The 40,594-nt window shown below is 31.3% G+C and carries 34 protein-coding genes and 1 pseudogene; 17 read left to right on the top strand and 18 right to left on the bottom strand.

Annotated elements, in window-relative coordinates:
• Nucleotides 1-400, bottom strand: a 400-nt coding sequence (locus tag ACWVCY_RS07100; RefSeq protein WP_455141524.1) for an ABC transporter permease, incomplete at its 3' end; no start/stop codon positions are given.
• Between the two features lie 490 nt (nt 401-890).
• Between ACWVCY_RS07100 and ACWVCY_RS07095 the strand changes: the two genes are divergently transcribed.
• The gene (locus ACWVCY_RS07095) at nt 891-1,181 is read left to right on the top strand and encodes an NUDIX domain-containing protein (protein ID WP_455141522.1); all 291 of its coding nucleotides are present in this window, start codon (nt 891-893) and stop codon (nt 1,179-1,181) included.
• A complete protein-coding gene (locus ACWVCY_RS07090; RefSeq protein ID WP_455141520.1) occupies nt 1,182-1,394 on the top strand; it encodes a hypothetical protein in 213 nt (70 codons plus the stop codon).
• 131 nt (nt 1,395-1,525) lie between these two features.
• Here ACWVCY_RS07090 and ACWVCY_RS07085 read toward each other — a convergent pair whose 3' ends face one another.
• Complete coding sequence (locus ACWVCY_RS07085; protein ID WP_455141518.1) at nt 1,526-2,722, bottom strand: acyltransferase family protein; 1,197 nt, start codon at nt 2,720-2,722, stop codon at nt 1,526-1,528.
• 437 nt (nt 2,723-3,159) lie between these two features.
• On the opposite strand from ACWVCY_RS07085, the gene ACWVCY_RS07080 reads away from it, so the two are divergent.
• Together ACWVCY_RS07080 and ACWVCY_RS07075 are read left to right on the top strand one after the other, a co-directional pair.
• Entirely contained in the window at nt 3,160-4,614 is a 1,455-nt protein-coding gene (locus tag ACWVCY_RS07080; RefSeq protein WP_455141516.1) for a helicase-related protein, read from the top strand.
• Nucleotides 4,615-4,649: 35 nt separating this feature from the next.
• Nucleotides 4,650-4,742: pseudogene (locus ACWVCY_RS07075) on the top strand (hypothetical protein); the annotation flags it as partial.
• 144 nt (nt 4,743-4,886) lie between these two features.
• Here the strand turns inward: ACWVCY_RS07075 and ACWVCY_RS07070 are convergent.
• The 3 genes from ACWVCY_RS07070 to ACWVCY_RS07060 are packed head-to-tail and all read right to left on the bottom strand — an operon-like array spanning nt 4,887 to nt 6,697.
• A complete protein-coding gene (locus ACWVCY_RS07070; protein WP_455141514.1) occupies nt 4,887-5,609 on the bottom strand; it encodes a M50 family metallopeptidase in 723 nt (240 codons plus the stop codon).
• Nucleotides 5,610-5,615: 6 nt separating this feature from the next.
• A complete protein-coding gene (locus ACWVCY_RS07065) occupies nt 5,616-6,038 on the bottom strand; it encodes a hypothetical protein (RefSeq protein WP_455141512.1) in 423 nt (140 codons plus the stop codon).
• Between the two features lie 2 nt (nt 6,039-6,040).
• On the bottom strand, nt 6,041-6,697 hold the full coding sequence (locus tag ACWVCY_RS07060) for an HAD family hydrolase (protein ID WP_455141510.1): 657 nt from the start codon (nt 6,695-6,697) through the stop codon (nt 6,041-6,043).
• Nucleotides 6,698-6,875: 178 nt separating this feature from the next.
• Between ACWVCY_RS07060 and ACWVCY_RS07055 the strand changes: the two genes are divergently transcribed.
• On the top strand, nt 6,876-8,531 hold the full coding sequence (locus tag ACWVCY_RS07055) for an FAD-binding oxidoreductase (RefSeq protein WP_455141508.1): 1,656 nt from the start codon (nt 6,876-6,878) through the stop codon (nt 8,529-8,531).
• A 17-nt stretch (nt 8,532-8,548) separates the two neighbouring features.
• Here the strand turns inward: ACWVCY_RS07055 and ACWVCY_RS07050 are convergent, their stop codons facing one another.
• Nucleotides 8,549-9,325 (bottom strand): alpha/beta hydrolase, encoded by a 777-nt coding sequence (locus ACWVCY_RS07050; protein WP_455141506.1) that lies wholly within the window; start codon nt 9,323-9,325, stop codon nt 8,549-8,551.
• 185 nt (nt 9,326-9,510) lie between these two features.
• Between ACWVCY_RS07050 and ACWVCY_RS07045 the strand changes: the two genes are divergently transcribed.
• Nucleotides 9,511-10,275, top strand: a complete 765-nt coding sequence (locus ACWVCY_RS07045; protein ID WP_455141504.1) for an RAD55 family ATPase — start codon at nt 9,511-9,513, stop codon at nt 10,273-10,275.
• A gap of 18 nt (nt 10,276-10,293) precedes the next feature.
• Here the strand turns inward: ACWVCY_RS07045 and ACWVCY_RS07040 are convergent, their stop codons facing one another.
• From ACWVCY_RS07040 to ACWVCY_RS07030, 3 genes are all read right to left on the bottom strand, one after another.
• A complete protein-coding gene (locus ACWVCY_RS07040; protein ID WP_455141502.1) occupies nt 10,294-11,280 on the bottom strand; it encodes a DUF63 family protein in 987 nt (328 codons plus the stop codon).
• A 1-nt stretch (nt 11,281) separates the two neighbouring features.
• Nucleotides 11,282-12,175, bottom strand: a complete 894-nt coding sequence (locus tag ACWVCY_RS07035) for a metallophosphoesterase family protein (protein WP_455141526.1) — start codon at nt 12,173-12,175, stop codon at nt 11,282-11,284.
• A gap of 260 nt (nt 12,176-12,435) precedes the next feature.
• Entirely contained in the window at nt 12,436-12,720 is a 285-nt protein-coding gene (locus tag ACWVCY_RS07030; protein WP_455141500.1) for a hypothetical protein, read from the bottom strand.
• Nucleotides 12,721-12,917: 197 nt separating this feature from the next.
• Between ACWVCY_RS07030 and ACWVCY_RS07025 the strand changes: the two genes are divergently transcribed.
• Complete coding sequence (locus ACWVCY_RS07025) at nt 12,918-13,250, top strand: hypothetical protein (protein WP_455141498.1); 333 nt, start codon at nt 12,918-12,920, stop codon at nt 13,248-13,250.
• 16 nt (nt 13,251-13,266) lie between these two features.
• On the opposite strand, the gene ACWVCY_RS07020 is transcribed toward ACWVCY_RS07025, so the two are convergent.
• Together ACWVCY_RS07020 and ACWVCY_RS07015 are read right to left on the bottom strand one after the other, a co-directional pair.
• The gene (locus tag ACWVCY_RS07020; RefSeq protein WP_455141496.1) at nt 13,267-14,178 is read right to left on the bottom strand and encodes a DnaJ domain-containing protein; all 912 of its coding nucleotides are present in this window, start codon (nt 14,176-14,178) and stop codon (nt 13,267-13,269) included.
• A 191-nt stretch (nt 14,179-14,369) separates the two neighbouring features.
• Nucleotides 14,370-14,705: a thioredoxin family protein gene (locus ACWVCY_RS07015; protein WP_455141494.1), complete on the bottom strand. Its 336-nt coding sequence runs from the start codon at nt 14,703-14,705 to the stop codon at nt 14,370-14,372.
• A 434-nt stretch (nt 14,706-15,139) separates the two neighbouring features.
• On the opposite strand from ACWVCY_RS07015, the gene ACWVCY_RS07010 reads away from it, so the two are divergent.
• Nucleotides 15,140-15,964, top strand: a complete 825-nt coding sequence (locus ACWVCY_RS07010) for a hypothetical protein (protein ID WP_455141492.1) — start codon at nt 15,140-15,142, stop codon at nt 15,962-15,964.
• 26 nt (nt 15,965-15,990) lie between these two features.
• Here ACWVCY_RS07010 and ACWVCY_RS07005 read toward each other — a convergent pair whose 3' ends face one another.
• The gene (locus ACWVCY_RS07005) at nt 15,991-16,242 is read right to left on the bottom strand and encodes a hypothetical protein (RefSeq protein WP_455141490.1); all 252 of its coding nucleotides are present in this window, start codon (nt 16,240-16,242) and stop codon (nt 15,991-15,993) included.
• A gap of 213 nt (nt 16,243-16,455) precedes the next feature.
• Between ACWVCY_RS07005 and ACWVCY_RS07000 the strand changes: the two genes are divergently transcribed.
• A complete protein-coding gene (locus tag ACWVCY_RS07000) occupies nt 16,456-18,777 on the top strand; it encodes an aminotransferase class I/II-fold pyridoxal phosphate-dependent enzyme (protein WP_455141488.1) in 2,322 nt (773 codons plus the stop codon).
• Nucleotides 18,778-18,854: 77 nt separating this feature from the next.
• On the opposite strand, the gene ACWVCY_RS06995 is transcribed toward ACWVCY_RS07000, so the two are convergent.
• Nucleotides 18,855-19,826: an ATP-dependent 6-phosphofructokinase gene (locus ACWVCY_RS06995; RefSeq protein ID WP_455141486.1), complete on the bottom strand. Its 972-nt coding sequence runs from the start codon at nt 19,824-19,826 to the stop codon at nt 18,855-18,857.
• Nucleotides 19,827-20,195: 369 nt separating this feature from the next.
• Here ACWVCY_RS06995 and ACWVCY_RS06990 point away from each other — a divergent pair, with 369 nt between their 5' ends.
• The gene (locus tag ACWVCY_RS06990; protein WP_455141484.1) at nt 20,196-20,804 is read left to right on the top strand and encodes a hypothetical protein; all 609 of its coding nucleotides are present in this window, start codon (nt 20,196-20,198) and stop codon (nt 20,802-20,804) included.
• Nucleotides 20,805-20,816: 12 nt separating this feature from the next.
• On the opposite strand, the gene glgP is transcribed toward ACWVCY_RS06990, so the two are convergent.
• The 3 genes from glgP to ACWVCY_RS06975 form a co-directional block, all read right to left on the bottom strand.
• Nucleotides 20,817-22,898, bottom strand: a complete 2,082-nt coding sequence (gene glgP, locus ACWVCY_RS06985; protein ID WP_455141482.1) for an alpha-glucan family phosphorylase — start codon at nt 22,896-22,898, stop codon at nt 20,817-20,819.
• A gap of 369 nt (nt 22,899-23,267) precedes the next feature.
• Nucleotides 23,268-25,166 (bottom strand): serine hydrolase, encoded by a 1,899-nt coding sequence (locus ACWVCY_RS06980; protein ID WP_455141480.1) that lies wholly within the window; start codon nt 25,164-25,166, stop codon nt 23,268-23,270.
• Between the two features lie 351 nt (nt 25,167-25,517).
• Complete coding sequence (locus ACWVCY_RS06975) at nt 25,518-26,153, bottom strand: TetR/AcrR family transcriptional regulator (protein WP_455141478.1); 636 nt, start codon at nt 26,151-26,153, stop codon at nt 25,518-25,520.
• A 165-nt stretch (nt 26,154-26,318) separates the two neighbouring features.
• On the opposite strand from ACWVCY_RS06975, the gene ACWVCY_RS06970 reads away from it, so the two are divergent.
• Entirely contained in the window at nt 26,319-27,218 is a 900-nt protein-coding gene (locus tag ACWVCY_RS06970) for an ABC transporter ATP-binding protein (RefSeq protein ID WP_455141476.1), read from the top strand.
• A gap of 5 nt (nt 27,219-27,223) precedes the next feature.
• Nucleotides 27,224-28,927, top strand: coding sequence for a hypothetical protein (locus ACWVCY_RS06965; RefSeq protein WP_455141474.1), 1,704 nt, complete (start codon nt 27,224-27,226; stop codon nt 28,925-28,927).
• A gap of 107 nt (nt 28,928-29,034) precedes the next feature.
• On the opposite strand, the gene ACWVCY_RS06960 is transcribed toward ACWVCY_RS06965, so the two are convergent.
• On the bottom strand, nt 29,035-30,009 hold the full coding sequence (locus ACWVCY_RS06960) for a GNAT family N-acetyltransferase (protein ID WP_455141472.1): 975 nt from the start codon (nt 30,007-30,009) through the stop codon (nt 29,035-29,037).
• A gap of 403 nt (nt 30,010-30,412) precedes the next feature.
• On the opposite strand from ACWVCY_RS06960, the gene ACWVCY_RS06955 reads away from it, so the two are divergent.
• From ACWVCY_RS06955 to ACWVCY_RS06935, 5 genes are all read left to right on the top strand, one after another.
• On the top strand, nt 30,413-31,336 hold the full coding sequence (locus tag ACWVCY_RS06955) for a DUF5700 domain-containing putative Zn-dependent protease (RefSeq protein ID WP_455141470.1): 924 nt from the start codon (nt 30,413-30,415) through the stop codon (nt 31,334-31,336).
• Between the two features lie 221 nt (nt 31,337-31,557).
• Nucleotides 31,558-32,406 (top strand): hypothetical protein, encoded by an 849-nt coding sequence (locus ACWVCY_RS06950; RefSeq protein WP_455141468.1) that lies wholly within the window; start codon nt 31,558-31,560, stop codon nt 32,404-32,406.
• A gap of 199 nt (nt 32,407-32,605) precedes the next feature.
• Entirely contained in the window at nt 32,606-33,295 is a 690-nt protein-coding gene (locus ACWVCY_RS06945) for an ABC transporter ATP-binding protein (RefSeq protein ID WP_455141467.1), read from the top strand.
• Nucleotides 33,295-36,357 (top strand): ABC transporter permease, encoded by a 3,063-nt coding sequence (locus ACWVCY_RS06940; RefSeq protein ID WP_455141465.1) that lies wholly within the window; start codon nt 33,295-33,297, stop codon nt 36,355-36,357. Before ACWVCY_RS06945 ends, ACWVCY_RS06940 begins: the two co-directional genes overlap by 1 nt.
• A 12-nt stretch (nt 36,358-36,369) precedes the next feature.
• The gene (locus ACWVCY_RS06935; protein WP_455141464.1) at nt 36,370-37,347 is read left to right on the top strand and encodes an ATP-binding cassette domain-containing protein; all 978 of its coding nucleotides are present in this window, start codon (nt 36,370-36,372) and stop codon (nt 37,345-37,347) included.
• Between the two features lie 52 nt (nt 37,348-37,399).
• Here ACWVCY_RS06935 and ACWVCY_RS06930 read toward each other — a convergent pair.
• On the bottom strand, nt 37,400-40,594 hold a 3,195-nt coding region (locus tag ACWVCY_RS06930; RefSeq protein WP_455141462.1), incomplete at its 5' end, for a hypothetical protein.

Raw genomic sequence — 40,594 nt, 5'->3', positions numbered from 1 at the left:
TTCGTTTTCCATCTAACAGATTAAATCTCTTAAAATCGGGATGAGACGAGGTACAAGCATAAAAAATAGCATTTGGGGATATCTGTTCCTCATCTATAAACTCTACTAGCGATCGTGTGGTAACAGGAGATATACTACCAAGACCATCCAAGGTCTGAAAACTTGGGATTAGTGTTTTTAAGCTATCGATATTTAAATCAGTCTTACCACGAACAGTAATATCGGTATAATTATGATTTCTTTGCTGTTGGACAAAATCAGAAATTAAAGAATCCACGGAAACTGCGATCCCTATTTGAAGTGCGACTGTTAATGCAACTCCGACTATTAAAAGAATCGAACGTAATTTATTTCGTTTAATATTGCGTGTAGGGATCATTAAAAAAGGATGCTTTGCCACTTAAGGTTGTTCTCCTATTAGGTTGTAAGAAAGCTAGCTTTTATGTCAAATTCTAAAGATTTGCTTAATTATTATTTGTTTTTGGATTTTATATAACTTAGTATAATTACACATTTCACAGAAATTTCTTAATACTTTTTTAGTACAATATTTTAATTAATTAAGAGGAAGTCATTAAACTGAGTATCACGTACATGGTTTGAATTAGCTCGAATCAAAAAACAAGTCATTTATGAATAATTTCATTCCATATTTCAACGATATTTTTTTTAAAAAGTCGGAGTAGACTCATTATGTATTAATTTACCAGCTTTTTAGAACCACAAAAATCAGTAAAGCTACTAATAATTTAATATCCAGTATAAATAATAATTCAACAAATATAAACTCCACAGTAAATCAAGTTCTAAAAGCATCAGAAAATTTAATCAAAAAAATTAAATGAAATTCTGTTATTTCATTATTTTTTACATCGCTTGGAGTCAAAATTATGTACCACAAAGAGGTAGCTTGTCATTTCATTGGTGTGGGTGGAGTAGTAATTTATAATTCCAAGATTCTGCTTGTTAAATTGTCTTATGGTCCTAGCAAAGGAAAATGGTTAATTCCAGGTGGAATGGTAAATTGTGGAGAGACAATGACCGAAGCCTTAATTCGGGAAATTAAAGAAGAATCAAATCAGGATGTTATACCAAAATCAATAATTGGAATAAGATCTATGGTCAGAAAGGGAGAAAATTTAACTGAAATTTATTTTATATTTAATTGTGGTATTCAATGAGTGCCTAAACCAATAATTAAAGATGAAAAAGAAATTAATGATGTTGCATGGATTAGACTTTCTGATTTAGACAATGATCTCGATATCCCAGATTATACTAAATATATAATTTATCATGCTTTTTCTAAAAGGAACTTTCTTAAGATTGATAATCAATGGAATGCTGAAAGATTAAAATCAGGTCGATTTTTGAAATATGAACATTTTCTTTAAACTTATTTTTAGATCAAAGAAATTATAACCTTCACTCCGTTGAAAAAAACTCCCCCTAATACATGTCATAAAATAATTTCTTCTCATTACATTTTAAGTGTATTATGATTTATCTAATTCCTCTGAATAATTTATGAAGGTTTTTTCGAAAGAATTTTTTCTAGAATAAAATGACTCAAAAGAAAGCAAAAAATTACTGTTAAAGGAAAAACGATGAATAATTTTATAATTGGATAAAGATTTAAGAATTTAAATCCAAAAGATGTAGCAACAAGGATGGGTGGATGAATTAAATACATATAATATGCATTAACGGACAATTTCCGCAGAATAGGTCCTTGATTATTGAATTTTACATAAAAAACCTTAATTAAGACAAAAATAAATCCCATACAAATGATATTATCTACCAAAGCGAATAAAAAAGCATGTAAATTAGCCCCTCCTGAAAAAACCATCAAATCTACATCCGTTGCCAGTGCAATAAAAAAATCTAGATAAATTATAACAATCGAGGCTAACAATGTAATTAACCAGATTTTAACATGTTTTTCAGAAATCTTTTCAAACCAAGAATACCTAATACAGATAACACCAATACTGAACATCATTAGATATTGAGTGAGTTGACCCCATGGTATTCCCAATGGACGTACATCTATAGGAAGCAAAATACGAACTAAAAATGTAAAACTTCCTAGAAAAATAGCTAAGAGAAGTAAATAAGTGTATCTTGGAATGAAAAATTCCTTTGGGATTTGTTGTTGAACCGATTCTAACCTAAAAATCTGGCGCCAAAGAGTATAAACAGCAGTTAATAGTAATAAAACCAAGAGAAACCACATTGGTCCTGCGAATGTTAAGAAGTCAATGAAATCTTCCCATGATAGAAAGCTATTGAAATAATAATCTAGAAAAGTTCCTTGTAACATGGGGTTGGTACTCCACGGTGGAATTCCTAAAAGAGATAGGATATAAATCATAATAGGATTAATTAATACGATGTATAAAAGAAGGGGGATACCAAGACGAATAAGTCTTTCTTTCCAGAAATTTCGGAGGCCTTTTCGATCATAACTTTTAGGAGTAAAATAACCCCCTAATAAAAAAAATAATCCTAAAAGTGAGGATTGAAAAACACCTCCAATTGAGGCTAATAAGAGAAAGAATATTTCACTGAAAGGATCAATTGGATTAGACTCTTTATAATACCACCAACCCACCTCACCATAAGTATTAAATGTGTGCCAAAAAATCACTAAGATAGTAAAAAGGAGCTTTATATTATCAAGGAATAGGTACCGTATTCTCTTTGATTCTGTTTTCATTGTAATGCCTCATCTTAGACGTTTTTTGTTTCACCCTAGAATAGTCAAACTTCATAATTTAATAATATAAATGTGATCACTTTTTTAGAATTAAGGCAGATAATTTTTAGACATAATAATTTTTTAAAATTTGAATTAGCAGAGCAAGTACCGATCTTTTTTATTTATTTCTCGTCTTCTCATCAAAATCAGACTCTGAATTTAGTATCTTATTACTTTTATTTCGATTTATAACTTGAATTACTTTCTGGTGATATGTTAACCATTCTTGTAATAGAATTTGATGTAAACAAGTAAATAAGTAAGCATCTTAATCTTTCATAATAGACTTTAAATCCTCTTTATTAAATCTAATTTAAGAAGAGAGTAACTAATTAATTGAAAAAATGGAAATTTAAAAAATAGAAATAACGTTAATTGTTCTACGTTGATGATAAATGAAAAAAAAGGGAATTAATAGTTTGATAATGCCACGTGAGTATCAAAAGGCAATACTCAAGCAATTGAAGCAAAATTATGATAATTTTTATCATACGATTACTGAAGTAGATACCGGAATGGGAAAACGAGTATTAATGTATCTTATTGTTAAAGAAACATTTTCAGACAAACGGGTACTATTATTACTTCATTCAACTTCTTCGTACTTTGAAACCAACCACTATTTTACAACCCAATATGGAGGATTTCGAGAGGACGAATTTCAGGGAATATCCTCACAAACACCAAGTTGGTTAAGAATAAAAATCTTAGAAAATAAAAAAGCACGCATTATTATGGCTACACCTCAAACTTTTATGAATGTTTTTGAGAAAATGTCTAAAAAGCCATTATTTGACATTATAATTATTAATGAGGTAGATAAAGTAGTTCGAAGACAGGGAGACGATAGACTTTTCATTTATCCGTATAACAAATTAATTCCTTATTTTGTTGAAAAAAACTGTTGGGTTGTCGGAATGACTGGAACAATGCGTGATCATCATGTTCTTTATGATAATATCCAAGAAACAATAAAGATTAAATCCGAATATTCCTCACTAGAAAGTCAAATTCCTGATTTACATATAATACGGATGGAAAATTTAATTCAGGAGACTGATATTTCTGACTACATAAGATATACTATGGTTTCAATGGTTTCAGTAGAACCAAGTAAAGAATTATTGGAAGTTCTAAATCTTATAGATGGAATCATCGATACATTACGTGAGGAAATTATCGAAGAAACAAAAAAAGACCAACCAAGACTGATAGAAAATCTGTCAGACTCCCAGCTTTCATTAGTTTCTGGAATGTTGAGTTCTTCTAGTGGTCAACACCAAAAGTATCAAGGATTACTCTTAATCAGAAAATATTGTACAGCGATGCAGACATCGAAATTTCGGAAATTCTTATATCGATTAATGAAATTTGGATTAACAAAAGAGGTAATTCGGAACCTCCCTGAAAAGAATCCCAAAATCGAAAAGGTCTTACAATTAATTCAGAATGAATCTTTATCTTCAAAAAGTGTGGTTATTTGTTCCTATCTTGATACAGCAGCTGAACTAGACAAATTTTTATCAGAATCTGGTTTACAAACATATCAATTAACTGGTAGAGTCAGAGATAAAATTTCGGTGATTAATAATTTTAAAGCAGGGAAACAGAAGTCAGTATTAATAATGACAAGTATAGGAGAACGAGATTTGGATATTCCTCAAGCTGAGTTATTAATCGTCTTTGATTCCATCAATACAACAAAAACCATGTATCAAAGAATGAAGCGAACTCGTGGGGGGCGAGTAGTATTCTTATACTATGATAAAACTTTTGAAGAACAAAAAGTAACACGTTTGCTTAAATCCATTGCTGAAAAATATCCTTGGTCATCAATAATTAACCAATGAATTAAGTTATAGAATTTTGAAAACATCAAACTCGTACTATCTGTCGACGTGTAGAACGAAATGTAATTAGGTTCTCTAAACTTGAGAAAGATGCAAATCCTTATAATTTAAGATATCTCAAAGGATAATCTGGTACAATTTTTGCTTTTGTATGCTTTACAAACCTTACTTATGGCCCAAGAGATCTTATTTTTGTCATAAAGAAACTTTCATTCAAAAAAAGAAAAATAACTCAATTGTATTTTTGCCATTTTTATAGATTTTTAGAAAGTCTAAAAAAATAGGAAGAAACTTCCCCCGAAAATCCCAAGTGCAATAAGAGAACCAATTAAAGCTATCCAGATACGTCCATCCCATGCAAGAACCTTAGCTCCATCTAAAACTCCTATTGGTAATAAATTGAATACTCCTAGAAAAACGTTTAAATAAACACCTCTAGACCCAATGAAGTAAAAGAATAAATCAATTGATGATGTTGGTCCTTGTAAAAAGAGCAAGAGTTCTGATCCTCCTAATAACGTTCCTAATCCTTGAATAACTAAAAATATCCCCGCTAGTACCATATTTGATATCGGTCCCGCTGAAGATACTCTACCACGAATTCCGGTTGATGCTGATGCTTCACCCCACCAAAAAACTGCTCCTACAGCTAAAATAGGAATCCCTATTAAGACCGATAGTAAAGTTATAAATAAACCTTCTTTAGACAAACGAAAATAAGCTTTAGCACCAAAACGTATGGCTGTAAATTTATGAGTAAGTTCATGGGTGAAAAAACTGATACCAATTATAAAAAGATAAAGAATGAGGGAATCTGGGATTCTTCCTTCATTAATTAGGATATCAATAACCCCAGATAGATAAAGTATTATGAAACATATAATTAGCCAACCAATCCCTAATTCACTTAATTCATTGATAGAAAGATTTAATCTATCTAAGAGGGTTTTTTTTCTAAATTCTTTTAAAAATTCTTTTTTCCAATCCTCTGACATTTTTTCCTACTCCAAACATTGATGGTTACCATAACTATAATGTTGAGCACAAAGAAGCTGACCACATCGACTACATAAGTATGGTTTGAAAATTTGTTTTCCACACACAGAGCAGAATGCCATATTAGGTATCTCTGTCGTTTTAATAGACTGTCCCTTCATTTCTACTATTCTAAAAGTCGATAGATCTGGTGAAGCTTCATATGTTCCCCTTATACCTTTAATGCGCTCAGGTGAAAAGAGTAATATATAATAGAAAATTCCCACACTAGATATTATTACACCTAAAATAATGGTAGTCCACGGATTAACGAAAATATCTAGTAGGACTGATGAATTAAATAGTAAAACTAGGATTGGAAAAGAAGTAACAAGTGAAAGAGTTAGAATAATTAAAAATCCAATTAAATATTTTGTACTTAAGTCCATGTTTAATCACCAATAGAAGGAAAAAGGGGAAGAATTTCAGAGAGGTTAGATATTAATTGAATATTTGGAATTATTTGATTGAATTCGTCTTTATTGAACAAACCTATTCTTCCAATAAACCTGATTTTATTGTCTTTCGCTCTTCTGGCATCATTTAATGAATCTCCAATAAAAATAATGTTAAAAGGTTTTAAGTTCCATTTTTTCAATATATAATCGAAATGCGATTTACCTTTCTCGAACGATTTATTACGATAACCAAGAATGTCATCTATAATTTTTATTCCAACGATTTCAAAGTATTTTCTAATTATATGTTCATAAGTTCCACTAGAAATCCCAATACGATAGTGTCGCTTTTTTAGCTCTGTTAATACATAAGGTACTTCTGGAAATAATTCTTGCTCATAAATCCTTTCTATCTTCATTTTTTCAAAATTCTCAACAATTTTGCCGTTAAGACTAGGTGTTTCTGGTGATATAATCTCCATCTGTTGTATAAAAGGAAGTCCTGTTGTTTGACGATAAGATTGCTTTGCCTTAGCTGAAGGAAAGTTGTAAAACCGATTTAGTAGAAAAATTGCATTTTCCTCTAAGAATTTCATTGAATCAACAATAGTTCCATCAAAGTCGAAGAGTAGATAAGAAATTTTATCCATTACAAATGATTACTCCATTATATCTTGTAGTGAGAGATGGTTTTTCAAATATATTGCTATTTACAAAATTAAAAAAAGGGTTTCTCTTTTAACAAATGAGAAGATTAAAATTTCTATTTTATAGAGTATCTAAGTTTCCCAAGCAAAAAAAAGGAACTAATTCTGGAGAATCATAATAGTGCGTTCTGAGGATCGAATCTTACAAGGAATAACAATAATTGGGATTATTAATTCCATTTTTATATTGCTAGGATTTTTTGTTAAATTAGATCTATTTAGAAATCAAAATATATTATTATTGATAGTTGGATTTAATCTATTTATGGGAATAATAATAATTCTATATTATTTTTCTCTTCAAAAAGAACGAACTGTAATTATGAAAGAAATTACTCAGTTAAAAGAGAATGGGATGGTTATACGTCTTCGTCATTATGAAAAACTCTTGTACAGTCGTGATATTGCAGATTTACCTAGAATAACTTATATTCTATTTAACCACGATCCTCTTGCAATTTTTCAACCAAAAGATTTATCTGAGATAAAAAAGATATTAAAGATATGTAATCAATTTAAAATTCCATTAATCCCTCGAGCTACAAGTACTAGTGGATATGGTGGGACTATACCGGTAAAAGGAGGAATAATCGTTGATTTAACGGAATTTAATAAAGTAATAAGATTTGATGCTGTTAATAAAGAAATAGAAGTCGAAACAGGGATTAGATGGAAGAATTTACTTCAATTTCTCGAAACAAAAAATTTTACATTGCTTAGTTATCCCTCAAGCTCACCATCAGCATCAGTAGGGGGATGGATTACCCAAGGAGGTTATGGAATAGGAAGTAGCAGATATGGTTCTGTAAAAAAAGCTGTAAATGAATTAAAATTTATTTCTAGTAATGGTGAAGAAGTAGTTTTACAGGATTCTGAACCATATATAGGTAGCTGTGGAACGCTAGGAATTTTATATACAGTTACTCTAAAAATTATACCAATTTTCTCAATTGAATTATTCGCATTATCTTCTAAAGACAAAGATTCAATTATTAAGGCAATTCCAGAATTTCAACAATTATCTCCCTTTTATTTGAAATTTTTTGATTCTTTGAATATTGAATGGAATCGTCAAACATATCCAGATTATGATAAATGTTTCCCTCCAGAAAAGGATAAATATGCAGGAATAGTGATGATAACTTTTTCTGATGGAGAAAACCATCAAAAAGCAATATTAGAAATTGCTAAAAGATATAAGTTAGAACTTTGTGGATCACAAATTGCACAACTTCTTTGGGATGAAAGATTTTATACTTTAAGAGTGAAAAGAAGAGGTCCTTCACTCATTACTGCTGAGGTTTTGATACCTAATACTTCTCTGAATAGTTTTTATTCAATTTTAGAAAAAAGATTTCCTTCTAAATCCTATGCTACAGAAGTATTATCCAGTTCTGATGAAATTTTAACAGTACTGATTTGGTTTCCAGTAGATGAAAGAAAATTTGAGGTACCTTTCATTGGTTCTTTATCATACTTGTTTAGATGGTTCCGAACTTTTGAAGTTATCCAAATAGCAAGAAAAATTGGAGGAACACCTTATTCTACTGGTCTATGGTTATCAGCCTATACTCCAGAAATAATGGGATTAAAAAATTTTAAAAAAATGAAAGAAATGAAAAATAAATATGATATACAAGAAATAATGAATCCTGGTAAAGTTTATGGGATATACTTTCCTCGGTTTTTACCTGTGATTTCATTAAGTTTTGCAATCAAAGCTATCATTCCATTCCTTAGTCTATTGTATAGAATAATTCCTCGTAAATACCGTTAAACTATTCAAAAATTAATTTATTTTTTTAAATCAATAATTGACTCAATAAATTCGTTAATCTTATGATAGGCTATTTCAGCTCCAGGTGATAAAAGAAACCATTGCCCTCCTTCTTTTATAGGAAATTTGTCTATTCGAGGGCAATTAATCATTTTTTCAATAATAAATTCGGTATTTTGCAAATTTGCTTCACTATATATAATTAGAGTTGGTTGTGTGATTAAAGATAGACGATTATTTGTGAATCCAATTATTCGATATAATTCAATTAGAGATTGAGTTGGTCGCTTAGAATAAAAGAAAAAACCTTTTTCCCTTAATGCTTTTGCTGCTGCTTCTTCGCTGTCAATTTGAAAATCTTTTTTAATATGTTTAAGGAATGGGAGCAGATTGATGATTAAAGATGATGGAGCATGTTGAGATGGAGAAATAAGTATTAATCCTGATATATTATCACGTTCAGGAGATGCAGAGAGCATACTAGCTAGTACAGAACCGAGTGCTACCCCAATAATTACAACGTAATCATATTGACCTTTTAAGTATAACAAACCTTCTCTAGCAGACTCATACCAATCTAACCAAGTAGTTTCAATTAAAGATTCTGAAACACTGCCATGTCCTGGCAGTAATGGGGCAATACCTGAATACCCTGTGTTACGAAGATAAATTCCTAATTTCCTAACTTCACTCGGACTTGCAGTAAAAGAATGGAGTAGTAAACAACCAATCTTCTTTTTTTCACCAAATCCTTGGAATTCGAAAGGTAACGCTAAAGGGTCAACATCAAACATGATCTGATATTCTCCTTATTCATATGTAGAATTTGAATCTATGCAATAGGTCTCTTTTAAAATGGAAAACTCTATAATTCTGTTAATTGTTTATAGAGATCATTTTATCTGATAAAAAGTCATATTTTAATACTAGGATATAATATTAATTATTAAGCATCTTAGATTTCTGTTGAGTGATCATTGTGAATAAGACTTTTAAAACTGGGGTTTTATCTCTTGACCTCTTCCTTGGTGGAGAAGAAGATCCAGGATTGCCTGAGAAAAGTGTAATATTAGTACTTGGAGAACCAGGTACTAAATTTGAATTATTCACACAACAGGTACTTTATCAGGTCTTAGAGACCAAGGCATCTGAAAAAGTATTATATTTGGCCTTTGATGGAAGACCACAAGAAATAGAAGAAGAAATGTTGGTTTACAATTTTGATATAGGAAAATATCGTACTAAGGATGCTTGGCATTTTATGGATGCTTTTACTCAAAGAGTTGCTGCTGAAGGAGCAGTAATTGGTTTAAATCCTGACAGCGTTGACTTTAAAAGTGAGTATGCACAAGATTCATTAAGATTCTTTAGTCGAGTCTTTATCCCAGAGCTTTCTAAACATAATCAAATTTGTAGTTGTGTTCATTCCCTCTCCTCTTTAATTCGTACAAATTCAATTGAGAGTGTATCCATTGCTATAGAAACACTAAAACACATTGTTCGTCAAAGATCAGGAATTCACTTTCTTCTTATGGTGAAAAATTTACATGATCCCACTGTTGAGGTACTTGTTTCACACTTAGCTGATTTTGTCTTTGATATTTCATTTGGACGAGTAGGTGGAGGAAAAATACAAATTAATTTTGCAGTGCAAAAATCATGGAAATCTACTCTTCTTCCCATTTCTGTACCAGTAAATATAGACCATAGAGGAATACGCCTCGAAACCACTGTGAGAGTATAACCTCATTTTAACATTTAATTAAGTTCCAGTAACTAAACGTAGAAAGTCTCGGGTACCAGTGGCCAATCCTAATAAAAATACTACCCATAATAACCATTTTTCGATGTTTTCGTTTTCAAATCCTCTTACTGCCCAAATAAAAAGTAAAACAACAATAAATTTAATTATTAAAAAAGGCCATGAACCAAAAGGTCCTTCAAATATCAAAGAAGGCAGATAATGTTTTTCTTGATAACCAAAAAATTCAATTGCAATGACAGTATTAAAAGCATCAAACATCTGAGTTATCATTGCAGAGGATTCTTCGAAACGGATAGATGAATTAGGTTTATTTTTATTTGAGATAATTTTTGCTATTTTAGTAAATAAAAATGCAAAAAGGCCTGTAAGAATTAATATGACGAATCCTCCCTCAAAAAACCCTGGTTGGATAATTAATAAGGGGAATATTGGGATGAATAAAAAAATAGAGATTCCTACTCCAATCGTGAAAAATGTTACTCGCCAGTTTGAGAATCGTCTACTATCTTGAAGATATTCTTGAGAAATGAAGATAGATGATATTCCAACAAAAAGTGTTAAGACAATAGTGAAGATATAAACACCAGGAGTTACAAAAAGGCGATCTTCAAAAATTTGGTAGGGAAAGTTTAAAATAGGAAGAATTTTTTCTTGTTTAGCAATATCTTGTAATGCTCGAAGAGTAGAACCAATGAAGATATAGGGTAGGATTGATAAGAAAAATTCAGTATCCATTTGAACTTTTTTGAAGTGTTCTTCTCCCCAACGATCAGTTCCAAACTTATTGATCCGTATTATTATCTTCCCGATCAGAAAAATTGCGACTATTCCTAAAGAGGTATAGATAATTGTATTGTATAGATTATATCCTGGAGCGGAAAAGAAATAGGTATCAAGAAAGGAAATAGGATCAGATAATAAGAATATCAAGTCCTGAATCAAAGTATCAATAAATTCTTGAATAAGATTTTGGTTTAAAGCCATTTTAAACGAACCTAAGTGTCTTAAGAAACATGTCAGACTCTTTTCTTAAACTGTAGATAATATTTGTGATATCGAATTTCTCAGCAACTAATTTTTGGTGCTTTATTTCTACTTTTCTGTCTTTCTTTTCTAAAATCGAGAAATAATAACATCCGAGTGGTCCTGGATTTATATAAAGTGTTTTTGAATCAGGATTTTCCCAATATATTGGAAATTCATGCCAATGTCCAAAAATGGATAAATTTATCCCTTTGTTTGTTATAATGTCACTAAAGAACGATGCTCCACCTTTAAATATACGATCTTTCAACCTAATTTCAAAGGAGGGAGGTTCATGAGTTAAAAGGATTTTATAGTCATTCTTAAACATACTGGGAATTTTTATGGTACTTAATCTATTTTTAAAGTCTTCAAAAGAATATTCTCTCTCACAAAGTGGTTCAGAATATTTATTTGGAGTAAATAAGCTTCCACCTATACCAAGAATAGAGATTTTTCCAAAATCGAGAATTTCTCCATCCAAATAGTGGAGTTCAATGTCTTTTCTTGATTTAAAGGTTTCATTTAACTCTTTTGTATCAACATTCCCAGGCACATACACAATTGGAGTATTTAACTTTTTTAAAAGGTCAAGAACTTGATTAATTGATTTTATTTGCTCCTTAACAAATTTCTTTCTTCCATTCCCTTTGTATACCCATCTTGTATATTCACTTTTTGAGAGAAATTTCAGAGGGTGCTTTATCATATATTCTATCATGAGGGGAAATGGTGTTGTTTTTGGAATATCCCCTGCAATTAAAATAATATCAAGATTAAAATCCTTAGATTCAAGATATTGAATCAACTTGGATGTAGATTTGAGATTACCATGGATATCTGCAAGAACAAGAATCTGAACCTATAACACCACCAGAATTATAGAATTTATAAAAAAAGGATCAAATAACTAGGTTATAAATAGTGAGTAAAATATTTTTGTAGTTTAATGGTTTTACTTCAATAAATGGATTATATATACACAGCTTTTTAGAGGATATATTAACTTATTCTCTCCCTTTTTAAGACGAGATCAGATCTGGAAAATCTATTACGAAAAGATTATACTTTTTGGATTTAATTAATCCTTATAGTTAAAATAATCTTTCAGTAAAATTAACGATATTTATGGCCCTCTTGTAATAATCTATCATCTATTTTTTCATCTTCTGCTTCAATTAGTTTAAAATTATTCCCAATTCGTTTACCATTAGAGAGTAAGAAACCTGATTTTGCAATACTTTCCGCTTGTCGTCTAGCGGTTCTCCTTATTACTAATCCAGCTTCTGCGGAATATTCTAATCGTGCTGTTTGAGTAGCTTCGTCGAGAGTTAAAACAGCTTCACCTGCTTCTTCACGACCTTCTGAAAAATTACGATTCTTAAACACTAGTCTAACCATTCACAATTACTCCTTATTATTGTCTCCACATAATTGTCTTTAATTTTCGTCTAAAATAAAGATTTATTGCTCATCTTAATAGATAATTATTTATCCTAATATTAGATATTAGTTTTCAAAACTATTTGCTCATTCATTATTTATAACCCTTCTCAAATTTAATGTATCATTATGCTCCAAAGTCGGAAGAATTTTAGATGAGTCAACTTCAAGTAGTCACCTCTATGGCAATAATTGGTCCATTTGAAAAGTGGAGATTAATCCAAGAATTATGTGATCATTCTGTAGATGATGGTTTTGGATTGGCAGCAGGACTACTAAAAAAGCAAATTAAAACAAAATTCGGGTTATTTATTATAAAATTTTCAATCCTCTATGTTGATGAAAACCTAAAGTATTCAATTAAACCATCATTCCGATATACGATTTATGAGGTAGAGGAAAAAGGACTTGAAGCAATATTAGAAGAGTTAGGGCAAAAAACTGTAATTAGAATTTTACAAAATGATGATAGAAAATTAACAGCTTAAATAATAACAGAAATCCCTATTCTTTTTTTTCATTTTCAATATCTTGAAGCTCTGATAACAATTCAAGCTGTTTTGCTGTAAGCTTAGCTGGAAACTTGTATTTAATTCTTATTTTGACAATTTCTCCTGATCCAGATTTAAAATCTAATATAGTATTTTCTAAAGTATTGTTAGGTAAAGTTCCTGACAATTCTTCTCCTGAAGGACTTCGTAAGCGGAGAGAAGAGCCTCGTAAAGCTAAGAATATTGAGATTGGGATATCTATTATATCATCAATTAGATTAATCTCCACTAAAAGATCCCCAGGAGGACCACCAGATCGACTTTGATTTCCTTTTTGACTAATTCGAAGAATTTGACCCTCTTTGACATCATAAGGGATTGGGATACGAATTTTTTCTTTATTTATTGTACCATCAGAAAATTTTCGTTTGAGGTTTAAGGTCTTCTTTACTGTTGTTTGAGAGGATAATAATTCAGAGATTTTTACTTTAATTTTAATTTTAAGGTCAGAACCTTTTTCTGGTCTTGAACTAGTTCTAAAAGTTGTCCCTCCACCAAATGGTCCACCTGTTGAAAATCCAGAAAAAATGTCATCCCCTCCAAACATTCGGGAGCCTCCAAAAAATTGACGAAAAATCTCCATTGGGTCAATATCCATACGAAACCCCCCTGGCCCTCCAGAGAATTGAGAAAAAGCATCATGGCCAAATCTATCATACTGTTGACGTTTCTCCTCGTCCGAAAGAATAGAATAAGCTTCTCCAATCTCTTTAAACCTAGCCTCTGCCTCATTTGGATTTATTCCTGATTCTTTTGCACGATCAGGATGATACTTTAGCGCAAGTTTTCTATATGCTTTCTTGATCTCATCAATAGAAGCATTTCTCGAAACACCTAGCACTTTATAGTAATCTTTTTGCTTCATTTAAGGTCCTTCTTCAAAATTTTAATTTTTAGAAGTTTTATGGAGTAGAGGGTCATTAATCCCCAAAAAAAAAGTTAGATTATTAAAATTTTAGGAAAGAAACAAAATAAATTTTTGGGTGACAAGATTCTAGGATAGTTTAGAATGAATTATTTTAGAGGACAAAATAAAATAGAATAATATTTTTTTTATTAAAGTTCCAATACTTTTCGTATTTCCTTTTCGAGCCTTCTCATATCCGCTCCAACAATTTTTGACTTAAGATTTCTTCCAACTATAATCACAAAGGTTGGTACTCCTTGAACCCTTAGTTGATGGGCTACTTCTTGATTATAATCGACATTAATCTTTACGAAGTCAGCTTTATCACCATATTTTTGGCTAAGTTGTTCATAAATAGGTGCTGAGGCCTTGCACGGAGGACACCATTCTGTAAAACAATCAACAACTAAAGGTCGCGATGAATTTGAATCAACATTCTTTTTAATTCGTTGAATGAACTCTGAATCATTTATTACTTGTACCATTCATTATGCACCGAATATATGCGAAATAAATAAATTTATCAAATAAACCTGATATGTAATCACTATAAAAACAAGCCTTGAAATTAAAAATAAATACTCTTTTACGAATTTAGCTATAGGATATCGCTATCATTTAGGTAAAAAATTTGCATAATCGAATTCTAAGAATATTTATAAACTAAAAAATTAAGGAAATGCTATTTTTTAATCAAAACAGATAAATACAGTAATTTAAAATCATTCAGGAGATATTAATAAATAATTTTGTTATTTGAGCTTGATGCAGAATCATTAAAAAATTTTGAAATTAATAATTCTCATTTAGAAAAGGTAGAATAAGAATAATGTTGCAAGGATTTAAGAATTATTTAAAAAAATACTCCTATAATGATTTTTATGCTAATTTCTTGTTTATATTAGTTTAGGTGATAAATATGGTACCATTTCCCGAGTTTCTTCCATTTCTCCCATTCTATAACCTATGCTTTTTTATATTTGGTGTACCATTTGTTTTATGGTTGAATAACAGAACTAAAAGTGACATATTATGTTTAATCTTAGGCATAGCATATATGATACTATATGGAATTTTTTTTGAACCTCCATGGGATGAAGTAATATTTTTTTATATTGGATTAGTGGTTGGATATGTTACAGATTATTGGGCCGTAAAAGCTAATAAATGGAAATATCATCCATGGGATCCTGAGTTTGGTTACTCTTATTATGTTGGATTCAGTTGGGGTATGGTTTCGATATTTACTTATAACATTAGTAAATCTCTTACAGCAGACCCATCATTTTTTTTCCTCCCTGGTATAATATTTGTAATCCCAATGGTTATTTTTGAATGGCGGTTCGGTAACACTAGGCGTGATCAATATTTTCTTTTTGCTCGAGCAATTTTTACATTTCTGGCATTTTGGGCCTCTAATAATCTCAGTTTACTTTTCATTGCGATTTTTGTAGGTTCATATATTGAATTCGCTGGAGTTAATTGGATCAGAAATTGGTTATATATTGATACAATGTCTTATATTTTCATCTCATTTGGTTATTCATTATTAGTATATTTATCAAAATTTATAATTGAAATTATAAATGGGGTATTTTACCCTATAGCCTTTATTTTTTTGGTGTTAGCAGTTGTTGCGTTTTTTATTGACTTGTTCTGGGTTCAAAAGAAAATTGAGGTAGATACGGAGCGAGCTATAATTGCAGCAAATAAGTATCACCAAACCTATGAAACTAAAGATTAAAATATTTCAAATGACGTAGATTTTATTCAATTATTTGAAATTGTGTACAAATTTCTTCTGAGATCTCTGAAATCTGGGAAAATTATAACCATTTCACGATCGATCAGTATTTTTAAGGCTTCCTGTACTGTTCTTCTTGAATAACTGGCTTTATTAGCGATTTCATGAACATATAATGGCTTTCCTTCTAATAAAGTATCATGTACAGCTTTAACTGATGGAGGTAACACGCTTAAATCTGTTAAGAATTCAAATTCCAATGTATTAGAATCTAACATATTATATTTCTCCTTAAATAACTTTGATCATTATTATTATAACTAATTATATCTTTGATCATCAGAGTTAATAAATGTTATGATTCGCTAAACAATGGTCAACAATGCTCAAGGAAATTGTAAGATTTCTATATTTTTTAGAGAAACATAATTCTTTAGAAAGAAAAGTTTTGGTTGAATTCAAGTAACACAGATAGAGTCGAGAGATGTAATATGCCCAAAAGATTAAAAAAAGTTGATCAATTCCCAATGGATCGAAAAGTAGGTAGAGAAGAAATTCTTGCTGTAAAAAAGGTAATGAAATCCCAAAGATTAACTTTTATGTCAGGAGATCAGATAGAGGAATTTGAAAAAGCATTTGCAGAGTATATAGGTTCAAAGTATGCCATTGCTGTGAGTTCAGGAACTGCTGCTCTTCATGTTGCCTTAGCAGCAACAGGGTCCATTGGAGCAGGGGATGAAGTTTTAGTACCTGCATACACTTTTGTAGCGACAGCAACAGCTGTTATACACCAGAACGCTATTCCAGTATTTGTGGACATAGATCCTATTACTTATTGTATGGATCCAGAGGATGCACTAAGAAAAGTAACAAAACGTACCAAAGCTATAATCCCTGTTCATTTATTTGGTCATCCTGCTAATATAGATAGTATATTAGAAATTGTTAGGAATAATAATTTGATTTTAATTGAAGATGCTTCTCAGGCTCATGGTGCTGAATACAAAGGGAAAAAAGTTGGTTCAATTGGATTGGCTGGATGTTTTTCTTTATTTGAATCAAAAAATATGATGACTGGGGAAGGAGGTATCATTGTAACAAATGATGAAGAATTTGCTAATCAATGTCGATTAATCAGGCATCATGGTGAACCTACTTGGTATACTTATGAAAAGCTCGGATTTAATTATCGCATGACAACTATTCAAGCAGCTATTGGTATAGAGCAACTGAAAAAATTAGATAAAATGAATCAAGGACGAATTAAAAATTCTGAGTACTTAAATATGCTTCTTTCTGATATCCCAGGAATTGAATTACCTCAAAAACCATCCTATGGTACTCATGTGTATCATGCCTTTGCTCTTAAAGTAAATCCGAAAGTCATTGGTATGACTGGAAAAGAATTTGCCATTATCCTCAATAAAGACTTTCAAATAACGCAGCTTATTTATCCAACAGGATTGTACTCTTCTCGCTTATTCCAAGAACGAGAAGGATATGGATCAAAAAAATGTCCTTTTAGCTGCCCATTTTTTGAAAAAGAAATTGATTATAAATATCCAAATTGTCCAACAACAGATGAAGTGGCTATAAATATTATAGGATTACCAAATTGGCATCAATTGAGCTATATTGAATTAAGTCTTATCGCCGGTAAATTCTTACAAACACTTGAAACGATATTAGGAATGAATTTTGAGATTGAATCACGAATCATTGGTACTATGTTAGCAACAGGGACTTCCCCAAAAGCTTACGATCTATTTGGGGCTACAAACGCACAAGTTCAGAATCCAATGAATGTAGCAGTACTTGGATTTGGAGGAATTGGTCAAGTCCATGCAGCTGCCTATTTTAAAAGCCCATTTACTGCTTTGAAAGCGTTAGCTACACGCGATGTTGTTGCTTTACAAGGTGGAGGTTTATTCTTTGGAATTACTGACTTATATACAGATTATAAGCAAGCACTTAAGAATCCAAATATTCAGGCAGTCTCTGTTTGTGTACCTACTTTTGTTCATAAGGAGTATATAATTGAAGCTGCAAAGCATAAGAAACATATTTTATGTGAGAAACCCCTTCTATTAAATCCAAACGATTATAAGGAGATTAAAACAGCGATAATAGAAAATAATGTAAAATTAATGGTAGCTATGATTTGTCGGTTTCAAAAACGATATCGTGCAGCAAAAAATGTTGTGGAGAGAGGTGAAATTGGCTCAATAATATCAATACATACTCGAAGACGAGGTTATAGCCCACCATTAAAACGATGGTTTTGGGACATTGAAAAAAGTGGAGGTATCCCTGTTGATCTCGCAATCCATGATATAGATATGATTCAATGGTTTTTAGGAGATGATTTAATAGATACAGTATATGCTATTGGTTCAAATAAAGTTTATCCAGAAATAGAAACTTGGGATACAGTAATTATAACTATGAAAAGCTATAAAGGTGTATTAGCTACAATTGAAGCTTCTTGGTCAGAACCTGAATTATCTAATCAATTAGGGGGGAATAATGGCATGATTATATATGGAGAAGATGGAGTTATTCATATTGATCCCTCTAAACATTCCTCTGAAATGAATACAGAATTGAATGGTCCTGAACCCATTTTTGATTATATTGATCAGTTAGATGAATTTGTTGACCAAATTAATGCTTTTGCAAAAGCTGTTCTCTATGATCAATCAATTCCTGTGTCAATAGAAGATGGATTAAAAGCGCTTACTGTAGCTTATGCTGCTTTAGAATCTTTAAAAACACAAAAAGAAATAAAAGTCCAATATAAAATGGAAGAGTGATTTAAATAATAAAACCATTCAGCTCCATTTAACATGAAGTCATATTTGAAGAAATGATGACTTTTATCAAATTTTTATTAGATTGCTAAGTCATAGATCAAGTTATATGCAAATCGATCATAAGATTTCTTCTTTTGTGTCTCTTTCAATGGAATTCTTACTAGCATGTTGTTTTGCTCACCTACCATGACCCCAGTATGTCCTTCGATAATACAGTCAACAGAGAAAGCTCCAAGTCGAGTAGCTAACCAACGGTCTAGTGCACTAGGTGACCCTCCCCGCTGTACATGGCCTAATGAAGTAATATGAGTCTGAAATTCTAATCCAGGAATCGAAGTCAATTTAGCACAAAAGTCGAATATATTCTTATTTACTACACCTTCAGCTACAATTAGTATAATACTCTTTTTTCCTCTTTCTCGAGCTTCTTTCACTCTAGTTGCTATAGCTCTTAAGTCAACTGGAACTTCAGGTATTAAAATCTCCTCTGCACCTGCACCGATTCCTACCTCTAATGCAATAAATCCTGCATCTCTACCCATAACTTCGACCACAAAAACTCTTTCATGACTTTCTGCAGTATCACGAATTCGATCCAGCATTTGGATTGCAGTATCAATTGCGGTATCAAATCCTATTGTATAATCCGTACCAAATATGTCATTATCAATAGTCCCTGGAATACCAATCAATTGACCCTTCCAAACCTTTTCTAATTCTAATAATCCTCTGAAGGTTCCATCGCCACCAATAGCTATCAAACCATCAAAATTATTCTTAGATAAAATTTCAGCTGCTTCTTTAACTCCTTCCATATCATAAAACTTTTCACACCTAGCAGTTTTAATGATAGTACCACCTCGTTGTATGATATTGCCTACAGACCGAGGAGTCATTTTTTCAAATGCCTCATCAAATATTCCTTGATATCCACGATATATTGCAATAATATTAAGCCCTTTTGCGATCCCTCGTCTAACAATCGCTCGTAAAGCTGCATTCATTCCTGGTGCGTCTCCACCAGAGCAGAATACACCGATTTTTTTCATAATTATTACCTCAGAAGATACTCTACTTTTCAGTTTATTCATTTTAATTTTACAAATGAAATAAAATTTATTTCTATCGATCTAGTTTTAATTTTATTAATTATAACTTAGAATGAATAAAAATATTAATGCTAGTTGCAGTCTATAGAATTTTCATAACAACTGCAATTGACTTAAGAATATCTAAAGTTATATCTTCAAATCATTTAAGACGGATTTAAGTGATTAAATAAACTAATAACATGAAAAATAACTTCTTGAAGTTATGGAATTTTTTCCAAAACTAAAAAAGGAATATTCTTTTCTCGTCATTTGAAGGATTAAGGAAAAAAATAATCCCTCTTTATGATTATTTTTGAGCTGAATCATATGTCATGGAAAATTGAACTTGGAAAGACCTCAGAACCTTATATTATAGGCAAAAGATGGGTTAAAAAACAAATACCCAAATCAAATCGGATTTCAAAAGCTTTACATAAAGAGAATTCTTGCCCAGGGGATATATACTATATTGGAAAACATTATTATCAAAATTCCAACGAAATGATAGATCTCTGGGTTTGTATGGAAACAGGAACAATTTTAACGAAACCTCCTAATTATACTAAAATTGTTCCTCCTAAACCAAAACCACAACCTGTACCCACCCAACCAAAATTCCATATTGTTCCTGAAAAGAAAGAAATCTCTAAATCTGCTGTTAAACCAAAACCAAAAGAAACTAAAACTAAACCTGAAGAAGAAATTAAGCCAAAGGCTCAACCAGAGGTAAAAATTACAAAAGTAACAAAAGATACACCAGTATCTGAAGTAAAAGGCATAGGAGCTACTGTTTACGAAAAATTGGCCGTAGAAGGAATAAAAACGATTGGAGACCTTTTAGGGAAACATTCTCAAGAAATAGCTGCTATGATAGGAAGAAAATCTGACGCTCAAATAAAAACATGGCAAGAAAATGCAAAAGAGATGTTAAAATAATATTTTTCCTTCCTATTCTTTATAATTCTTCAAATAAGCTTTTTGGACATATTCTTTTACCATTCTACGAGCAGAAAATTGAGCTGTTGTAGTTTTTATGGAATTCTTTATAACTTCAACCCATTCTTCTGGTACATTATCACCATTACGCTGGTAAAATAATGGACGAATTTCATTTTCAAGAATTTCATAAAAAGAAGAAGCATCATGATCATTTTGTTGGTTGAGATCTGAAAATCGTTTACCATTCCCAATTAACCAACCATTGGAACCATCATAGCATTCTGGCCACCAACCATCACTAACAGAAAGGTTAAGAACGCCATTCATTGCTGCTTTCATACCTGAGGTCCCTGAGGCTTCCATTGGAGGAAGAGGAGTGTTTAACCATACATCTACGCCTTGTGTTAAATATCTAGCAACCTGCATACTATAATTTTCAATAAAGACAATACGACCCCCAAACTCAGGATTGATTGCATAAGAATATACTCTTTTTAGGATATGTTTTCCAGGATCATCAGCTGGATGAGCTTTACCAGAAAAAATGATTTGCACTGGTGTATAGGGATCTAAAAGATTTTTCTTTAACCTTTCTAGGTCTCGAAAGATTAGGTCAGCTCGTTTATATGTGGTAAATCGTCTGGCAAATCCTACAGTTAGGACATCAGGATCAAGTAGTGCACCAGATGCAAGGACTTGGCTATAATCTTTACGTTCAAACATCCACTTCCTTCTTGCTAAGTCTCTAATGAAATCGAACATTCGTGTTCTTAAGATTTGACGTTTAGCCCATAACTCCGAATTTGTGATATCATCAATTCTCTCCCACATTAAGGTGTCATCATGTTTATTAATATAATTTTTATCAATTCTTTTCTTAAATAAGTTCCGAAAAGGACCCCCGAGCCACGTGGGTAAATGGACCCCGTTTGTTATTGGTTGAATCTCCCATTGTCTATTCCACATCTCTTTTCCAAGCTTTGAATTTTGCATGGAAACCCCATTCTGAAAGTATGATAATCTTAGGGCTAATGCAGTCATGTTGAACATCCCCTCCCATTCTCCTAATTTTAAAAATTCTTCGCGGGGAATTTTCAATGATCTATAGAAAGTATTGAAATACTTGTCAATCAATTCAAATGTAAATTTATCGTGGCCAGCAGGAACAGGAGTATGAGTTGTAAAAACTATTCTAAGTTTAATACGGTTCAAAGCTTCTTGAAAAGTAACTCCATTTATCATTTCTTCCCGAAGAAGTTCCAAAGCTGCGAATGCTGAATGACCTTCATTGAGGTGAAACACATAAGGATGAATACCAAGTTCTTTGAACAATTTAACGGGTCCATATCCAAGAATAATCTCTTGACGAAGACGTAAATCTCTATCTCCCACATAAAGGCGACTGGATAGTTCTCGATCCCATGGAGCATTTTTTTCAGTGTCAGTGTCCATGAGGTACATAATATTACGCCCTGCAGTGAGTTCCCAAATGCGAATCCATACCGTACGATCAGCTAATTCAATCGGAATATGTAATTGTGTTCCATCTTTAATAACAGGTCGAATAGGAGTTCTATCAAATTCGAAATCTTCTGGTTCACTATCCTGCCATCCTGATTGTTGTAATTCTTGCCTGAAGTAACCTTGAGGATAAATAAAACCAACACCAATTAAAGGAACACCAAGATCACTTGCTTCTTTGATATGATCCCCTGCAAGAATACCTAAACCTCCAGAATAAATTGGTAAACTCTGGTGTAACCCGAATTCTGCGCTAATATATGCAATCGATTGTTTGAATTGAGGAAAATTTTGACCAAACCAAAGATCTGTTGAATTTAATTCTGAATCAAACGAAAACATCCCGTAATCATATTTTTTTAGAAAACTTGGATCACGAGACATATCTAATAATCGCTCTGGATTAATAGATTGAAGCATTTCAACAGGATTATGATTAGTGCTAATCCAAGCTGGATGATCTAATCTTTTAAATAACTCACGTGCTTCAGTATGCCATGCCCAAAAAAGGTTGTATGCAAGTTCAGGAAGTCGCTCGATTCTCTGAGGTAAACTTGGGATTTTTTGCATAAAGTAATCCTCTGAAACTATTGAAATAAGGATGAAAACTTGTTAGTATTCGTTTAAGTAGATAAATTGCCATTTATAAAGGATTTTATTAAACCCTATGTAAGCTGACAAGGCATATTGTACGAAAAATAATTCAATAATTCAGTGAAATAATGTAATATTTCTTAAAAGTTGAAAATTTATTCAATTCCTAGGTAAAAAAATTTTAATCACAATGTTGTATTAAAATCTTGATATAAAGAAGTAAAAGGAAATAATAAGTGAGATTTACAAAGAATTTCTTGTAAGAATTCAATAAGAATTAGATGATTTTCGTGATAGAAAATATAAGAAAAGATTGAGACTTTTAAAATAGCTCCCTTTCTTGATTTAGTCTAATTGCCTGAGAATTTGTACTGCTTCTTTATTTTCTGGATCAAATTCAAGTAATTTTAAAAAACACACTTCTGCATCTTGTACCTTTCCTAGAGCAAAGAGATGTTTCCCAAAGCTTGAAAAATTATCCAAGAATACCCTATCTATTTGAACAATTTTACTTATGAAATTTAATGCTTGTTCAAATCCCTTAATAGAATTTAATATATTTATTATATTCAAAACTGCTAAATAATAATAATCAAACTTAATATCTTTTTGTATAATACTTTTGATAAACTGATCAAAGTCGAAATTAATTTTTTTGGCATGAATACCTTTATAATTCAATTCTTCTTTATTTATGATTAGAGCTTCTCCATCTGCTGTAAAAAAAACATTATTTTTGTGATGATGCAATTTAAAATTATCCCTTATAATTAAATAGAGAAATCCATTGATAACACTAAGACCTAAATAGTTGGGCCTTCCTTCTTCTTCAAACATATATATTCCTGTATATTCTTGCCATTCTTTTTTGGTTTCTCCTAATCCATCATATGGGCTATCATTAAACTTTGCTTTATATGGGAATAAATTATCGTCTACATTTACTGCTATCGGTTTATTTTCTCTATCTATCTCAAATAAATATTTTATTCTGCTCTCAGATATGAATTCAGTTGAACTCTGGGGAAAAAGCTCAATTCGGGTACCATTCATGTAGTAAACAAAGATTTTCTCATTTTCATAAGAAATTCTCAACATTTGCGGTGCAAGATTACCATCTGCACAATAAGTGCCCTCCAAGCGTTTTAGCACATCAAAAGAAATAGGTACTCTTCCGATTTTTCCTATTCTATTAATCATCAAGGTTAGGGCCTTTTTTCCAATGTCTCCAACAGGACTTTTTTTCATATTATTTGATAATACAACAACACCAATTCTATATTCTGGAAGCCACATCATATTTGTTTGATAACCATATCCGCCTCCAGCATGGCCATAAACTTTTGTCTTCTCTAATTTTTCAACAGAATAAAGCCCAAAACCATAACCAAATTCTTTCGTTTTTACAAATTGCGATTTATACATTTCCTCTAGTAATTCTGGATCAATAAGTTGTTTATGGCCAATTTTTGCCTTTCTTAGATGAAAAGAGATAAGTTTTGCTACATCCAGTACTGAAATGAACAATCCACCTGCTCCGAGCATTGGAATTTGTACAGCTGGATAACCAAATCTTCCATCATACCCTCGTGCAAATGATTTCTTTAATGCTTCTTCAATGTTAAAGGTTGCATGAATTATCTCTAATGGTTGAAATAATTCTTCTTTTATGACTTCTTTAAAGGATTTACTTTTAATTAACCCCATTATATATCCTGTTAAGTCATATCCAAGATTTGAATATGACATCTCAGAACCTACCCGAGATTTTAACCAACCTTCATTTATACTTTGAATATGATCTTCAAATGAACAAGGAACATAATCATAATTATTCCCTATCAAAGCTTCATGAGTTAGACCTGCACTATGGCTCAACATTCTTCGGAAAGTAATATTCCTTATCTCATCTTCTGGATTTCCATAAATAGTATTAATTTTAAATTCAGGGTAATATTTTCGAATAGAATCATCAAGATTTACTAAACCTTGACTTGCTATAATCAGAAAAGTTGTAGCTGTGAAACATTTCCCCATTGATTGACTACTAAATAAAGTATCAGGTGTAACGCGTTTCGTTCTAGTGTGATCAGTAAAACCAAACCCTTTTGTCCAGATTATTTCTTTGTCATTCATTACTGCTATTGATAAACCTAATGTATCCTCACGATTATTTAGTAGTCTATCGATATAGGAATTGAGCTCTTCAATAACTTGGTTATATTGATCTTGAGGTTTAATCAAATAAATCACATCAATTTTTTTCTATTTAGTATTTATTAGCATATTTTTCTCTCGATGACTAAATCTGTAATGAGTCTTATCTATTTCAGCTAATTCTATTTGACCTTATTTTATCTATAAATTATATTAGCATTAATAATAAACACTAGTTATTCTTAAATGTTAAACATGAAAGTAATTCCCTCATAACTCTTTTCTACATTCATATATAAAAATAAGTATGAAAACTGTTCATTCATTGACACCTATAACATCAAAAATTTCATAGAAATAATTATGAATGAAAAAAATACTATTATTAAAGTTTGAATTGTATTTCGTCAAATGTTATTAATGTTTTAATTTAGAAAGTTATTTTAAAACCATTTCACGGAAAATTCGTATTAATACTTGAATTAATTGGTCGTCTTCTTCATATAATCTCAGAAAAAGAACATGTCGATGGACTATGACGTCAATAATGCGTACTGCTTGCATGATAAACTTCCTCATCTCATCTAGAGTTCGATCGTGCTTTTGCATTACTTCTTTAATTTCAGGGATTTGTGCCCATACTGGAGAAGCCTTTAGGGACTCTAGTTCTATTGCAAGGTTTACATCTTTAAATATCTCAGGTCTTTTTAAAGAAGCTTTTTCAAATGCTAATAAAATAGAACGATTTTCTTGATGAAAGGCTAAAAATCGATTTAACCAATCATTTAATGCAGTATTTAGGTCAATAACTTCCATATTCCTGTTAATGTCATCAGATTGAAGAGAAGATTTTACAAATGAAACCATATTTTTTATTATGTCCTCTTTTCCTGCTGGGAAGTACAGATAAATTGTACCAATGCTAACACCAGCCTCTTTTGCAATTTGACGGGTTGTTATACGTTCAAAATCGTGTTTGCTTAAGAGATTGAATGTAGTATTAATGATTTTCCTTATTTTGGCTTCCCTATCATATTTTATCTTTGAAACTGTATTAGATTGTTCGTGTGTCATTTTCATTACAGCAATTTTCATATTATTTATTTAATATACCCCAATAATAATATTTAAATATGACTATTGTTCATAATTTTATGAACATCATTCATAAATCTAACGGTAATTAGCTTTTTCATTGAGTAATCAAAATTTTTACTAACAGAATTGGAGATACAATCTTTGAATAAAGACATAAAAATTAAAATCAAGGATTTAACCAAATACTATGGAAAAACTCGTGGAATTGAAAATTTAAATTTAGAGATACACAAAGGTGAAATTTTTGGATTTCTAGGACCAAATGGAGCTGGAAAAACAACCACAATTCGATGTATGATGAATATTCTTATTCCAACAAAAGGGGATATTTGGATAAATAGTGAAAAAATCAGCCGTATGAACAATAAAGTTCGTGATAATATTGGATATATTCCAGAAAATCTAGCTCTCCCAGATTATTATACTGCAAACGAGTTTATATCATATGTAGAAAGTATGCGTGGTAAGCCTGCATTAAGAAAAAAGGAATTAATTAAAAAATTTGATTTACCTTATAATAAAAAAATCAGAGAACTTTCTAAAGGAAATAAACAGAAAATTAGCGTAATATCAGCATTTATGCATGACCCAGATGTTTTAATTTTAGATGAACCAACTGCTGGTTTAGATCCTCTTCTTCAACAAGAAGTATATGAAATGTTAATAGAAACTAAGGAACGTGGCAAAACTATATTTTTCAGTAGCCATAATTTAGCCGAAGTTCAACAAATTTGTGATCGTGTTGGTATTATAAAAGATGGATTTCTTGTCAATGTTGAAAATATTGATGATCTTAGCAAAAAGGTTCCACGAATCTTAGAAGCTCGTTTAAAACAGGTAAATCCTTCTATACTTCAAAATTTAGGAGATAACTTGTTATCAACAAAAGATAATGAGGTAAAAATACTTTTAAAACAAAATGATTCAATTGATAAATTTTTAGAATTATTAATTCCTATGGGACTTGAAGAACTTGCTTACCCTCCAGGAAGCCTACGAGAATACTTCATGCAGTTTTATGGAAAACAGGAGGAATTATAAACACAATGTATATACCATTATTTCTCCAGCGTTTTTATCTTCATTTTTTGAGACAAAGAATGGTTTTCTTTTTATCAGTTCTTTTTGCAGTAATGTTCAGTTTAATATTTGGTTTGGTTTATCCTGGTGAAGAAGGAACAGCAGGATATGTTGAAACTATTTCAAACATTTTTGGTGCATTAGTACAGACAGTTGATAATCCCGGGTATTATTTTTGGATACTATTTGGAAACATTTTTGCTTTTCAGATGTATATACCTTTATTTGCAATATTTGTTGGAGTAAATATCCTTCCTTTTCGTGATAAAGATGGTAAGGAACTTCTTTTTACTACATCAAAATCAAATTTAATATTCCTTTTAGAAAATTCAATTCTTATTTCTATTCTTCTATCTTTAACATGTTTTATAGCTTATCTTATCTCTATTGCTTTTTTAGCATTAAATACCAATTTGGAAGGAGTCCCAAATATAACAAGTTTATTTATAATGATTATATTTTTAGGTTTAAATTTCGCCTTTCTTTCTGCTTTTGGATGTTCATTAACTTTTTCTAGAAAAGGAGGATATTTACTAGGAGGGTTTTATTTTATATTTAATTTTTTAATTGGAAATGTTCCCATTACAGATGAGCTAGCTTTCTTAAAAGATTTTAGCTTAACCTCAAGGGCAGAGATTTTCATGAATAGTGTTGAGGCAAAAATTCCTTTTGATTTCGTTTTTCTTTCAATAATACTAGTTTTTAGTTTTATCCTAGGAATATTCATTCTTCTTTGTCGAAAAAATTTCATAGAGAGTTATTCTCAAAAGAGTTTAGTGATAACAGACAAAAGAAGTGGAATTCTGAATAAATTAACATTTATTCAAACTCCGCTTAACAAATTATTTTCATTTATCGGTTGGAGATTCCCTATTATTCGTGATCAGCTTCAAGCAAATACAGGATTAATTACAGTCTTTTTAATAGCAATTGCTGGTTTTACTATATATGTTCTTAATCAATGGGGAGCAATTGAACCTTCTGAATTTGGAGCTTTACTTTATCCACTACTCCAAAATCCATTTTTTAAGGGAATTCTTTATGATCATACTCAAAGTATAAATCTCAGTCTTGATAGCTGGTTAGCTTATCAATTATTTGGCTTCTCATGGCTTTATTATGGTGTCTTTTTACTTCTTATTATAAATGACATAACTAATCGTGATTATAAGAATGATTATGTAGAATTGACCTATGCACTTCCAAAAAGTCGTTCAATAATAATTCTCCAACGTACAATCGCTTCTGTTTTCGTTTGGCAAATTCTATTTGCTACGAATTTTCTCACACTTCTAGGTATGGAAATATTGTTAAATGACTATTCAGATTTCAATAATTTAATTACTGCGTTTCTTACAATGGATTGGGCGTATACTGTCACATTTATCTTTTTCTTAGCCTTTTTATTACTATTTCCTTCACAACATGGTTTTAAAATCGTGTTGATAGTATTTATAGCCTCAATACTAATGGTTCCTATTGCATTCATCCTTGATATCGCTTTGTTATTATTCATAACACCTTTTGGTTATTTTGACATGGTAGGCCCAATAGTTGGCGATCTTAGCCTCTTTGATATCCTTCCTCAAGCTATCTTGTTTACTTGTATCTCTATAGGGTTTTATGTTCTAGTTTTGAAATATAGACTTCCTACTAGAGATCTGCTTTAAATTTCACTAAATTAATATTATTTGTTAGTAAAACACCTTTCATTATTCTAAAGTAATAATTTAATAAAAATCTAGTTTCATTTTAAGTTTTATTTTTAATAATTCTATTAAGTACTATCTAACCCAGAATACAGGAAATTCTCCGAACCGATTCCGAAAAGATGCTTAGGGTTTACATTAATGACGTCAGGGGTTAATGGCTTCAACATGAAGGTGCTCCAATCATGAGGGATAATTAATCCAGAGATTTTTGATAGACTTTGAGTAATAATGGGATGATTGCTTTTAACTTGAATATATGGTGTTAAAAATCGTTTAGAGAGTGCAGATATAGCATAAATTGCATCCATTTTATCCAATAACGTAATATCAATTACCTGAAGTACTGAACCAGCTAGTTTTGCAATCAGATATCCTATCAGTCGATCCTCTTTCCAAATAAGCCAAATATTTTCTTCATCAAGTTTACCAATTGCTAAATCGCCAATAGCAACCATAGCAGGCAGAAATGGTTCATGACGCCTAGCAAATCCTAAAGCATCCTCTGAAATCTCACGAAATACTTTATCTGCAAGATTTAACCTCGTAAAATCCACTTGTTCAACTCGGAAACTATTATCAGTAATTAAAATTTTTTCTCGTTGAAAAATTAAGTTAGATGAAGAAAATACATCTTGATATCCTAACTTTAAATAAAAAGGATGAGCAATACGGAATTTTGATGTACCAAGAGTAGAAAATCGTAATCCTTCCTCACGCATTATCTCATGTGCTTTATTCATTAAGATTGTGGCAATTCCAAGACGTTTGTATGTAGGAAGAGTACAAACAGCCCAAATACCTCCAACATCCTCTGGTCCTTCCTTAGTAACCATAGGTAATCTAAAAACTCCTACTTGTCCAATAACTTTATCATTTTTAACTGCATATAGAGCAAGAAATGGAAAAGGTCGTGGGTCATATTTTCGAATTAAACTTACCCTTTCAGGAGTAAGAGCAAAGTCTAATCCTAATAGATTGATTTGAAGTACCTCTAAAGGATCAACATTATCATAATCAAGAATTTTTATCTTTTCCACCATTAGAACTCTCTTAGTTTTTCAATCTTTATGTATTAGATTTATTTTTAATTTTTCTTATAATAAATGGCTTCAATTTATCATTTATATGGAAAAAGATAGGAGACTAAAGTTAATTCTATAGAATCTTAAAATCTTTAGGATAAGATTAATATCATTTACTGATAGAAATTAAATCTAAGAGAAAATATGGGACATTTTGTATTTAGCGAAAATAAATTCTGCTCTTTAACTAAAAACTATTTAATAAAATGAGGTTTATCTAAATAATTTTCTTGTTTGACAAATTTACTATAAAATTAACTTACCAGTTTAGGTACTTATAAAGAATAACAGATTTTCGTACCTTCCAGATCAGTCAATTCTCCTATTGATCTAATTAAAAAACGATTCTGAAGTGAAATTTATGACTCCTGATGACAAAGAACCTTATATCAAATTTAGTACATCAACTCTAGAAAAAATTATTTTTCATCCTGAAGATATTCTCAAGCGTGAAGAAGAATTTTGGGAGAACGAACGTGCACAGTGGTGTACCAAACTTTGGGCGAAAAATGTCAATTATGAAATAAATTTTGATGAATGGAGGGATAAAATATTGTTTTGGTCTAAACTTTCTGAGAATAAAAGACAAAAGGATGGGATTATGAAAAATAGTAGAAAAATAATAGAAGGAAAAGAATTGTTCTTAAATAAAGCTCTTCCTCATCTTTTCTCCTATTCACCTAGAGGATCTATCGAAAATTATGACGTTACAATTCAATTTACAGCATTTAATCCAACCCACGCATTTGCCATGGAAGATATTGTTATAGATATCTCTGCTCCTTATTGGCAAAACAATCTGGATATAATTTATAATACATTGATACATGAACTCTTTCATTGTTGTTATTCGTGGTGTAGAGATCATAGAACAGAAGGGAAATTAAATAGAAATGATATACTAAATTATATATTAGATAATTTTCAAAGTGAGGGTATTTGTACATTTGTTGGATATAAAGCTCAACATTTATTTCCTGCATCAAACATTCAAGACTATACCCTTTTAGAGAATGAAATTGAATTAAAAAGGTTATTAAATGAAGTGAATAAACTCTTCTTAAATATTGGAAAATTATCAGACGAAGAATTAAAGAAAATAGCTTGGAATATAGGTGTAATTAAAAGAGGGTATTATGTTGTAGGTGCACACATTTGTCAAATTATTGACGAGAAAGTAGGAAGAAATTCCCTCCTTGAAACACTCACTACAGGTCCTTTTTCATGGATAAGATTATATAACACTTTAGTTAATAATGGAATGAAGATTCAACTTCAAATATGAGAAAAATGCTTGAAATCACCTTATAATGAAGAATGGATTACTCTAAGCTAGTATTTTTAATTAATTTCTATTTTAATAAAAAAAAGAAGTTTAGGATTTAGCTATCAATATTCTTTACTTTTAAGATCTATTAATAACTATTAATGTAAAGGTGGTATTTGCCATAATCGAAATATTTACCAATGTAAAATCAAATTATGATGGATATAAGGTGTAAAATTTTGACATCTACTAATATAGAGAAAGACTATGAGTACTACAAAACTTATGATCCTAATGCAACAACTGAAATTGATCTGAAAGATTTCCTTCAGAAATATTTTTCCTACTTGGATAAATTTTTCAATTATATAAAAGCAAATAAGGAAAATATTCATGAGAAGTTTGTTATTAGAACGCAGGAAAGACTTAACAATGATATGATTTCTTATAAGAATGATCTAAAGTATATTCCACTGTACGAAATCAAAAATTCTGTTCCTTTTCTAAAACAATACCCTTTATTTTTAAAATTGGTATTCAAATATTATGATGTCCAGCAGATTGAGGAACTTGGCAATGGAAAATATAAGATACGAATCAGTAAATTACTTAAAGCTAAGCATATGGTTTTATACCACGTTTTAAAGGCTCTAGAGGATGTCCTTGGGAGAGATATCACTATTCAGTTGTATAAAGATTTTATTCTATACAATGCTCAGATAATTGGGAAGGAAAAACAAAAAATGACATGTAGCGAGGCTAGAAACTCATATGTGAATTTTTGGGTAAAGTGTGGAGGTTTTAATTTTGCAATTTATGATTTTGATGAAGATATGTGGGTAGCTAAATTTGATAAATGTGCTTGGTATGAATCTATGAAAGATGTTGATGATCAAGAAATAGCAAATTATGTTGTTTGTTATCCAAGTGTAATCAATACTCTACATTCAAATGAATACGTGATTAAAAAAACGTCTCAAACACTTTTCCAAGGAGATATTTGTGATGAATTATATTATAGTCGACATGTTCATAACGATCCTGAAAGTCCTTCACAGGAATTTTTGAGAAAACTTGTTGTAAAATAAATTCTTTTACAATCCAAACACAACAGGCTAAAAAAGATATTATATTTTTTTTTATTGCTTATTTTTTGATATTTTTTAATATGTGGGGTTAAGATTCCACATTCTTTTCCTTTTTAAACTATAAAATAATTAGCTTCTTAATCATTTTAAAGCTTTTAATTATCTTTATAGTCTTTTTAATTGTACGGAGTAGTTGATATTGTCATTATTAACAGTTAAAGAGTTACATAAGACATTTAAAATACCTCATGGAGAAGATATTAAGGTTCTCCAAGGTATTAGTTTAAATGTTGAACCTGGGGAGTTTATTGCCATTATGGGGCCATCTGGATCTGGTAAAAGTACTTTATTAAATATTTTAGCAAGTATAGAGCAGTATGAGGATGGTTTGGTTTCAATAGATAATCTAGATTTGAAAGCAACTAATCCAGTTGAAACACGAAGAGCTAAAACCTCAATCATTTATCAAGATTTTAACCTCTTGCCATATCTTTCAGCATTAGAAAATGTAATGATTCCGTTTATGTTATCAGGAGGAAATGAGGAGTTAGCTCGTGAGAAAGCTGAAAAACTTCTTGAAAAAGTTGGATTAAAGCATCGAATGAATCATTTGCCTGATGATTTGAGTGGTGGTGAACAACAGAGAGTAGCTATTGCTCGTGCGATGATAAATGACCCAAAAATTCTCTTAGCTGATGAACCAACAGGGAATCTCGACTCTAAAACTGGTATTTCAATTATAAATTTATTCAGAGAGATTATTACAGAAAAACATATTTCTATAATTCTAGTGACCCATGATGTAGGAATTGCACAAAAAACTGATAGAATCTTAATTCTTCGGGAAGGGCATCTATTTCGAGAAGAAGACGTTTGGGAGGCAATATAATGAACCAAACAGAAACTACTCAAGAAAAATTTCCTAAAGCCAGTAGAATTCGAATTAGAGAACGATTAGTTTATCTGAAAGCTGCATTTATTTCAATAATTCGAAATAAACGTAGATCCTCTTCAATGATTGCTGGGCTGGTATTAGGAATTTCAATATTATCTGGAATTCTGCTTTATTCGACCGTATTGATGAATAATGTATATGATACTGTTATAGAGGGTTCTCCTTATGAAATTCGTATAGATTTTAGAGGAAATTTTAATGATTCCCAACTTGAAGGTTTTAAGAATAATTTCAAATCTAATCCACAGGTTTTAGATGCGCAGCTTTTATATGGCAATGCACGGACAATTGTAGAAACAACTGGTACTTCTACAACTATGTATACTCTTGCCAATTTAGAAGCTGAAATACTCGTAGAATATAGTAATCAAACGTTCTCAAATGCTGAAGGGATTGTTTTCTCAAATACCTTCCTTTCTTCCTCTGATATTGGAGTTAGATTTAAGAATAAGCTACTTACATCACCAGATACTGGAATATATACTAATTCTAGTCCCTATTATCATGGTGTAATAATTTCAGAGGATCTAGTTGAAAAAGCACGAATTCAACAAGGAAACATCCTAAAATCTATTACTCTTGCAATTACTCAACAAGATCCAGAGAATATTTTCAATCAGAATACTCTTTCTCAAATTACTTTAAGTAATGTAACAGTAGCAGGGATAATATCCTCAGATATTGGAGCCTCTGCAGGAATTTTCTCTGAAGCATTAATGTTTGGAACAGCTGGATCAATTTATGTACCTCAAGAATTACTGGAAAGTCAAAATAAAACCGTATTCTTAACAGATCTTCGAATGAATGAAATGAGATACGCAGTTATAAAAATAGATGAGGATAAATTTAATTTAGCTGATCCACAACAAGTTAATAGCCAAATTAACCGGTTAATAAATGAAATTGAGAAAACCAATTTGGTTTTCATTGGAACTAATCTTGTGGAAGGACAGTTACTACCATTTCAAATCTTAAGCCTGTTTATCTTTATTTTTGATGGGATTCTTACTGTTCCAGTTGCTATTTTATCATTATATTTACTCTCTTTTGGTGTAGATCTATCATTACATGAAAGAAAATATCAAGTAGGAATTTTAAAAACTCAAGGAGCCTCTCCAAGGCAAATTAAGCGAAAAGTGCTAATAGAGACATTTATTCTAGCCATTAGTGGCTTAATTATCGGTTATTTAGTTGCGATATTCGCTGCATGGGGTATTGGAACAGCAAAAGGATTTATGAGATGGGATTGGGATTATGCATTAAGTGAGCTTCCCGACTTTTTCTATTTCGACCAAATAGCATTTTTTGTGGTTGGAGGCCTTATATTTGTAATATTATTACTTATGGTAAATGGAAAAGCAAATACTTTTATTGAAATGGAAATAACTGAGTCTGTACGTCGTACAGAGGTTAAAAAACAAAATTTTCTACGTCGTAATAATCTAGACTTAATATTTTTTACTATTGGACTTCTAGTATTAGTTTTAGTTATTGCGAATGATTGGTTTGGCTATTACATTAACTTAGGAGTAGTTGGAGGATTTCTAGCACTTTTAGGACCTCCTCTATTTTGGATAGGAGGAGCTGCTTTAGTCGCTCGCTTAGCTGTCTTCATACCTCCTAAAGCAGATCGCGTAACACGGAAAATAGGATTCTTAAAAGATATCAATTTATTAGCGAAAGGGAATGTTTTTCGAAAAGCAGGGGATATGCCACGATTAGCTTTAATTATAGCTTTAACTGTATCGTTCAGTGTTCTCGCTGCAGTACAAGGCAATACAGGGGAATTTCATAAAGAACGTCTAGTAACTTTTGAAGTTGGTGCTGATCTTTCGGTTTCAACTAGTCTTAATTTTTCATCATTAATAATACAAGAATTCGCAGCTAGCTCAGATAAAATTGATAATGCTATGGCTATTGGAGTTACTTCAGCAATGGTATTCAATGATCCAGTTTTATTATACACAATCGATAATCAACTTTATGACACTGTAGGAATTTGGCAAAGTGATTCTGTTCCTGATTCTACTCCAACAGACTTAATAAATAGTTTAAGAGAGGATCCAAATGGAGTTCTTCTTGGTAAAACAGTTTTTCGTGAAAAAGCGTTGGAAATTGGTGAATCCTTTACAATTGAAATATTAACATATCATTGGAATGGATCGTTTATTAATTATGATTTTATTCCGCATAATGTGACCGTAAAAGGTGTGTTTGATCACTGTCCCGCCGGAATTGGACCAAGCAATATAATTATCGATCATTCATTACTTAATCGTGTCAGTAATTTGACTGCTTTAGCTGAAAATTTAAGCTCATTACCTCCATTCATAACTGCATTAATCCCAAATTTTCTTAAAAATCAATTAAATTTATTTACAAATGATTCAAAAGGTATATTGGCTTCAAAATATCTTATCAAAACAAAACCAAATGCAGATGTTAAAGCTATTAAAAGTGCTCTTCTTTCCCCTACAAACTCATGGATTATATCTGTTAAAACTTTGAAAGAGGAGATTCGACAAGCAAATGAAATTGAAAATGTTGATTATGGAATACCTGGCTTATTAACTGCTGATTTTGTCATCTCTCTACTTGCAGCCACTTTAGCTACATTTATATTCATGAGTATTCTAATGGAACAACGAAAAAGAGAATTTGCTATTCTTCGTAGTTATGGTGCCTCTGATCGTCAAATTTATAAGTTAGTATTTAGTGAATCAGCTGTATTACTCCTTACTTCTGTAATTTGGGGATTAATAATTGGATTAGGCCTTTCAATACTATTTAATGGGTTTTTTGAATTTATCGATGTTTTTATAACTCCTTTAAGTACCCTTGCTTCTGGTGTGACATTAAAGCGCTTAATTATATTTGATACCTTGGGATTAATAGGAACACTGACCCTTACTCTAATAGCTATGTTAATTGCTACCTATTTCTCCACACGAAGTTCTATTAAAGCAAAAATTTCAATCGTTGTTCGTGAATTATAGGAGGAAAAAAGAATGGCTAAATCACTATTAAAAGCGCAAAATCTTTATCACATTTACCGTGCTAAACAAGATCAAGCATCAGTTGTGGCATTAAAAGGTGTAGGTTTTGAAATCTCACAGGGAGAATCTGTTGCAATTGTTGGGCCCTCTGGATCTGGAAAATCAACATTGTTACGAGTCTTAGGGGGCCTTATGAGACCAACAGCAGGATCCGTTATATTCAATGAAGAATTTGACATAACTAAAACCTCTGAAGAGGATTTGACTTTCTTTCGTAGACATGAAGTTGGTTTTGTTTTTCAAGAGGGTAATCTTCTTCCTGACTTATCTGCTTATGATAATGTTGTTCAATCAATGACGCTTGCAGAGGTCCCATATGAATTTAGAAAAAAACGTGCATTGGAATTATTAGATACCATGGGTGTTCTTCCTCGCAAAAACCAACTTGCTACACGGTTAAGTGGAGGAGAAAGACAAAGAGTAGCTATAGCACGTGCAATGGCAAATAATCCACGAATTATTATTGCAGATGAACCGACAGGAAATGTAGACTTCAAAACTAGTGTTCGATTATTAGAACTATTTAAACAGTTAAATCGAGATACAGGAATGGCATTTCTTTTCGCAACCCATTCAAATCATGTTGCAGGGTATGCAAATAGAAGTATAGAGCTTAGAGACGGTCTTTTTCTGGGACAACATGGAAAAGATATTGACCTCTCTAGCTTAGATCTTTCTCGGATGGTAATTATGGATAGTGATAATCGTATTACCTTACCCGAAAATATTATGGGTCAATTAAAAGAAGTAGGATCACTGTGGAATATTAGTGTAGTAGAATCTAAAAAAATCCTCTTGACTCCCTTAGAAGCTATTGCTGAAGAACAAGTCCCTATTCAGGACAGTTTTGAACAACGTGAGTGTCCAGTATGTGGTATCATGAACCCACCAGAAGGAAAATTCTGTATCTCCTGTGGAGCGAAGTTCTAGCACCTAGAAAGTTGAATAAGTATTAATGAATAAATTTTAAATGAAATAAGAATTACATAACTTTCGGTTCAAGCATTATTGGATAAATGACTTTTAAGCGGAAACATTTCTCTAATAATTTGTATGCTTTGACAAGTGATACTCCATGTTTTGTAAGAGATGAGGTAAAAGTAACCACATAAAATGCAATTTGACCATCACGAAGCAGAAGACCCTTCAAGTATAATATGTGCTTTCGTTCTTTTTCAGTGAATTCCTTGCGCTGATTGTGAAATCGGTTAAAATCCAGGGTTAATTTACTTAATAATCCGACATTTAGATGTTGATAGATCAATCCTCTAAATTCTTCAGGATAGTCTCTTATTCCTACATCTTCTAGATCCTGTTGACTAAATCTTGTTTCAATTGCCTCATGAAGTCTTGTAATCTTCTCTTTCATAAATTCACTTAAACGTCCTTCAGATACCAAGCTTATTGTAGAATATTCACCATGATGCGATAGTATACTAAACCCTTCTCTTTCTAATACATCAAATTCTCCTTTCTTCATCGCTCTTTTAGATACTTCAGTTACAAGACTAGATACAGCTGATGTTAATCCTGCTGTTAAATCAAGATCCTGAGTTTCAACTAAAAAGTTTTCAGTATAGAATGCTATTCCAAATTTATTTCTACAAATAATCGATCTTATGCTTAAAACATCAGTAAAACGTTGGGCTATCTCTTTTTCTTTCTGCTTTTTTACATATACTTTTTGTCGTTGTCTTCTCCGAAGACTAACTGCTCCAAAAATAACCACCAAAGGAATAACTATACCAGCGATTATAACTGGTAAATACTCTTCCCATGAGATGGAATTATCTGGTGGAATCGTAATGAAAAATGGCTGAGAAGATGATTTCGAAGTACTAAATATATTAGAACCTTCCTTTGCAATTATACTCCATGTAATTGTTCCACTATTAGAGAAAGAGAGGGTAGTAACATATAAACTACCATTATAATCCATATTAACTGTTTCTGTCTGTAAATCAGCTCCACTTCCTCCAGACCCTCCTTGGGAAACAAATTCATAGTCTAAGATTACCTCCGAAATTCCTGATCCCCAATCTGAGACATTAGCCCATATTAAAATCGAATTGTCTGATTTTTGAAAAATACCAGCATCTATAATCACTGGCCCCCAATAGGTTTTCAAACTAACATTCTCGACTAAAATAAAATTAGGTTTACCATCATAAATTAATATTGAATAGTTGAAAGTACAATTACAATGGATATAAGTTGAATATGAATACTTTGAAGCTATTAAGCTCATTCTACCGAATAAATTTATCCATGAGGTGCCATTAAAGTAGTCTATTGTTATTTCAGCAGCATTAATTGAACCAAAATAATCTGTTGCATCAACCCAAAAATTTAGTCGAGAGAAAGAATGATTTATTAAGGTTTCAGTATATCCAAAATCTTTAACAATTGGAGGAGACTTGTCTTCAATAATCTCCATATTCCAATGGGTAATTGCTAGATTATTACAATTGTCATATGCACTTATTCTGTAATTAAATGCGTTCCCTGGAACAAATCCTGAAACTGTATATGTATAAATATTTTCTGATCCATTCTTAGACATAGTTTCGTTAAAAATGGAGATAAATACAAATTCTAGTCTTACTGAGGAATGGTCAGATGGAAGACCACTTCCAGTCGAATATTCAATCACCTCAGCCCAGAATGTTACGGTACCATTTTGATATTCATAAATACCAGTATTTAGTATTTTAGGAGCTGATATATCATTTATCAGAATCGTACGATTACTTATTCCTAAATTACCTGCGTTATCAGCTGTCCAGACTTCTATGATAACTTCTTCTCCATAATTAAAGGTTTGTTCGAAGGTATAGAAGTAGAAGGAATCATACTCCATTAGATATTGATTTGTAATACTTTGATGTGTAAAATTAATGTAAAAAGTGTTATTGATATCACGCACGTCCCCATACAGATCGTTTGCCCAAGAAGTTATCGAAATCTTTCCATCGGTAACAGAGGAATTTTCTATTGTAAAAAAAACTGTTGGTGGAATTAAATCACTCAATTCAATCTTTTGATACTGGTCAGGAGTAATATCTACTATATTGGAAGCTGAATCGATAGCTATTGTATAATACCAAACATCGTGAAGTCTAAAGTCGAAATTATGGATTTCTTGGTAAAATAGATTGTCATCAATACTATTCATTGATACATTATACCAAGTTCCAAAATAGTTTTGCGTATAATAAAGAGTCGCCGTAGTATCATTATCAGGCCAATCAATAACATTAGAATTAAATAAAACTGTACCATTGCCAAATTCTTGAGCATTGAAAGTAATTTTTGGTACACTATTATCACCAATAACCGCTATATGTTCAAACCCCCAATTTATATTGCCTGCAAAATCCGATGCAGTAATTCTATAGACTACTGTGTCATTAAAATTAAATGTATATTCAAATTCGTAGGTTATTTCACCAATTGGATATAAAGGAAAAGTATCATTGGCCCAACTGCCATTATAAATTGCTAGATAGATAGCTACATTACTGGTATTTACTCCACTTTGATATTCATTCATTTCTTCTACAGTAGCTCTAAAGACTACAAATCCCTCTTCATGAGCACTTAGATTATAACTTGCATCATATATGACTGGTTGATATGAATCTTGAGGATAAATTAACCCAAATTGGGGAGAAAACGTATTATTGTTCTCATTACCGACACTATCAACTACTGAATGAATAGAATAGTTTAATAAAACATTATAATAAGCAAAGGTCTCAAAAATCCATAATCCAGACGAATTGAGATACATATTCGAGTAAGTATTATTAATTCTTAACACAACTTGTTGGACAAGACTTTCTTCGTCAGATACATTGGCGTAAAATATTAATGATCCATCTTCATTATCAGAAACGTTGTAGTAGTATACAATAGGGGGAGTTAAATCGCCTAATGTGAAAAATAAGTTCTCGGATTGCTTTTTGTTAGATGCAATATCTAGGGCAGATATATTGTAATAGACATTGATTCCCAAACTTGGAACTCCTTCAAGAGCTGTATCATTATAAAAGTGAGTTCCATCCAAAGAAACCATGGAATAAACGCTATCACGTAAAACAGAAGAATCTGTTGAATTTTTAATAGTTAAAGAAAGGTTGACACTATTAATTTCGCTTTCATCAAAAACATCAGC

Source organism: Candidatus Hodarchaeum mangrovi, assembly GCF_975850365.1.
Note: the sequence above shows the minus strand (reverse complement) of the source record. Positions and strands in the feature narration are given on the sequence as shown.

Excerpts from the sequence above, each read along its gene's own strand:
- ACWVCY_RS07095 (WP_455141522.1), top strand. The coding sequence starts at position 891 with ATGTACCACAAAGAGGTAGCTTGTCATTTCATTGGTGTGGGTGGAGTA.
- ACWVCY_RS07085 (WP_455141518.1), bottom strand. The coding sequence starts at position 2,722 with ATGAAAACAGAATCAAAGAGAATACGGTACCTATTCCTTGATAATATA.
- ACWVCY_RS07080 (WP_455141516.1), top strand. The coding sequence starts at position 3,160 with ATGAAAAAAAAGGGAATTAATAGTTTGATAATGCCACGTGAGTATCAA.
- ACWVCY_RS07070 (WP_455141514.1), bottom strand. The coding sequence starts at position 5,609 with ATGTCAGAGGATTGGAAAAAAGAATTTTTAAAAGAATTTAGAAAAAAA.
- ACWVCY_RS07065 (WP_455141512.1), bottom strand. The coding sequence starts at position 6,038 with ATGGACTTAAGTACAAAATATTTAATTGGATTTTTAATTATTCTAACT.
- ACWVCY_RS07060 (WP_455141510.1), bottom strand. The coding sequence starts at position 6,697 with ATGGATAAAATTTCTTATCTACTCTTCGACTTTGATGGAACTATTGTT.
- ACWVCY_RS07050 (WP_455141506.1), bottom strand. The coding sequence starts at position 9,325 with ATGTTTGATGTTGACCCTTTAGCGTTACCTTTCGAATTCCAAGGATTT.
- ACWVCY_RS07040 (WP_455141502.1), bottom strand. The coding sequence starts at position 11,280 with ATGGCTTTAAACCAAAATCTTATTCAAGAATTTATTGATACTTTGATT.
- ACWVCY_RS07030 (WP_455141500.1), bottom strand. The coding sequence starts at position 12,720 with ATGGTTAGACTAGTGTTTAAGAATCGTAATTTTTCAGAAGGTCGTGAA.
- ACWVCY_RS07025 (WP_455141498.1), top strand. The coding sequence starts at position 12,918 with ATGAGTCAACTTCAAGTAGTCACCTCTATGGCAATAATTGGTCCATTT.
- ACWVCY_RS07020 (WP_455141496.1), bottom strand. The coding sequence starts at position 14,178 with ATGAAGCAAAAAGATTACTATAAAGTGCTAGGTGTTTCGAGAAATGCT.
- ACWVCY_RS07015 (WP_455141494.1), bottom strand. The coding sequence starts at position 14,705 with ATGGTACAAGTAATAAATGATTCAGAGTTCATTCAACGAATTAAAAAG.
- ACWVCY_RS07010 (WP_455141492.1), top strand. The coding sequence starts at position 15,140 with ATGGTACCATTTCCCGAGTTTCTTCCATTTCTCCCATTCTATAACCTA.
- ACWVCY_RS07005 (WP_455141490.1), bottom strand. The coding sequence starts at position 16,242 with ATGTTAGATTCTAATACATTGGAATTTGAATTCTTAACAGATTTAAGC.
- ACWVCY_RS07000 (WP_455141488.1), top strand. The coding sequence starts at position 16,456 with ATGCCCAAAAGATTAAAAAAAGTTGATCAATTCCCAATGGATCGAAAA.
- ACWVCY_RS06995 (WP_455141486.1), bottom strand. The coding sequence starts at position 19,826 with ATGAAAAAAATCGGTGTATTCTGCTCTGGTGGAGACGCACCAGGAATG.
- ACWVCY_RS06990 (WP_455141484.1), top strand. The coding sequence starts at position 20,196 with ATGTCATGGAAAATTGAACTTGGAAAGACCTCAGAACCTTATATTATA.
- glgP (WP_455141482.1), bottom strand. The coding sequence starts at position 22,898 with ATGCAAAAAATCCCAAGTTTACCTCAGAGAATCGAGCGACTTCCTGAA.
- ACWVCY_RS06975 (WP_455141478.1), bottom strand. The coding sequence starts at position 26,153 with ATGACACACGAACAATCTAATACAGTTTCAAAGATAAAATATGATAGG.
- ACWVCY_RS06965 (WP_455141474.1), top strand. The coding sequence starts at position 27,224 with ATGTATATACCATTATTTCTCCAGCGTTTTTATCTTCATTTTTTGAGA.
- ACWVCY_RS06960 (WP_455141472.1), bottom strand. The coding sequence starts at position 30,009 with ATGGTGGAAAAGATAAAAATTCTTGATTATGATAATGTTGATCCTTTA.
- ACWVCY_RS06955 (WP_455141470.1), top strand. The coding sequence starts at position 30,413 with ATGACTCCTGATGACAAAGAACCTTATATCAAATTTAGTACATCAACT.
- ACWVCY_RS06940 (WP_455141465.1), top strand. The coding sequence starts at position 33,295 with ATGAACCAAACAGAAACTACTCAAGAAAAATTTCCTAAAGCCAGTAGA.
- ACWVCY_RS06935 (WP_455141464.1), top strand. The coding sequence starts at position 36,370 with ATGGCTAAATCACTATTAAAAGCGCAAAATCTTTATCACATTTACCGT.